This is a genomic window from Streptomyces sp. NPDC091209, assembly GCF_044757755.1.
Classification (GTDB): domain Bacteria; phylum Actinomycetota; class Actinomycetes; order Streptomycetales; family Streptomycetaceae; genus Streptomyces.
Genome location: NZ_JBIVVR010000014.1, coordinates 185,740 through 240,831, shown reverse-complemented (window position 1 = coordinate 240,831; position 55,092 = coordinate 185,740). Strand labels below are relative to the sequence as shown.

Here is a 55,092-nt window from a genome sequence, read left to right as displayed (position 1 = left end):
ATGGCATGTCATACCCGCAGGGTGAGCAGTCGCGCCAGGTCAGGCGGCAGGTCATCGAACGTGTTTCCGATTCTAGATCCAGAGGCCACCGGGGTCGCCGACTCGCGTGTTCGAATCCTAGTTCGATAACGTGGGTAGGGGAGGTGGGTGCTGTGGAGACAGGGACCGAAGCACGGCAGGGGGCGAGCGTGATGCATCTGCGCTTCCCGGACCGACTGCCGGAGGACCTGTACCGGCAGGTCCTCGAGCAGGTGGCGGAGTTTTCCCCGGTCGTCCAGGCGCTGCCCCCGACCGCCGCCCTGGCGGAGCTTCGGGGCGCGCTGCGCTACCACGGTGTGGACGCCGCCCGGCTGGGAGAGGTGCTGCGGGTGCGGACCATCTCGAGGCTGGGCGTCGACGTCCGCGTCGGGATCGGCCCCTCCATCACCGTCGCGGCCACCGCCTCCAGCCGGATCACCGGCCCGGGCGGGGTTCTCGCCATCGCCCCCGACCGGGTCGCGGACTTTCTCGGACCCCTTCCGGTGGAGGCCCTGCATGGCATCGGACCCCGTCAGGCCCAGGCCCTGCACGACTATGGCGTCCACCGCGTCGGCCTGCTCGCCGCGATCCCGCCCGCCACCGTCCAGCGCCTTCTGGGCGGCCGGGCCGCACGCCAGGCCGCCGACTGGGCCCGCGGCGTCGACCCCCGCCCCGTCGTCCCGCGCACCCTGCCCGCCACCGCGAGCGTGAGTCGCACCTTCCCCCGGCACACCCTGGACGGCGCCGCCGTCCGCGCCGCCCCCCTCGACATGGTCGTCACCCTCGCCCACCAGCTGCGCCGCCGCGACCAGGCGGCCCAAGGTCTGACCCTGACCCTGCGCTTCGCCGGCGGCACCAGCTGGGAGAAGACCCGCCGACTGGCGGAGGCCTCCGCACACGACGACGACCTGCGTGCGATGGCCTACCGGCTGATCGACGCGGCAGGACTACAACGCGGCAGGATCACCGCCATCACGCTGAAAGGCGAAGACCTGATCGCCGCCGACCAGGTCGCTGAGCAGATCAGCCTCGACCAGGCACGCGAAGCCCGCCTGGTGGCCGAAGAGGTCGGCGACCGCATCCGCGCCAAATTCGGGCCCGACGCAATCCGCCCCGCCAACACGCTCCTGCGCGTCTTCTGACTCCTCGGACCCATCGCGGAGGCGAGGCTCGTGCCGCTCCCCTGCCCGGATTCCGGGGCCTGATGCCTCGCCTGTTGTCACCCTGGCTGTGGCCTGTCTCGTGCAGCGCTTGCCGAGCGATATGTGTATTTACGCTCTAGTTTGTCCCTGTCGCCGATTTCTCATACAAGGAGCAGGACATGGCCGACAAGGGCGGTATGGACAAGGCCAAGGGCAAGGCCAAGGAAGCGGTTGGCAACGTCACCGGCAACGACCGGATGAAGGCCGAGGGAAAGATGGACCAGGCGGAGGGCGAGGCGAAGGAAGCCGTGCACGACGCCAGGGACTCCATGCCCGGCAAGCGCAGCAAGCACTGAAGCGCGAACCGGTAGAGGGGCCCGCCTCCGAGAGGACGGGCCCTCCACCGGAGCCCTGGCGATGAGATGGGGCTGCGCAGCAGGAGCGGGTCGGGGTGGGCGGGTTGCCGACGTCCGTATGCCTCGCATCGCCCTGGTCGCGCAATATACGGGCGTATTGTCGCAATGTGGGGCACGTCGTCATGCACCGTGGGCGATCCCCCTCCCGCGATGCCCGCCCGTGGGGATGGGGATGTGTGGTGTCCAGCCGCAGCGAGAAGCCCGGCGTCGGGATGCTGGATGACGCCCTGGCGGACACAGTGCGCCGCACCGGCGCTTCCGCGGGCGGGGTCTACCTGCTCGACGAGACCGCGCAGGTGCTGGCTCTTGTGGTGATATGCGGCGTACCGGTAGAGGTCGCGTGGCCGTGGCGACGAGTGCCGCTGGGCGCACCCGTGCCGGTGAGCGATGCGGTCCGCGAGGACCGGCTGGTCTGGGTGGGATCCCAGGACGACATGGCCCGCGCCTATCCCCGCGCCGCCGCGAGCCTGCCCTACCGTTTCGCGCTTGCCGCGACTCCGCTGCAGGGCAGGGGCCGGTGCTGGGGCGCGCTGATGCTGTTGTGGCCCGCCAGCCACCCTGCCAGCGCCACCGCGCGCGAATGGGGCCACATCGGCTCCGCGGCCCGGCGCATCGCTCGCCTCCTGGACGAGGCCGCTGTACCGCCTGCCGTGCCGGAGCATCCTCGGCTCATTCCGGCCGGCGCGGTCGCCCGCCCGCACGGCGGCCAGTTGCCGCAGGCCGCCGTGGACTACATCGAGCGCCTGCCCGAAGAAGCACTGTCCCTGGACCTCCAGGGCCGGATCACCTTCCTGACCGCCTCAACGGAATCGCTGCTCGGCGTCGATGCCGGCCGACTGCTGGGCACCCGCCCCTGGCAGTCCCTGCCCTGGCTGGACGACACCCATATCGAGGACCACTACCGCACCGCCGTCATCAGCCGTGACCCGGTCACCTTCACCGCTCTGCGGCCTCCCGACACCTGGCTGGAATTCCAGCTCTACCCGGACGCCAGCGGCATCAGCGTCCGCATCACCGCCACCCCGGCACCCGAGCACGGCCCGCCCGGTCCCTCCCGAGCATCGCGGTCCACCGGTGCCGCATCTACACCCCCGCAGGTCGGGCGCCTGTATCAGCTGGTGCACCTGGCAGCCGCATTGACCGAGACGGTCGCCGTTCGCGACGTCGTCGAGCTCATTGCCGACCAAGTGCTGCCCGCCTTCGGCGCGGACAGCCTGGTGGTGTCGGCGAACGACGCCGGCCGCTTGAAGATCACCGGGCACCACGGCTACGACCAGCAGACGATCGACCGACTCGACGGCCTGCCGCTGGACACCGACCTCACCCCCGCGGGACAAGTACTCGCCGACGGCATCCCCTCCTTCTTCGCCAGCCCCCGCGAGATGGCCCGCCGCTACCCCAGAGCGCCGCAGATCAGCGGCAAACAGGCATGGGCCTTCCTGCCGCTGGTCGCCTCCGGCCAGCCCGTGGGCTGCTGCATCCTCTCCTACGACCGGCCCCACGACTTCGGCGCGGACGAGCGCGCCGTGCTGACCTCGCTGGCCGGGCTGATCGCCCAGGCCCTGGACCGCGCCAGGCTCTACGACGCCACCCGCGACCTCGCCCGCGGCCTTCAACAAGCTCTCCTGCCCCGCAACCTGCCCTCCCTGCCGGGCCTGGAGAGCGCCGCGCGTTACCTGCCCGCCAGCCGCGGCATGGACATCGGAGGTGACTTCTACGACGTCATCCGCATCGACGCCACAACCGCCGCAGCCGTCATCGGCGACGTCCAGGGCCACAACGTGTCGGCCGCCGCCCTCATGGGGCAGGTCCGCACCGCGATCCACGCCGCTGCCGGCGCTCCCCCCGACCAGGTCCTGGCCCGGACCGGCCGGGTCCTTGCCGACCTGGAAACAGACCTGCTCGTCTCCTGCCTGTACGTGCACATCGACCTCGCCCGCCAGGAAGCTGTCCTGGCCAGTGCAGGCCACCCACCGCCGCTCCTGCACCATCCCGCCATGCCGCCCGGCGTCATGGAACTCGACCCAGGCCCCCTGCTCGGCATCGACCCAGACCTCTCCTATCCCCTCACCGTCCATCCGATCCCTCCGGGAACCACCCTCGCCCTCTACACCGACGGTCTCATCGAAGTTCCCGGCATCGATGCCGATCAGACCGCCAACAGCCTTGCCCGCCAGCTTGCCCATCACAGTGGGCAAAGTCTCGACCGCCTCATTGATGTCCTCCTTCACCACGCCCGGCCCACTGCCCACTACACCGATGACATCGCAGTGCTTCTGCTGCGCACCGGTCCACCGCCCCCGTGAGCTCTCCACGGGCGCCGGAACCAGGCCGGCCCCGTTGCTACCACCGGGTGAGCGATAAGACCCCCAGGGTGCGGGGGACCCTACGCACCTTGCCCGGTCAGCCTCCACGCGGCTCCCACCTCGCTGAGCGGCGAGGGATTTGGCTCTCGTGTGGGGTACACGGCGCCCATGAACGCCGAAACGCTCACCGTGCTGGCCGCTTCGTATGGCGGCGCCCTGTGGCTGATGGCGGCGGGCATCGCTGTCGTCATCATCCTGGTCGTCGCATTCTTCATCGGTACCCGACACTCTGCCCGGCGCCGTGTGACAACGACTGCGCCGCAGGCCGCACAAGCACGCCGTGACCTGACGGATCCCGCACACCGCGGCGACGGATGGAGCACACCCGACGACGACCCTGAACAAGGGCATCCCCACCGCTGATGGCGCAGCATCCACGCCGTGCCGCGCAGCCCGGACGCCCGCCGCAGCACGCGCGGCAGCCCGTCCCGGCTCACGAAGAGGTCACGACGGCTGGTGATCGTACCGACCTCAACTCGGACGGCTCGCACTGCTCCCTGCGCCGTGCCTCGACGGCGCCCGGAGGGTGGCCGCGCTGTTCGACTCCGGTTATCTCCTCACCGGCACAGCGAAAATCTGTGTTGGCTGGAGTAGACATTGGCTGATCGGCTAGCTATGGTTTCTCTCGTAGCCAGGACGACAGCAGGGCTCGGCAGACACGAACTGCCGGGCGGTATTACGCAGTTGCAGTTGGTAGGACGGTGCGGTGGTGGAGTTCCGAAGCCAGGGTTGTCGTAGGACGGCGACGGGGCTGACGACCGGACCGGGTGGCCCGCAGTGATCAGGGGCCACCGCGTGCAGGACCGAAGGTGAGTTGCAGTAGCCGTTAGTGCAGTTCGCGGTATCCCGCAGTGCAGGTGTGTGGGTGGTACCTCGGTGAAGGCGTCGGCTGCGGGCGCGCGCATCGGGAGGTTCGGCAGTGGGGTTCTAAGCCAGAGCAGGTGCAGGACGGGCGACGGGGCTGGCTGCCGAAGAGTGGCGCTGGGAGAGGCCACTTGGTAGTTCGTATCACCAGTAGTACGCAGTAGAGCAGTACCAGCAGTGGAAGTTGATTGATCCCAGAGGGAATGAACGGAGGAGCGAGGCGCCATCAGGATCGCCCGGGTGGAATGACGAGCCCGGGTACCGCAGGACATCGATAGTGAGGTGGTCTCCGGTCGAGCAACCGCGATCCCCGCACCCGCTTGCACCCCTCGTGAGCTCGTGCGGATACAGAAGGCCGGTGCAGTATCAGGGCCGGCTGATGGTGTAGCAGTTCCTTCGGGGCCCTGGCACACATGGTGCCAGGGCCCCTCCACGCGTTCTATGAGAGAGGTGCAATGACAGCAGACGACTCGTACGGCCGGCTCGATGATGACGACTATCCCGCTTACACGATGGGCCGGGCCGCCGAACTCCTGGGCACCACCCAGGGTTTCCTTCGTGCGATCGGCGAAGCCCGCCTGATTACCCCGCTGCGTTCCCCGGGCGGCCACCGTCGCTACTCCCGCTACCAGCTGCGCATCGCCGCCCGCGCGCGTGAGCTCGTCGACCGGGGCACGCCGATCGAGGCCGCGTGCCGCATCGTCATCCTCGAGGACCAGCTCGAAGAGGCCCAGCGGCTGAACGCCGCCTACCGCCGCGAGGCCGGAACGCCGGACCCCCTGGCCGCGGCGTAAGACGGCTTGGACCGGCAACTCGGGTTCCCTGGCGTGATCGTGTCCCAGCTGGGGACCGGGCGGATGAGCGGGCACTTGACCGCGCCCGAAGAACAGTCATGACAGAAGACGGAACTTTGTTGACCACGCGTCCAAAGCCTCGTCGGGCTGGATCGGCCGAGGCCGTCCGACCCCCACACCGGGGGTCAGCCTGATCCCCGGTCCGTCCCCGACGGCATAGAGCGGCGCCGCCCCGGCGGGCCACGCCGACGACGGCACGTCTGACCCTGCCCGCTTCGAGGCCCTCACCCAGCTCTCGATTCGCCCGCTCGTCTCGTGCCCCACTGTCGTACTCGGACGGTGGGGCTTCGTCGCATGCATAACCATTTCTGCAGTTCAAAGAGACTCAGGAGGTTCTCCCACGCCGGGCGGGGGCTGTTCGGTGCGCGGGGGGAACAGGACGTTCTCCAAGGCGTCCAGCCCGAACAAGATGAGGACAAGCAGGATCGGCAGGAGCAGAGCAATCGCGGCCATGGCGCCTCCCGGTAGAGCAAAGATCACGGGAATGCGATAACGCAGCGTCCTGGCCAGACTGGCCCGAACGGGGGGACGGCGCCAGTTCGACCCAAGAGCGCGTAGGCCATCCGGGTGAGATGCGAGGGGCGACGTTTCGGACGGTTCCCGATGCTTTCGTGACCGGCGTGTGGATAGACCTCTGCCCGGCCTGCGACGCCCACCGCCCGCCCCGCCCCGCCGCGCCTGCGTTCATCCACTGGTACCGCGACCCGGACCGCGACCTGAAGGCGCTGCCCCAGCTCTTCGAGGACTGGGAAACCGAGACCATGCACACCCGTGGTTGGTCGCGTACCACGCCGGACCGCCATGGTGGCCGGGAAGACCGACACCGTCCGGGCCGCGTACATGGAAGGGCCGCTCCATCGCCGGCTCCCGACCGCTGACTGATCCCCGGCTCACCCACGGCCTGCCTGCGTCGACCAAAACCCGCACCCCCGGACGGAGGGCTGTCGGCCTTCTCCCCGTGACTGTTGGGACGGGTTGCCGTTGATCGTGAGTGGTGCCCAAGCTGGGATGAGGGTCGGTGGAAGGGGCTGCTGCCGTGAGTGGTGGAGAAAGTGGACTTCCCCGGCTGCTGACCGCCGCGGAGACGGCGGCGCCGGTGAACGCCGTGGACGTGGTCGCGGAGGACCTGCGGCGGCGGTTCGAGGCGACGGGGGTCTCTTTCCTCATCGTGGACCTGACGGGGAGGGCGGTGGCGCGGCTGTCCACCGCCGGAGCGGTGGAGGCAGGTCGGGAAGCGGAACGCATCCCGATGTTCGGCAGCGTCTACGAGCAGGTGATCCGTACTCAGCGCCTGTATCAGGAGGCGGCAGGGGAGGGGCAGCGGGTGATCGTGCCGGTCACCAACCGGGGCGACGCCATCGGACTGCTGGAACTGGTCCTGCCGACCGCGCCAGGCGACGATGTCCTCGCTGCCGTGGGGGACGTGCCCCACCCCTTCCGTGTCCAGGACATCGACCTGCGCCCCGGCGACCATCTTCTCCTGCTGACGGACGGCATGCTCGAGCATCACGGCAGCGAGGTCGACCTCCTCGCCCTGCTCGAGGCCACCCGGGACCTGCATCCACGGGGGGATCACGCTGCTGCTGACGTCCGCGGTCCGGGACGCCGCCAGAGGCCGGCTCGAAGACGATGCCACCGTGGTCTGCCTGGACTGGCACGGACCACAGAAGACCCAACGCCACGTCAACTCGGGTGCAGACGTCCGGCAGGCCTCTGGCGGCCGCACGACCACGTAGACGGGATCAGGCGCCCCTCCCGAAGGCCGTGTTCTCGTATAACTGCCGCTACCCGTCAGGTAGCAGAACGTGACTGACTGCCGAGATCCGTAGAGGAGGCATGCAGGTTGACGCGGTTCGCGTACTCACGGCGGGCCTTGCGCTGCGCCGGGACCGCCGCGGTGCCGTCGAGCCGCTGGCGGATGTCGAGGAGTCGGCGGTGGATCGAGAGCACGGCGGTGACGCGCAGGATGTAGCCCTGGCCGCGTCGTACAGTGATGCCCTGGTCGAGCGCGGCCCGCTCGGCGGGCTCCAGGTTGCTGGCGGGGAGGAAGTCGGCGACCTTGCCCGGCATGTCGAGGACGACCGGCAGTTCCGGGGCCTGTGCGCCCGGGGCGACGGCCGTGTGCTCGGGCAGGAGATCGGCGACGGCGGTGCGGCGGGCCACCGGCTCTGTCGGCGGCCGGGCGTCGAGCTGTTGGCTGGGCTGGCGCTTTCAGCCGGTGGGAGTGCCGACCTGGTCGCGTTCGAGTGCGGAGCGCAGATGGCGGAGGGCCCGGGCGGCGGCTGCCGTCGCGGTCTGGTCGAGGGCGCCTTCGACCAGCTCGCTCAGGCCCCCGGCGAAAGTGGTCTCGGCGGCATCGAGGAGCTGTGAGCCGTCGTCGGTCAGCGCCAGGAGTGAGGACCTGCGGTCCGACGGGTTGGTCTGGCGGACGATCCATCCCTGCTTCTCCAGGCGGTCGGCGCCCTTGCTGGTCGCGCCGGCGCCGATGGCGAATTCCGCGGCGAGGTCGGCCACCCGCGACCCCGGGTGCTCGCGCAGGAACCGCAGGAACTCGAACTGCGACGTCACGATCCCGTGCCGCTCGCGCAGGCGGTCGTTCAGCGCGTTGTACAGGCGCGTCTCGCAGCGGACAAGATCCGCGAAGAATCCCTGGAGGTCGGCGACCCCATCTGATTTATATGCCACGGCATATAGTGTAGAGGAAGCCATTCCACAGGAGGAAGCACATGAGCAAGGAACAGCTCGCCAAGGTCGAAGCGATGCTCCGCCAGCCCCGGCCCGAGGGCCAGCGCTCCGTCGCGGAGCTGCGCGCCGGGTTCAGGGCACTCATGGACACGATGATCGTGCCCGACGACGTCCGCGCCACTCAGACCACGCTCGGCGGCCGACCCGCCCTGCACGTCACACCGGACAACGGCGCGCGCCCGGGCACGATCCTGTACTTCCACGGTGGCGGCTTCGTCTTCGGCTCCCCCGAGACCGCGCTGTCGCTGACCGCGCAGCTCGTCTCGAAGACTGGGTTCGACTCGTACTCGGTGGACTACCGGCTGGCCCCTGAGCACCCGTTCCCGGCTGGTCTGGAAGACAACCTGAGCGCTTACCGCGCCCTCCTCGACAGCGGCCTGGACCCGTCCGTCATCGCGTTCGCCGGGGACTCCGCCGGCGGCGGCTACTCGGTCACCACCGCCCTGGCCGCCCGCGACGCGGGGCTTCCGCTGCCCGCCGTGATCGTGGCCTTCTCCCCGGGCTTGGACGCCACCCGGACCGGGGAGAGCATGACGACCAAGGACGGCGTCGATCCGATCTTCACCCGCGAGGCCGTGATGTACACCGGGGCCATGTACCTCGCCGGCCAAGACCCCGAGCAGCCCCTGCTCAGTCCGGCCCTCTTCGCCGACCTGACCGGGTTCCCCCCGCTCCTCATCCAGGTGGGCACTAACGAGATCCTCCTCGACGATTCCACCCGCCTCGCCGCCCGCGCACGCGACGCCGGAGTTGACGTCATCCTTGACATCACCGCTGACGCCCCCCACGTCTTCCAGGCCTTCGCCGGCGGCACCCTCGACGAAGCCGACCAGGCACTCGACCGCGCCGCCCTCTTCCTCACCCAGCACATCTCCACGCCCTGACGCCCCAACCGCACCAGTGCGACGGGGCATCACCCCGAGACCGCGGCCGTGTCATCGGCGGGCGTGCGCGGCCCCGGCATGGTCCGGGCGGTCAGGTCCAGGTCGAGGCGCCGATTCATGTCGAGCTCGCACCGTCCGTAGGGATTCACGTGCGTCCAGAACAGCGGGGAGAGCGCGCGCCGGTCCGCGTCGGTGAGGGTGTCGGCCCACTTCGGGTCGGCAAGGACTTGCCGCATCAGCAGCGTGTTGACGTGGACCAGGGCGGACTGGAGCAGGTGCAGCGCGAGCATGCTGACCTCCTGGGATTCCTTGTCCGCACCGGGCAGGTCTGGCAGACAGCTCTGACAAAGGCCCCTGAGAAATTCAGACTAGTGGTCCGGGTACGGCCGGTGCCTCATCGGAGGAACCGGATCTGCGGATAGCGGGGTGAGGGGCGCCGGAGCAGGTGGTTGTCGAGGTGGCGCAGATGAAGATCGAAGAATGCTCGTACGTAGTCGCGTTGGGCGTGGATGGCGTGGCGCGGGTCGAGGGTGCCGATTGCTTGCGTCACCTGGCTGGGCGTCAGCCCGAGGATGGGCGCGGCCTGGGGTAGCAGTGTTTCCAGGTCGGTGAACGAGGTGTGTGTGGAGCCGATGAGGGCCAGTTCGCGTTTCCAGCCGTACTGGCTGGCCCAGAACTGATCCCAGCTGGGATCCTCCGGGCCTGGGCCGGGGTCGCTGCCGAAGAGCAGGAATGGCCGGTTGGTGCCGGCGGTAGCGGGTGCCAGGAGGCTGCCGTCTAGGTTGACGCCGGCCCGCAGGCGCCGGTCGGCGCGGATGGCTGCGGCGGCTGTGGCGCCACCGAGGGAGTGGCCGAGCATGCCGACGCGGGGCAGGTCGAACGCGCCGGTGAGGGTGGGTGGCAAGGGTCGCCGTTCGGCGTCGGTGTTGTGTCCGGCGTTGAGCGCGGTGACCTGGTCCAGCACGAACCGGGTGTCCGCGGTGCGGATGGCGAGGGCCTTGGCGATCAGGGCGTCGTCGATGTCGCCAGTGATGGCGAAGGTTTCCACCCGGCCGCCGGGGAACTCGACTTGATCAGCGTCGTAGGTGTGGTCGATGGCCACGACCAGATAGCCGTGGCTGGCCAGTTCCTCGATCAGAACAGTGCCGAGGCTGCGGTCGCTGAGCAGGCCCGGTGAGTACAGCACGACCGGCCTCCCGCGCCGGCCGCGGTCCACCGGTGCGGCCCGATGGGCGTGCGTGGTCGGCAGCAGCAGTGTCCCGGGCGGGATGCCCTGTTCCCGCTCGAAGAAGGTGGCGGAGCCGGGTGGCATCCACGGCGCGACCGGGTGGTCATGGGCGGCGTGTGCCGGGTACCAGAGCTGAATCATGAGTTCCCGAGCCGGGCGGGAATCCTGCCAGGGGTCGACGCGCGTCCGGTCGACGAGGTGCACGGCGACCGTGCCCAGGGGATGCGGACCGGTTGGTGCGGGCAGAGCAAGCCGCGCCGGCGTCGGCGTGGGGTTGGCGGCGAGCGGCGAGGCCGCGGCCGGTCGGGACTGGGCGGATGCCGCGGCGGCCATCGGGACGGAAGTGATGGCTGACGCCACGGCGGTGCCGAGCAGCGCTCGGCGGGTCAGGAGCCGTCTCTCGTTCAGCATAGCCAGAATGTAAGGTTTGCCTTCCATGAGGTCAAGAGTGCTTGACTTGATGGAAGGGAAACCTTACATTCCTCTCATGGTAAAGCAGGTGGAGCAGGACCAAGTGACGCGCGCGGCCCGCCGCGCTGTGCTCATCGACGGCGTACCGGTGTCTGTTATGGGGGTGATAGCGCTGGCGCTGGGCAGCAGCCCCAATCCGAGCACCGCTCAGAAGGCCTGGTGGATCGCCACCACCGCCGTGTTCACCCTCGCAATCGCCTGGGTGCTGCTGCGGGCATTCCGGCGCGCGGACGAATACCTGCGCAGGATTCAGTTGGAGAGCATGGCCATCGCCTTCGCCGCGGTCCTCGTGGGGCTGCAAGCGGCTACCCTGCTCGATGCCGCAGGCGTCATCCAGCTCCATCAACTCGCGCAGGTGATCATCCTTGGCGGCGTGGCCATCTCGATGACGATCGCCGACTTGCGTACCCGTCTGAACCGGTGACGGCACCCTGTGAAGAACCGACTCCGTGAACTGCGTGCAGCTCGCCGGTGGAGCCAGGCCGACCTGGCCGACCGGTGCCAGGTCTCCCGGCAGGCCATCAACGCCATCGAAACCGAGCGGCACGATCCCAGCCTGCCTCTGGCGTTCACCATCGCCGACGTCTTCGGCCTGGCCATCGAGGAAATCTTCCGTCCCGACCGGACGGAAACGACGGGTAGCCCGGCCTGACCGCGAGTCTTTTCGCTGGAAGGGGTTCGCCGCGCATGTCACCGAGACGTGTGCCTCCGACAGCGTCAACGTGATCACGGACGTGGCCACCACCTCGGCGGCCACCAACGACGGACAGGCACTGCCCGGCATCCACACCCGCCTGGCGCGTCGCGGACTGCTGCCCGCCGAGCACCTGGTCGACGGCGGCTACACCTCCCTGGTCCGCCTGGAACGAGCCGCCCGCGAACACCAGATCACCGTCAGCGGCCCCTGCCGGGCAACCCCACCCGCCAGCACCGCAAGAACGACGGCTTCGACCGGGACGACTTCCACATCGACTTCGACCGCCGACAGGTCACCTGCCCCCAAGGCCAGGTCAGCGCGGGCTGGCACGGCCTCTACCCGACCTCCTCACCCGCCGCCGCCCCGCTGATCGTGGCCCGGTTCACCAAGAGCCAGTGCCGCCCCTGCCCGGCCCGCACCCGCTGCACCACCACCACCGCCGACAGCGCCCGGACCGTGGGATTTCCCCCACGAGAACTCCGCGACCTGCAACTCCGCGTCCGCGCCGACCAGCAGACACCCGACTGGAAGGCCCGCTATGCGGTCCGCTCCGGAGTCGAGGGCACCATCAACGAGTTCGCTCACGGACACGGCATGCGCCACTGCCGCTACCGAGGACAGCCGAAAACCCACCTGCAACATGTACTCACGGCCATCGCCGTGAACAGCGAACGCCTCAGCGGTCTGCCACCGATTGAGGAAACCCCCTCACCACGGCCACCGACCGCCTTCCAGATTTTCCTGGACCAGAACGACATCCCCCGGTCGAAGTCCTGCCGAACGCTGGGCAGTTGACCTCGACTACTCCAAGATCCCCGACAGAGTCAAGCTGAGTATCTGTTCCTGACCCCGGTGGCTTGATCGCTTGAATCGGGGGCAGGTGGGGCCTGTGTCATCTGCGCCGCCTCTGACCTGCTCACCCGGGTCCGCCATCCCTTGAAGCAGGCGGGGTTCCATCTCGTTGCTGAGGACGTGGAGGACAACAGGCCGGGAATTTCGGTGACGGAGGTGCCGACCGGGGTGCTGGTGCGGTGGACGGCCTCAGACGGGTTCGCCTCGCTGGCGAAGGATCAGCCGGGCGCCTCAGGCGACAGCATGCAGGCGATCGTGCAGGCCGCGGTTTCGGGCTTGTTGGTTCAGCTTGGACACACTGTCACAGAACCATCAGACGGTGGTGACCTGCTTGTTTTGGCTGACGAGTAGGAGATTCGCAGAGTGCCCTTGCCGGCCTCCGGAACGCACGGGCTCGGTAGCTGGGGTTACAGGCGGGCCGAGGGTCAAGGAGATGGCCAGCTCCTTCTCGATCAAGCGGCCGTTCTTCTCGGTGGGCTCCCGTCGCCACGGCGACTGCCGATCCCGTCGCCTCAGCCTCATGCGGTTCCGCTCGGGGAACGGTCACCGTGACCGTCTCCCGAACGCCTGTGCAGAGTTCCATTTCGCCGTAGAGGGGTCTGACCTGTGGAAACGGGGTTCAGAATCAGATACTGAACCCCGAGGACATACCGCAGCGGCCGGGCCACCGTCACGAGACGGTGGCCCGGCCGCTGCGTGCTTAAAGAGCGTTTTGTCCTGGTGAGGTTGTTTGGTTCGGGGTTCAGGTGTCGCGCCAGTTGGGGGTGGATTCGCGGGTGAGTCTGCGGCTTATGAGGTCCTACCTTCTTGACCGGGCTGAGCGAGCCATTCGTAGGGTTGGCTCACCCAGGGGTGGCGGGTGAGGCTGTTATGAGGTTGCCGCTGGTGGCTAGATCGACTTGGCCGCCCGTCACCCCGCGACGACGCGGCCGCTGATTGGGAGTTGCGAGCAGATCGCTGTGTAGGACAATGCCGGCGACGTCGTTGCAGGACAGCTGTCACGACGATGCTCGGGAGCATGATGAACCGGATATGGGCCGGGGTCGACGCCGGGAAGTCGCATCACCACTGCGTGGTCCTTGATGCCGACGGCGTCAAGCTTCTGTCTCGTAGAGTCGGCAATGATGAGGCCGAGATCCTCCAACTCCTCACCGATGTTGTGGCTTTGGCGGATGAGGTGACCTGGGCGGTCGATCTGGCTGACGGCGGCGCGGAGCCGAGTGCGGGTGTGATCGACTCGCAGTCCGTCAAAGCGGACGCCGTCGTCGGCTCCGACAGCCGCGGGTTCGACGGCGGGAAGCTGGTCAACGGCCGCAAGCGGCACGTCGTGGTCGACACGCTCGGCCTGCCGCTGGGAGTGATGGCCACCGCCGCGGACACCGGCGACCGCGCCGCCGCCCAGGTCCTGCTGCGACAAGTCGCCGACGCGCACCACCGGCTCGCCCTGGTCTGGGCCGACGGCGGCTACACCGGCAGCCTCGTCGAATACTGCCTGACCGGGCTCGCGCTGGTCCTGTCGATCGTCAAGCGCAGCGACGACGTGCGTGGCTTCGTGGTGCTGCCCAAGCGGTGGATCGTGGAGCGGTTCTTCGCCCACCTGATGCGCACCCGCCGCCTTGCGCGCGACTACGAGCGCCGCACCACCAGCGCCGAAGCGATGGTCTACTGGTCGATGATCCTGCTCATGACCCGCCGCTTGGCCGCGACGCGACGACGTCTGCAAGGGTGAACCGGCCCGGCTGCCGCTCGGCGAGCCAGCCGCGTGCCACCAGGCGTTTCGCCTTCGACCGCGACACCTCCACCTTGGCCTGCACCGCGTCCAGGCCGAACAAGACAGCCAATTCCTGGCAGGTCAGCGGCCCTTGACGGAGCCGATGCCGGTCCGCGAGCGCCTGCACGATGCGCTGATAGTCCACCGACAGCACCGACCAGGCCAGCCCCTCACGCGCGATGCTCGATGCCTGCTCTGGGTGACTCAGCGAGCCGTTCGGCCGCAGAACTCTGCCTGGTCGCTGTCGGCAGGCTCCCGGCCGACGCCGTCTGAAGGCGTGCTCGCCTCGACTGCGGATTCTGCTGTGCGCCGAGGTTGCCCTGACGGTGACTGTGCCGATGCCGACCGGGCTTGCCTGCGTGCAGGGGTGGGCTCCTCCTGGCAGGAGGAGCCCACTTCGGGGGATGTGTGAGGGGTTATTCCGTGCGCAGGCCTTCCGGGCGCATCATCCGCAGCAGCGGCGGCAGGCTGAGCAGCGTGACCACGCCGACCACGGACGCGCCCACGCCGGTCATGGTCAGGACGCTCGCCCAGTCCATGGCCACCGGTGTACGGGTCATCTTCAGCAGCGCCGAGCCAAGGGTGATGCCCACCGATGTGGCCAGTACGAGGCCGAGTCCGACCGGGAGGGCCGTCTGCCACAGTACCGACAGGGTCAGCGTGCGGCGCCGGGTGCCGAAGGCGACCAGCGCGGAGAGCAGCTTCCTGCGCTCGCGCAGCTGCTCCAGCTGGGAGACCAGCAGACTCGCGCCGATCAGTGCCAGCACGAAGGCGGAGCCGACGAACAGGCCGGTGCGGATGGAGGTGTACTTGGCGTCCTCCTGGGTCGCCGACCAACTGTAGGTTTGTGCCAGGGGGTCGATGCGGGCGACGATGTTGCGTATGTACTCCCGTGAGTCCGGCACCGACGGGTCCAGACGCAGGTAGACACCGTCCGAGAACACCGCGGGCGCGGCCTTTTGGGGCAGGGCGGCGGGGGTGACCAGCAGACTGGTGTAGTCCTGCAGTGAGTCCTTGCGCGCGTTCACCTCCCGAATGTTTGCCGGAACGGTCCAGGGCACCTCGAGGCGGCGTTCGGCGCCGTCGTACGACGGGTCGATGTAGAGCTGCCGACCGGGCTTCACCAGGGCGATTTCGGATGCGTTGCTGGGGTCCGAGTAACCGCTCCGCGTTCGCGTGATGAACACGTCACCGTCCTTGCAGGAGGGCAATGTGGCGAGTTCACGCAGGGCGGCGCAGTTACCCACGGTCAGGCCGTTGCTGTTCTCCGGGTTGCGACGTGCGTCCCCGTACTGGGAGCGGGCCAGGGCCACCGCGGCCCGGACCCCCTTGGTGCCGGTGAATTCGCGCTCGATGCCGGGCAGCGGCTTGGGGCCGCTGAAGTCGACCTGCATCTGGACCCGGCTGGGGTCCTGGCCGGTGTTCTTGGTGTACTGGCTCTGCGTTCCCGTGAAGAGCATCTGCAGCGCGATGGCCCCGGCCACCGCCACGGCGATGCCGTTGACCATGCGGGCGGCAGTGCCGCTGCTCAACTGCAGTCGTCGCACGGCCAACTGCCAGGACAGCGGGCCCTTGCCGAGCCGGACGACGACCGCCTCCACGGCCCAGGGCAGCAGGGCGGTGATGCCGATCAGCAACATCAGGACGCCGCCGATGACGAGGTACTGGTTGAAGTTTCCGTTCTTGTGGCCTTGGCCGATCATCGGGTAGAGCATCGCGAGGCCGGCCAGAGTCGGTAGCAGCCGCCACCACAGCCGACGGCGACTCTGCTTGGCAGCACGCACGACACCGAGGGGTTCGACGACCACGCCGCGCATCGCGAGCAGCGTGACCAGCACCGCGGCGACCGGCACCGCCACCGCGACCAGCGCGGCAAGCGCGGGAGTGGGGTCGAGGTAGCTGGGCCAGACGCTCACGCCCAGCAACTCGCCGGTGCCCAGCTTCTGGCGGCCGAGCATGAAGAAGCCGGTGCCCACGGCCAGACCGAGCAGAGCTCCTGCCAGCGCCTCGCCCGCCGCGATCCGCCGGGTCATCCCCCGGTCGGAGCCGACCAGGCGCAGCGCGGCGAGGCGGCGGTCGCGGCGTTCGCCGCCGAAGCGGACGGCGGCGGCGATGAACACGGCGACCGGCGTCAGCAGCACCACGAACACGACCAAGACCATGAGCAGCAGCACCGGGTCGCTCTTCTCGGGCGTCGCGTCCGGTTTGCCGAACTTGGCCAGCCGTGTCGCCAGGGAGGAGTCCGTGAGCTTCAACCCCGAGGCGCCCGCGTAGTAAGCCAGTTCGTGCGAGCCGATCAGCCCGCTCTCGCCGATCGTGCCGGTGATCTTGTACGGCAGGCGTTCCCGCAGCAGTTTCGCGTTGTCCGAGTCCAGCAGGTCCTTGAGCGCGGGGGAGACCACCATCTCGCCCTTACCCGGGAAGCGGTCGACCCCGGGGGGCAGCGGCGCCCGCCTGCCCTCGGGTTCGACGAACCGGCCCCGGACGTCGTCGTCGTGCCAGGTGGTGTCGGCATCGGCGATCAGAAGAGTGTTGTCGGCCTTGGGCGGGACCGTCTGGGAGTACGTGTTGGCGTAGCGGGCGTCCTCCACCTTGCTGCGGGAGGTGAGCACGTTGGGCATCGCGGTGCACAACAGGAGCAGAGCCACGCCGAGGCCGACGCCGACCGCTGTCAGCGTCATTCGGACCCAGCCCTCGCGGCCGCCGGTGACGGCGAACCGGGCTCCCATGGCCAGGTCTCTGGACCACTGGCGCGGACTCATATGGCGCGCTCCATGTCCCGGGACTTGCCGTCGCGTACGACGATCTCGCGGTCGGAGTAGGCGGCCACCCGTGTCTCGTGGGTGACGAGGACGACGGCGGCGTTGGTGGAACGGGCCGCGCCGGTGAGCAGTTCCATCACGCGCTCACCGTTGTAGGAGTCGAGCGCGCCGGTCGGTTCGTCGGCGAACAACACCCGGGGGCCGGTGACCAGCGCGCGGGCCACGGCGACGCGCTGGCCCTGGCCGCCGGAGACCTCGCCGGGCCGCTTGCCCTTCAGGTCGTCGACCTCCAGGCGTTCCATCCATCCGAGCGCCGCCCGCTCGGCTTCCTTGCGGGAGGTGGCGTTCAGCCTGAGCGGCAGGGCGACGTTCTCCACGCAGGTCAGTTCCGGCACGAGCTGCCCGAACTGGAACACGAAGCCGAACTCCGAGCGGCGTAAAGCGCTGCGCTGGGCGTCGCTCATCGTCGTCACCTCGCGCCCGTTGTAGGTGATCGACCCGGAGTCGGGCGGCAGGATGGCCGCGAGGCAGTGCAGCAGCGTCGACTTGCCGGAGCCGGAGGGGCCCATGACGGCGACGACCTCGCCGGGGTGGATGGAGAACTCGGCGCCGTCGAGGGCATGGGTGTGCCCATAGGTCTTGCGCAGGTCCTGCGCGGTGAGCAGGGAACGAGGGGGAGAAGTCGTCATCGAGCTACAGCCTCACGGAGTTTGTCGAGTCGGGCGGCGGTCAGCTCCAGCCAGCGCAGGTCCGCTTCCAGGTGGAAGAGGGCGTGGTCGCAGATCAGCTGGTCCGCCAGATCGCCCTTGCGCTTGCGGTCGGTCAGGATGCGCATGCTGCGCAGGTGTTCGGAGCGTTGGGTGTCCAGGATGTCGGCGGCGTCCCGGTGGGTGAGCAGCGCGAGGACGACTTTGGTGTAGAGGGCCGACTGGAGGTATTCCTCCGGCTTCTGCGGGGTCGCGAGCCACCGCTCTACGTCGGTGATGCCGGCGTCGGTGATCGCGTAGCGCTTGCGCTCCGGGCCGCCGCCGGCCTCGATCCCGTCGACCTCGACGAGGCCGTTCTTCAGCAGTCGGGACATCGTCGAGTAGACCTGGCCGTAGTGCAGCGGTCGGTCGTGACCGAACGTCTCGTCGAAGGCCCGCTTCAGGTCGTAACCGTGTCGCGGGCCGGACTCCAGGAGCCCCAAAAGGGTGTGACCGATGGACATGACCCGCACTATACACGCCGTGTATACGCGCCGTGTATACATAGAGTGTGTAGCTCATGGCGAGGGTGTACGACAGCGCAGGTGAGGGAGCCGGGAATTCCGATCGTCACGGTCCGGAAACGGGCAGTCAGCTGCCTCGACTGCTCATGACCCGCTTCGAACAGCTGTAGGCCGGCCGGCGAGGCGCCCGGCCGGTCGGGCAGAGAGCGGCGGTCCGAACCCTTGCACCGTCACGGCCATCTCCTCGGAGACCATGTCAAGCCAGCCGACCAGGCCGTCCGCGACTCGGCGAGGTCGTCCGGGCTGTCGAAGGTGGGGTTGGGGCCCGGCCACGCCAACCAGGTGCGCTCGTGCGGGGGAGGCGTGGGATGTGGGTTCGTAGACGGTACTGTCACGGAGCAGCGCGAACAGCACGCTGCTGGTCTACGTCTTCCGCGTGGTGACGGCAAGGGCGGCAGGGTAGAGCACGCTGTGTCCATAGCGGGCGCGGGCGCGGTCGGCGACGGCTTCGATCGCGAGGGGCTTGTCGTCGGTGCTGTCGAGGGTGAGCTGCCGGGTGGCCCGGTCGTCGGGGCTCAGGGCATCGGCGCGCAGGGCGATGCTGCGGACCCGGGCGCGTTGCAGGGCAAGGGAGTCGTACAGCGCGTATGCCGTGCGGGCCAGGAGCACGGTGTGCTGCGTCGGTTCGGGCAGGGTGCGGCTGCGGCGCGTGGAGCTCGCGTCGGCGAAGCGGACCGTGCAGGTCACGCCCGTGGCGATCTGGCCGGAGGTGCGCAACCGGGTGCCGAGGTCGTCGGCGAGGGCGAGCGGGGCCCGCCGGTGCTGAGCGGGGTCGAGTTCGTCGCGGTCGAAGCGGTGCTCGCAGGTTGACTCCGAGACCAGGGACCGTTTCGCTGCGGTCGCCGCAGCCCGCGGACAGAGCGTGCGCGCCTACCTGGCTGAGCTGGCCAAAGTCGAAGAGAACCAGATCGCGCTGAGCAGGGCGACGGCCGAGTTCCGCGGCATCATCGCCCGCCCCGGCCTGGCCGAGGCCTTCGACGACGCCTTCCCCGACGACGCACCCGCCCGGCACACCAGCGCGGGGCGGGCGGCCTGACTCTTGGAACTGCACATCGACATCCGATGGCTCCTCGACCGACAGGAGGAACTGCTCGGCAAGGAGCTCGGGGTCCGGGACTACTCCGGCCTGGTGGCCGCCGTCGCCCGGCACCGGGTGAACACACCCCAGCTGGACTCGGGCGAGCCCGACGCCTACTGGCGGGCCGCCGCCCTGCTGGAGCAACTGGTCCTGCTGCGCCCGCTGCCGGCCCGGAACGCCTATTTCGCGTACGGCGTGGCGGTGGCATACATCCGGGCCTCGGGGCAGGAAGTCGACGACTCCTTCGAGCCGTGGCGGGACCTGATCAGCGACATTCGCGCGCTACGGCTCACCGTCTACGACATCGCCGACCGGCTGCGCTCCTGGCAAAGCACCGCGTGAACCGGGGGGATGGGGTTCGCTGAAAACGGTTCTGGTCACGATGGGTTTCGCCCCTGTGCTGTCAGTGCCGCCTTCTAGTGCTTCCATGTCTGACAACGAACGGCCGCCGAACCGCAGGTTCGTGGAGGGCGTGTATCCCGCCGGCACTCACCTCGACTACTCCCGCGCCTCCTCCAACGGGATGCGCGGCACCGTACGCGACGACCGGGACAACTCGCTCATCGGACAGGCTGAGCTGTTCGACGTCTCCGACCGGTACGCCGGCGGCCTCCAGGACGGCTACGACCACCGTTCCCACGACGACAAGTTCCTCCGTCACCTCGCGGACATCATTGTCCGCGAGGTGGCCCACCGCTTGGGGGACCTCGCCTATGGCGCGGCGGCCCGCGGCTTCGCCGCCGCCCGCCCTCACGTCAAAGCCTGGGTGCGCCAACGCGTGGACAAGCTGCGTAGCCGCTCACCGAGAGGCGCTGCAGCAACCCTCCCCGAGCCCGCGCACGAAACCGGTCCCGAACACGCACCGCCGCGACCGGCCGCCGCGACCGCGGGCCACCACCTGGTCGACCCCGTGCTGCGCGCCGACCAGGGCGATGCTTGCGCGAACGCAGCCCTGGAGCGGATCAGCGCTCGGGCGGTCGAGGTCCACGGGATGGCCGCGCACTACGCCGCTGACCTGCCCGCGACCGACGCCGCCGACGCGGCCATGTGCCAGGCCGTGGCTGCGGCTGCGCCCGGACTGGCCGCCGCCGCTATCCAACTCATCGCCTCTGACGAGGCGCTGGGCCTGACCCTTGAGCAGCACTACCTCTGGGAGCGTGCCGCCGAACTCGACCTCGCCGTGGTCGAAGACCTCACTGGCGCCCACATCATGCCGGTTTGATAGCAGGTGGTGGGCTGGTGCGGCGGCCTTCGCCCGTGACCGTCTAGCCATGGCGGACGTCGGCGCTCCCCTGGATAGAGCGCGTGCTGCCCTCTTGACGTTGGTCCGTCTGCGGGCGGATCGTGGCCGTTCGCGTCACGTTCAACCCCGAGAGGGGGTTTTGTATGGCGTTCACCTGGCGCTACGTCGTACGCAGCGACGGAGACTTCTGCCGCGTCGGCAATCTTGATGGCAGCCTCGACAACACCAGCGACGAAGAACTCGCCCGGCTCTGGCGGGATGCAGACGAACGGCAAACCCGGCCCTGCTCCCGCTGCGGCAGCACTCTGCTGCTGCAGCGGAACGGCCCGCTCATGACGGGCGTGTGGATGGAACTCTGCGCGGCCTGCGACGCCCATCGTCCGGCTGCCCGCGCTTTCATCCACTGGTACCGCGACCCGGACCGCGATCCGAAGGCGCTGCCCAGAATCTTCGAAGACTGGGAGACCGAGACCATGCACGCCCACGGCCGGACACGCTCTCCCCAGGCCGAAGCGTCCCCCGGTCCGCCGCCTCACCTGAGCCTCGTACCACCCGACCACGACTGACGAGCAGACGGCGAACTGACCGGGGCTATCGCATGCCTTCCATACGGCAGACACGCTCCCGGCCTGATCTCTGGTCCTGGGGCTTGACTTGTGACCTCGATCGGGGAGTCCCTTCGACGTGTGGGAGGCGGCCCACCGAGCCCGTATCGAGAAGGCCATCGGAGAGCGGCTGGACATGCCGCGCCAGGATGACTGATCGATAGACGCCGTGTTCAACTTCCGTTTGCCTGTCCGTTTCCGGTGAGACGGGCGTTGCCAGCACGCTGCTTCGGCACGGTCGAACTCACCGAGGAGACAAATGAAGAGAAGGTCGTTTGCAGCCGTGGGCCTGGCCCTGGCGTTCAGCGCGATATCGGCCACCGCCGTGACGGCGAACGCGACCGACTCCGGGTCCGGGGCCCGTGCGCCGTTCACGCTCGCCGTGTACGGCGACGCCCCGTACGGCACCTCCCCGACCGACACCTCCGAGTTCGACGGGACGCCGGCGTTCATCGCCAACGTCAACGCCGATCCGGACGTCAGCACCGTGATCCATGTCGGCGACATCCACTCCGGCAAGCAGTACTGCACCGCCGCTTACGACCAGTCCATCGCCGCGCTGTGGAAGACCTTCGCGGATCCGATGGTCTACACCCCCGGCGACAACGAGTGGGCCGACTGCCACAAGGCCAAGGAGGGCGGCGGCACGTACAACCCGCTCACGGGGCAGATCGACTACGTACTCGATCCGGCCACCGGCCAGTCGGTGGACTACGCCTCCGGCAACCCGGCCGCGAACCTGGATCTGGTCCGCAAGACGTTCTTCCACGAGCCGGGCCACACCCTCGGCAGTGGGGCACTGCGCGTCCTGTCGCAGGCGCAGCTGCCGAACTGGGCGCACCCCGAGGACGCTAAGTACGTGGAGAACGTGCTCTGGGTCAAGAACGGCACCCTGTTCGTGACGGTCAACGTGCCCGGCGGCTCCAACAACGACGCCGACCCCTGGTACGGCGCGCCGACGGCCTCCCAGGAGCAGCTCGACGAGGCCGCCCAGCGCACCGCGGCCGACCTGCGCTGGCTGGACACCGCCTTCGCGCTCGCCAAGGTCGGCGGCATGTCCAACGTCGTCGTCACCACCCAGGCCGACATGTGGGACCTGGACGGCAAGACGGCCGACCACGTGGCGAACTACGAGCCGGTCGTCTCCAGTCTCGCCAGGCACACCGCCGCCTTCGGCAAGCCGGTGCTCCTGCTCGTCGGCGACTCGCACGTCTACCGCTCGGACAACCCGCTCACCCAGGGCGCGCCTTGCACGGGCGACGAGGACGTCTGCGCGTACGACGCCTGGAACAGCCACCCCGGCTACGCCGTCCGGAACTTCCACCGCATCGTCGTACACGGAAGCACCACACCCCTGGAATGGCTGAAGCTGACCGTCACCCCAGGAGCCCACAACCCGACGACGTCCACCTCGTTCGGTCCGTTCACCTGGACCCGCATCACCGAGAGCTGAACAGCAAGACCAGCGGCGGCCCGAGGACTACCTCGGGCCGTCGCTGCCACCGTCTGCGTCCACCGGGCGGACCTCGTGCGGGATGTCGGGGTGGTCACGGTGGAGGTAGGCGAGGCCGAGCAGGGTGCGCCAGTACCCCTGAATGTCCGCGGCACTCGCGGGCTTTTCAGTCCGGCTCGCCGTACACGGAGGCTGCGGGGTCCAAGACGTCCACCAGCAAGTTCTCTGCCGCGCAGCGGGTGATGCTCACGCGGTCATGGCGAGGAAGACGCCCGCTCACGCCCTGGCCACCCTCCAGGCCACCGACCTGGACGCCGCGTGTATCGGGGACTACCTCGTAGAACCGGCCTGACTGCCACACTGGATCTATGACCAGCCTCCCCCTGCGCCAGGCCGCCCGCGTCGTCCTCCTCGACCGTGAACAGCGGGTTCTCCTGCTGCGCTACGACGAGAACGGCGGGTTCTGGGCCACCACCGGCGGCAGCCTGGAACCGGGGGAGGACTACCGCACCGCTGCCCGGCGCGAGGTGCTGGAAGAACTCGGCATCGCCGATGTGGCGCTGGGCCCGGTACTGGCCGATCGCGACCAGCAGCACCACGTCGGCGGACACCTCGTCCGCCAGGTCGAGCGGTACTACCTCGCGCGGGTCGACGCCGACGCCGTCGACCCGGCGGCCGCCACCCAGGCCGACCAGATCCGCGAACGACGCTGGTGGACCACCGCCGAACTGCACAGCACCACTGAGACCGTCTACCCACTCGGTCTCGCCGACCTGCTCACCGGCCTCGCCCACGGTGCTCCCGTGCGCCCCGTCGTTCTGACCGGTTGAGCGGTCCGGATTCGAAGAGCGAGCAGGCACCCGAGAAGCGGGCAAGGTCAGGACCGCGCGGTCCGGAACGCGAGATACCGGCTGAAGGCTTCGTGGCTGTCGGGGGTGAAGCGCCACTCCAGCAGGGCCGACCGCAGCTCCGGCTCGGTCAGCCAGCCGTGCCAGGCGACCTCATCAGGATCGGCGGCCACGACGTCCGGCATCACGGCTTCGTGCACGCCGAGCCAGTGAGGGCTCAAACCGCTGCGGTTGAGGAACGTGAACAGCAGGCGTGGCAGCACATGGATGCCCAGCTCTTCGGCCAGCTCCCGCGCGGCGGCCTGGTCGTAGGATTCGCCGACATTCACGGCGCCACCGACCATGACCTCGTGGAGCCAGGGGGAGGGCGACAGCTGCTCAGGCCGCCGGTGAACGAGAATCCTGCCACGCTCATCACGGCATACCGTCACGGCGACCCGGTGCAGCCAACCCTTCCGGATGGCCTGCCGGCGGCTGACCACCACCCCCAGCACACGATCTTGATCGTCGACACGTTCCACCAGTTCGTCCACGGCGCACGCCCTGGCAGAGCCGACTGACAACGTTCTCTGCCGCTGTGGCGATTTCAGCGTTCGTCTCGAAGATCCGCACGGCAAGGTCGTTCTCCACGAGCTCGGGAAGGACCTCGCGCAGGGCGTTCTGCACGGCGCTGCCCCGCATCGTCCTGGCGGCCTCCTCAGCGCGGAGGCGGGCGAACGCGGCGACCGCTCGCAGCCGAGCCAGAACGTTCCCGTGGTGCAGGACTGACCGGCCCCGTCCGTCTGTCTTCGAAGCCGCGCACTGCGCTTTGGCTCACGCGGAGTTGTAGAACCTGATGACCGTCACATGGTCCGGGAGGTCCTTGATACGGACGTCGATGCCCTCGCGGTACTCGTCACGCCACTCCTGATGCGGGATCTGGACCTCCGGCCCATTCGGGTCAGGTGCCGCGGGTCTGCTGCAGGTTTGGGTGACAGGTTGACCTGCCCCACCATTTGGGCTCCAGTCTCGGTGACTAACCGGCAGCCGGGATGGTGTCGTTCTCGGAGAGTAGTTCGTACTCGATGGGGGTGCACTAGCCCAGTGCTGAGTGTCGTCGGTGGCGGTTGTGGAAGATCTCGATGTACTCGAAGATCGCGTTGGCCAGTTCGACCCGGGTCTTCCACCGCCGACGGTTGAGCAGCTCGATCTGCATCGAGGACCAGAACGATTCCATCATCGCGTTGTCCAGGCCGTCCCCGACGGTGCCGAACGACGGCAGAAGGCCGGCGGAGCGGATCCGCTCCCCGAAGACCCAGAAGGTGATCTGGGTTCCGTGATCGGCGTGAACGATCCCGCCCGGCTCAGGGCGGCGGTTGCGGATGGCCATGTCCAACGCGTTGACCACGAGGGTGGAGTCCTGCCTGGAATCGATGGACCAGCCCACGATCCTGCGACTGAACGCGTCCAGGACCGCCGCGCAGTAGGCCCATCCTTCCCTGGTCCGGTGCTGCGTGATGTCGGTGACCCACAGCTCGTCGGGACGCAGCCGATGGAACGTGCGATGGACCAGGTCCTCGGCGGTGACGACACCCCGCAGGCGCTTGACCCGCACCGGTCCGGGCAGGCCGTGGATCCCGGCCTGCGCCATCAGCACCGACACGGTCCTGGAGCAGACCTGGATGCCCATGCCCAGGGTGAGCTCGGCATGGACACGGTGGTAGCCGTAGGTGCCATGGGAGGCGACGTGGACCTCCCGGATCAGCCCGGTCAGCCAGTCCCGCCGTAGCTGCCGCGGTGTGGTCGCTGTGCGCTTGCGCTTGTACTCGTTCTGCCGGGTGACGCCAAGGATCCGGCAGCATCGGTCGACCGGTGCCCCGGCATCGACGAGACGGTCGATCACCGGGTAGAGCCTTTGGGGCCGGCTTGTCCTCACCGAGGAACTTCGCCGCCTGCCGGACGATCCGCAGCTCGGTTTCCAGCTCACGGATCCGTCGGCGAGCGGCCCGCAGCTCAGCGGACTCGCTCGACGGCGTTCCCGGTCACCCCCTTCTTGATCACGTCGGGGCAGCCGTGACGTGCCGCAGATGATCCCGGTCCTGGAGCGCGTTCGAGTACCGCGTGCGGGTGCTGGGCGAGGACCACCTACTGACGGGAACGGTCCGAGGGAATCTCGGTGTTGCTGTTGCCGAACGCGATGGCGGCGAGCCTGGACGCCTCTGACCCCGGTGTCACCAGCATGGATGCGACGCAGGCCGTCAGCGGTTGCACGACCTCAGCGACGCCGCTGTCGAGATACTCGCAGACGGTGCTGTTTCGCCATCCCATGGTCGGGATCGGGAGTACTTGGGCGTTGAGGGTAGCTGCATCCGCCGGGGCCAGCTCGTCGAACGCCCTCCGGTAGCCAGCGAAACGCGCACGTCCGTCCGGGTCGTGGACCGGATCGTCCGCTGACACCAGCTCTGTTGAACACCGAACTCCAGGAGCTCGGCTATCGCAGCAGCTACCAGGCAATCAGCGACCACCTGCGACCGAGGCGGCGCCGCATGCCTGTTGTTGCCCCGGCAGCCGGCGGGCGTCCGCAAGGTCACGGGCTGGTCGATGCGCCAGCCCGACCACCGGAGCGACGAAGAACGCCAACCGTTACGGTGCGGCCGGTGAGCGATGCGCGTCGCTCAACGGCGGCGTGCATCGCCCACGAGTCGAACGCGCGCGGAGGACCGGCCTGAAAGCGTTGCGGTCGGAGCCAAGCCCGGGCCGGCCGGTGCGGGCCTTCAGCCGCCGACAGGGCCGGTGTAGCTGCCCGGGTGCGTGGCGCCGTCCTGAAGCAGGACACTGCCGCCGGGCCAGGTCAGGGTGGTCGAGGTGGTCTCGTTCGGCGGCGTGATGACGACCGAGGTGGCCTTGAACTCGGTGCCGCTGCCCTGGGTCCACGGCAGGAAGGTAATGGTGAACGTCGTGCTGCCGCCGACGGGCAGGGTGAGCTTCTTGGGCGTCACGCTGCTGCGGGTCAGCGACCAGCTGCCGCTGGAGGACTTCAGGTCGACGCCGGGGAAGCCCTGGATGGTGCACGCGGCGGACGTCTTGTTCTTGACCACCACGGCCAGCTGCTGCTGGTCGTCCGAGCTGCTGACCTTGCCGTCGCCGGAGCCGAACGAGAGGCCCAGCCCGGCGGTGTGGCAGCGCTCGGCGCCGGTGTTGCTGGTGTCCGTACCGCCGGCGCCCGTACTGCTGCCCGTGTCCTTCGTGGCACCCGCGTTTTCGGCCGGGGTGCCGTTGGGTGCGGTGGTCGCGGGCGAGGCGACGGGTGCGGACGACTGACTGTCCGAGGCGCTGCTGCTGCCGTTGTCGCTCCCGCAGGCCGTGAGTGTCAGGGCCAGCGCGGACGTGGCAGCGAATGCGGCGGCGGCGTGGAACGGTCGCATGGTGATTCTTCCCTGTTGCTCGGACGGGCGCCGGTGGGCTCCGTGTTGATCATTATTGTGCGGGGAGAGTCTCGACAGCCCTGTAATAGAAATGTCCTGGCCTCGCAGCAGCTCTCCAAGGGGAAGGCTTTCAGGACACTCGCCAGCAGATCCGCATCAGTCGGCATCCGGTCGTGTCCACGGGGCAGTTCGGCCCGCCCGGCGCGCATGCTGCAACGTCGGTGGTGGACGTCGGCGTGACCAGCACGGACAGGAGAAGCCCGAGTGTGTCGGTGAGCAGATGCCGCTTGCGCCCGTTGATCTTCTTGCCTGCGTCGAACTCGCATGAGCCATGGGCGACGGTGGCGTCCGGCTTCACCGCCCGCGAGTCCACCACAGCCGCACTCGGCTCCGGACTGCGGCCTTCGTCGGCGCGGACCGCCTCCCGCAGCCGTTCGTGCGACTCGGTCACCTGCCCCGTGTCCCGCCAGTGGGCGAAGAAGGCGTAGACACGCGGCCAGGACGGGAAGTCGGACGGCATCGCCCGCCCTATGCGGAATTGAGCAGGGCTGAGGGCTGTCACGTAATCGGGGCGCCTGTCTCGACGTAGGGTCTGGGAGACGGTGCGCTCACCGTTGGCTCGGCCACCAGGGAGTGCGTCGTTGGACCGGAACCCCGCCTGTTGCTTCTGCAACCTGATCATCGATCTTGATCAGGACCTGGGGGCGACCGAGCTCAGACTTGGTGCGGTTGACCGGGCGCGGGGCGGTGATGTGCGGCAACGGGCCTACTCACACTCAAGCTGTCTGCGCGAACGCGTCCACGCGAGGATCGACCTCTGGTGGGAGTTGTGAGGCCATAGGGCGGTACGCGGACTGCCGTTCACGGGTGAAATGATCTTGCAGTGTCTGGTGTGATCGCGGCGTCGGAGCCCTCTACCGGTCTTTCCCTCGGCCGCACATCAAGCCCTAACCTGCGCATATGGCGATTCCACTCACCGCAGTACCCGTCGCCGGGATCGACCGATCTGAGTGTCAATTCGAAGTCGGACGTGTCCGGCCGAACACAGGAGGTTTCCATGGCTAAGGGCTACTGGGTCAGTGTCTACCCCGCCATTTCCGACCCTGAGAGGCTGACTGCCTACGACAAGCTGGCCCGTCCGGCTGTCCAGGCTGGGGGCGGGCGCCTCCTGTCCCGTGGCGGTCAAGTCGTCGCCCACGAGGCCGGAATCACGCAACGCGTCGTTCTGATCGAGTTCGACAGCTTTGAACAGGCCGTCGCGGCATACGAGAGCGAGGCATACCAGAAGGCGCTGGTGGCCCTCCCCGACGGCGTCGAGCGCGACTTCCGCATCATCGAAGGCGTCGACTGACCGGCGGGCCCAGCCCTCAAGAGCCAACGGTTGCTGTTCGTCCATCCCGCACGCGGCCTGCGCTTGGGGCCGAAGCCCACCTCGGTGCCCACGCCACTGAGCGCCGAGGCGATCCAAACTCTTGCCGCGGCCGCCGCCACGGACCCCGCCCTCAAGCTGCTGATCGCCCTCATCGGCATTCATGCGCTCTACCCACACCAGGCCCGAGCACTGCCCTTGGCTGCCATCGACTTCACCGGCGGCCGACTCTCGTTCGGCGACATCGACCATCCCCTCGACGCCTTCACTCGCCAGGCCGCCTCCGATTACATCTGCCTCCGGAACGCACGCTGGCCACACACCCGCAACCCCCACCTGTTCCTCAGCTCGCAGACCGCGCACTCTCGCACGCCGGTCACCATCGGCTGGATGCGGCCCCTGCTCAAGGATCTCCCCGTCACCGCACGACGACTTCGCGAGGACCGAATCCTCGAGGAGGCCGCCGTCACCGGCGCCGACCCGCAACACCTGTGCGCGGTATTCAACATCACCCCGACACCGGACTGCGCTACACCAGGCCATTCCACCCCGACCCCATATCCGACCAAGACCAGGAGGACACCCCGTAGACGGCCGGTGACGGCGTCTGCGAGGGGCGCAGCCAGGTCTCCGTTGTATGTAGTGTGCGGCGATGACAAGAAGCGAGCGGCTCGCGGAGCAGTTGGACTGGTACTGGCGCAAGAACCTGCGGCCACGGCTGGAAGGTCTCACCGACGAGGAGTACTTCTGGGAGCCGGTGGGGGGCTGCTGGAGCATCCGCCCACGTGGCACGTCGGCCGCACCGATGTCGGACGGTTCGGGGGAATGGACGCTGGACTACGCGTCCCCCGACCTGGTGCCGGAACCGGCGCCGGTGACCACGATCGCCTGGCGCCTTGGGCACATCATCGTCTCGTGCCTGGCCTATCGGGTCGAGTGGTACTTCGGCGGCCGGGACTTCGACTCCGAGGCGTTCGCCTACGCGGGGACCGCTGACGAGGCCCTGAAACAACTCGATGAGATGTATGGGCGATGGAACGCGGGGGTCCGCGAACTCTCGGACGCTGACCTGGACAATCCGCCCACGGTGGGTCCCGAGCGGTTTCCCATGGAGAACAGGGTCCTGCACGTCAACAGGGAACTGATCCATCACGGCGCCGAAATTTCCCTGCTGCGCGACCTCTATCGCTGGCAGGACGGAGCTATGCCGCGCCGAATGTGACCTTTCGGTAACCGGCGATCGAGCTTCGGAACCTTCGTGGACTCCGTGATGCTCCGCGGCTGCGAGCTTCACTGACCGTCTCGCTCCGGCCCCATGACCGACGCCAAGAATTCGACCTCGAATCCGCCGGAACCGAGCCGCCCACGGCCGAGAAGCCCGGGCGGCAGGGGCCAAGTTCGTGGTACCAGCGCCTCAGAAATCGCGAACTCAGGCGCTTTGGTCGGCGACTACATCGGAGACAGCACCCGAGCCGAAATCACCTACGCCCGGTCGCTGGGCAAGCCCGTGCGGTTCACGAACCCCGAAGTCGACGACGCCTGACCGCCCACCGCCACACCCTCCTCAGGCACCCTCTTGAATTGATCATCTAGGTCTCGAGGCGGCGTGGGAAGCGTGGAAGAACCGCCGCGACGGTGAAGACGCGGATTGAACCCTGAAGTCAGCTTGACCGGCCTGGCTCAGGACATCTCTGAGGTCGGCTACCCGCAGCCGGACCAGGAGTCGACCTGAACGCCATTTTGCGGGAATTGAAACGCGGGCCGGTGTTGTTTCACGATCTCGATGGTCCGGAGGCCAGAGCCAGTCAGGACTACTGTGTGCGGCAGGCCGTCGCAGACCAGCAAGATCGATTCGCTCACCGTGTCCGACCCCTCCATCAGCCCGCGATCACGTCCTGAGGAGGATGCGTCTGCGGAGCAGATCAAGGTTGGCGCGGCCGTAGCCCAAGCGCTTGAGGAGCTTGGCTCTGGTCACCGGTCCCTCGACCTGACCAGAGCTCCAGGGCGTAGACAGGCCGGCGGTGACGGCGTTCAGGTCCCGTTTCTTGCCGTTGACCAGGGAGTGCAAGGCGGGCAGGTCGTCTGTGAGGACGCGGTCCATCCATGCGGGCAGGTCGTTTGCCGCGCAGGTCGTGCATGATGTCCGCGAAGTCGCGGACATGGCGTGCGGTGGCGTCGAGGTGTGGGCAGGCGACCGGGATCTCAGCTCCACACATGCGTGAAGGCGGTCGTAGTGGCGGACATGGTCTTCCTCCGGAGCCGTATGTGCAGGTTCCTCAATCTTCCGGAGGATCTGGATCGCCGCGGGACTTCGCACGGCAGGATCCGCAGCTCACGGTCACGGGCACGGTCCAGTCGACGTGCTCCTGGTCAGGAGTGAGGCCGCAGTCGACGGAGTCCGGCTCGCCGACGATTCCACAGGCAGGACAGGCGAGGTACGGGCGGCGTTCCTCGCGAAGCGTCAACGGTTCGTTCGCCACGCGCCAATCCTCTCGCACATCAAACAAGCCAGGGATCAGAACCAGGCACTGGCGAGTGGTTCCGGGCGCAGACCGGCATCGGCGCTGGACGGCCGCGCGGCGCGGAAACTGCTGGCCCACTTCGGCCGCTGGAGCCCCTACCGCTGAGAGTGAACGCGCGCCGCCCGAAGGCGACTTGTGCCATCGTGGGCTCCACGTCTGGTCCGTCACTCCCCCCGTGGTGACGGACCAGACTCCTTTGTGGCGCCGCTGACCATCGGTGCGGCAGCGGGAACGGCCGAGGACCTGCAGCGGATATGCGAGGAACCGTGCCAGAGAGCTGATGGGGCTTCTACGATGGGTGACCGCATAGCCGGGAACGCAAGGGGGCCGCCGTGGAGCCGGATACCGGGCCTGAGGCCATCAAGCCGCGCCCCGACTACCCTCCGAAGACGCCTCCACCTCCGAAGAAGCCGCCGTCGCCGCCACCGCCTCAGACGTGGCTGGCACCGGCCGGGTTCCCCATGCCTCAGTGCTCCGGCCGTGCGGGCCGACCGGTGATGAAGAACCGTCAGGGCGCCTCCTGGTCCCTGGAGGCGCAGCCCTGGGCGCCGGGAAAGGCCTTCACCGAAGTGACCGGACGGCTCGGCAAATGGGGCTTGAAGGCGCCGGACGCGCTGGAGGGCCTGGTACGCCACCTGGTGACCACGGTCGTGGCGGACGGTGGCCGGCACATCAGCCTCCACCTCGCCGAGCAGAACAATCAGGCACTCGTTCTGGCCTTCAGCCACCAGCCCGGTCCGTCGCAGCAGTGGGACGACGATGTCCTGACCCGCCTGCGTGAACTCGGCGCAGCCAGCTGCGGAACGGAGATGACCGGCGAGGGCCGTCAGGTGTGGGCCGTACTCGATCTGGCGTCCTGACCCGCCTTCACGCTCACGGCCTTTCCAGTGCGACGGCAGGGTGACCCGCCAACGCCGTGGCAGCGGCCGCCGTCTCGAGGACGGCACGCTGACGCGGGTCCAGAGGGACGTCGATCTGACGCAGCGAGCGAAGCGTGGTGCCTTCGGCGCACAGTAGGCACAGCCCGATCGCCGGCATCGGACCGGCCCCGATCAGGGTGTGCGAGGTCGAGCTCTTGTAGACGGGCCGGTAGCAGCCGGGGCACAACCAGGCAGTCCTCGAGTTCGTCCGCCGGCAGCGCGTTCGGACCGAGCAGCGGCACGATCGGCAGCAGGTTCTCCCCGGCTTCGGCCCACAGCCCCATCGGTCGTTCCGCGCTCCGCTCGAAGACGACGTCGCCGTCCGGGCCTTCGCTGGTACGGACCCGGGCCAGCGTGCCGACGCCTTCCTCGGGCTGGTCGGGCATGAACGCCAGGACGGTCCTGCATCCAGGCCCCTCGGTCACGCCGAAGACGTGGCCGCGCCCGGCAGCCAGGGCCGCGCCCACCGCGTCGAGCCCCTGGCCGCTGTCGTTGTTGCGTATACGGAGCGGCCACGAGGCCGGAACGCCGTCGATCTCGGCGAGGGAGGAGGTGATCAGGATGCCGTTGCCGGACTGGGGGACGTCCAGGTGCTGCATCCGGGTGGAGTGGAACGTGGTGCCGAACCACTCCGTGGTCGGCCGCTCGCTCTCGCCCGTGGGCGGCGCGGCTTCCTCACCGACTCCCCGCCAGCTGATGGTCATGGGGAAGGTGGTCATGGGGAAGGCCGCCGGGGACCCGTTCCTGGCGTCCGGGCCGGCCAGGCCGCGTTCAGCCCGGGGGACGCCGGGGGAGGTGTGGCTGGATGGTCCGGTACTCGTGGCCGGGCTTGGGCGTGACATCACCGGCGCCGACCGGGGTGGTGCTGAGGGTGTTGGGGCTGGGTGTCGCGGGGGTCACGTGCGCGGTGGACCGCTGGTGAACCGTTTCGCGGATGGGCGGGGGCGCCTGGTGACCCTGCTCTGTGCCGCAGCAGTCGAAGGCGCTGCACCACTGACGGGCACGGCGTGAACACCGGTGTGTCTGGGCCCAGTTGTCTTGTTACCGAATGCGGACAGAACCGGGTGAACAATGCTTGTCCCGGCGTCATCTCTTGGGGTGTAGCGAAACAGCCGATGCGGCCGGCCGCCCTGCGAAAGCAAGGGAAGGTGCCGTGTCCTGACAGACTCATGGGGGAGCTTTCATCATGACCACGTACCGTGCCCGTCGTACCGCCCGTAGCGCCGCTCTGGCCACCGTCACTGCCGCGCTGGCGCTGGGCCTGACCGCCTGTGGCGGCGCCGATGGCGGCTCGAAGGCGGCGGGCCTCGACCACAGCGCGGGGACCGCCCAGAGCCGGTCCGCATCCGACGGGGACGCCAAGGGCAGCGCGGCGCAGGCCAACAGCAGTGGTGACACCAAGGTAGGGGCGCCCTCGGCGACCGCCGCGGGCGGGGCGCAGGAGATCGCGAGCACGAGCACAACGGCCGGCGTCCAGCAGTGCCGCGGAGACGAGATGCTGGTCACCGCGGTGCACCGGTTCGCCGGCCAGCAGGGCGACCACCTGCTGCTCACCGCGGTGAACGAGGGCACCAAGCCCTGCTGGGTCACCTCCTACCCGGCCGTGGTACTCAACTGGAACACCAACAACGTCGCGCTGCCGCACTCCGAGAAGGACGCCCCGGGCGGCGACAAGCACATCACGCTCCAGCCCGGAGGCAAGGTATACAGCGCGGTGAACCTCTTCGACTACGGCTCCAAGAACCACACGGCGCAGTCACTCGCCTTCGCGCTGCGCGGCGAGGACGGTCGCCCCGGCCCCTTCTACTCCGTCGTCAGCAAGGGTCAGAACCAGAAGTTCACGTGGAACGAGGCCGACGTGCTGAACTGGAACGCCAAGAAGCCGTACGACTTCTGACGGTCCGCTGGCCGGTGACGCGTCACCGCCTTCCCGCACGTCCACGGCCGGCAACTCGCAAGGCTCCCGGGCGGCCAGCGAACCAGTGACTCGGCGAGATCACCGGAGGCCGCCCTGCGGACCCACACGCTCAACCGGCCCATTGCAACGCTCAGTCACAGGTCCTGTGGTCGGGTAGCCCGATCACAGGACCGGGCTCGCTCGCGTGTCCACCACGCGATGCCGTATTCAACGACATCACAGCCTGCCGGTCACCGCGCCTCGGTGCTGGCGGTCGGGGACGGTACCGGGTGATCACCGTCGCTGTGATCGCCGCGTTCTTCGGGGTGCTCACTGGTCGTCGACCGTCTGTCCTGAGAGGGCGTGGTCGACGGTTGAGGCCCTACCAACGCCCTGCTCCTCCTCGGTTAAAAGCTCTTCCGGTGCCCTGGGTGCGGGAAGGGATCACGCGTGCCCGCCGGGAGGCTATGAGCAGCGCGCCTTCTCGCACCGACTCGGGCATCGAGGGAAGACACGTGTCCCTGCTCAACAAGATCAAGCAACTTATGGGCCGTTGCCCTGCCCAGCCTCCGGCCAGCGACCGCAATGACGTGACACCGGTCGGCGAGCCGTCGACCACCCCGACGGCCGGCAACGGCCGTGACGGGGTCCGGGGCTGAAGGGCGCCATCGCGCGGGGAGCCGCGGAGGGAGTCGCGCGGGAGGCGCTGCGAGCGTTCTTCGACAGGGGCAGCTGCGCGACATGCTGCGCGCGCTGGCCTACGACAGCGGTGACGACCCGGCGGGTGTGATGCGCCGCCTGGACAAGGTGATGCAGGGCCTGACGACCATTGAACTCGTCACGGCGGTTATCGGCCGCATCGAAGCGCCCGCTGTCGGCCCGTGGCAGCTGCACTGGACCAACACCGGACACCTGCCGCCCCTCCTGACCCTGCCGGACGGCCACACCCTCCTGCTGGAAGAGGGGCACGCACCCGTGCTGGGCGTCGACCCCGCCCTGAAGCGGGAATCGGCCGGAAGGCGATCATCGCGGTCGCCGACGGCTTCACGGAGTTCGTGCCGGGCCACACCCACCTGTCGAGCGGTGCGGGACGTGGACGCGCTCGGCTGAGGGCCACGGCCTGCCTTGGTCCGCCAGTGGCCAGGCGGCGAGGTCTTCTCACCTGATGCACGGCGTGGTCTTGCTGACCCATTGGGACAGTGTGATCTGCCTGGTCACGGGTGAACGTCCTGGCCTGCGTCGACGGGGCGACGCGTGGCGGCATTCGTCCGGGGTGGCCGCGCACACCCGCGTGTGTCGGCCTTTGCCGCAGGCCAGGGCGTCGCGCAGCAGGGACAGGTGTGCGGGCACGGTTACCAGGGAGCCGTGCTTGTGCCGACACATGTCGCAGGTTGCCAGGTGAGCTCTGACCGAGCTCGCCTCACCAGGTGCGAGGGTCTTGAGTTCGTGTGCGGCCAGCAGTTCACGGATCGTGCGGCATTCCTCGGCAGCAGTCTTCTCGCCGGAGTTCTTGGTCAGGCAGTGCGCTTCGGTCATGGCGAAACCTCCGTTCATGGCTTCACCTTCGCCCAGGAACCGCCGTCAGCGCGTCGTCTCCGTGCAGCGATTCCTGGCTACCACGGTCGCGGTATATGTCCCGTCGGCCTACTGCTGGGACGGACCACGGAACACCGTACCGACGACTACGCGGACACCTGTGGATGGCTTCGTCCGGACGCCGGGCTGACCAGCCCGCACTGGTAGGCGATGACCACGAGCTGGGCACGGTCACGCACTGCCAGCTTCGTCATGGCCCGGTTGATATGGGTCTTGGAGGTCAGCGGGCTGACGAACAGGCGCTTGGCGATCTCGTCGTTGGTCAGGCCCAGTGCCACGAGGCTGGTGACGTCGCGTTCCCGCGGCGTCAAGCCCTCCAGCCGCTCATGTACGGCCACTGGGCATGGATCCGGCTGGGACAGAAATCGAGTGATCAACGCTCGCGTCGCCGACGGGGACAACAGCGCCTCGCCGTCTGCGACCGTACGGACGGCATCGAGAAGTTCCTCGGGTCGCGCGCCCTTGCCGAGAAAGCCGCTGGCACCCGCACGCAGCGCCTCGGCGACGTGTTCGTCGTCCTCGAAGGTGGTCAGGATGAGCACCTTCACGCCTGCGAGGTCCTCGCTCTCGCTGATGAGCTGTGTCGCTTCGATGCCGTCCATCTCCGGCATGCGGATGTCCATCAGGACCACGTCGGGGCGCTGGGAGCCGGCGAGCTCGACTGCCTCGCGTCCGTTGCTCGCCTCGGCGACGGTCTCCATGTCATCCGTGGCGTCGAACAGCATGCGGAAGGTGCCTCGCAGCAGGGCCTGGTCATCGGCAAGGAGTACGCGAATCGTCATGCCCTTTTCTCCGATCCCGCTACAGGCTGGGGCAGCCGGCGCGCAGTGGCAGTTCGGCGGTCACGGTGAAACCACCCTCAGGGCGCGGTCCCGCGTACAGCCTGCCCCCGATGGTGGCCGCCCGCTCGCGCATCCCGATGAGCCCGTGGCCGGCCCCCGGGTGAGGATGGTGCGGTCCGGCGGACCCGTCGTCCTCTACGGTGATCGTCAGCCGTTCACCCTGGTAGTGAAGGAACAGCCAGGCATGGTCGGCTCCGGCGTGCTTGCGCACATTGGTCAGGGATTCCTGCACGATGCGGTACGCGGCCAGGTCGACCGCCGGCTCCAGTGGTTTGGCCGTGCCGCGCCGGGCGTGACTCACGGCCAGCCCGGCACGTTCGAACGACGCCAGTAGGGCCGGTACTTGCGCGAGGCCCGGCATCGGGTCGCGCGGCGCGATCGGATCGTCGGACTGCCGGAGCAGGCCTACGGTCACCCGTAGTTCGTCCAGCGCGGAGCGGCTGGTGTCCCGGATGTCCTTCAGAGCTGTGAGGATTTGTTCCGGTCGCTGGTCCACCAGATGGACGGCGACGCCTGCCTGAGCGTTGATCAAGGCGATGTGGTGCGCGACGATGTCGTGCAGCTCGCGTGCGATCCGGACGCGTTCGGCCGCCACACGCTGCTGTGCTTCCTGCTCACGGGTGAGCTCCGCGTGCTCGGCCCGTTCCTCCACGGCCGCCACATAGGCCCGGCGTGAGCGCACCCCGTCCCCGACGGCGGCCGGCAGAGCCATCCAGGCCAACATCGCGACCTTGTCCGCGTCCAGCCACGACTTCGGCGTGCACATCGCACCGGCGCTCACCAAGACGGCAGCCGAGACAGCTGCCACGGCCCAGGCGGTACGCCGGTCGGTCCGTGCGGCCACGTTGTAGACGGACACCAGAACCGGGCCGGTCACCAATGGGCTGTCTCGAATCCCGAGCAGCTGGAAGGCCACCCCGCAGCCAAGGGTGACGGCCAGTACGCCGAACGGGTGGCGATGCCGCCACACCAACGCGGAGCAGCCGACGGCTGCCAGCGCCACGGCGGGCCACCGCAACAGGAACTGGTGCTGGTGCGGCTGGACCGAGGCAGCCACGACGGACAGCACGAACAGCACGGCCGAGCCCAACGCGTCCACCGCGCGGGTCCGGGCTCGCGCTCCCCGTCCCCAGCCGTTGATCACCGCCATGTCACCACCCTAGGGTCGACGGCCGGATCGGGCATCGTCTCGCCAAGGCAGGGGGCGCGGGGGCGGGACGCGCTTGCCGGGAAACAAGCCGTCGCTTCCAGTTCCGAGACTCGTTGCCATGGTATGGAGAGCCCGGAGGGGATCGAGGCGGCCCTGGCCACGAAGTTCGCGACGCTGTTCCCGCATCTCGACGAGCGGCGGCTGGCCATAGGAGCAGAAGCACGGTCGCTGGGCCATGGAGGCACCAGCGCATCGCACGGGCCTCGGTCTCGCCCAGAGCTCACGGGCTCGCGGAGACGAACAGGAGGTCACCATGCGGCGGGCTCGCACCACGAGCATCAACGTCCGCTGGGGCCTGCCATTTCATCGTGGCCGGAGGACGCCGGGCGCTGCCAGTCTTTCAATAGGCATCGCCGTGCCGAAGAGGGTTCGGAGTCATCCCGACGCCCACCAGACCACCACGAAACTCACCGTGGAGAACGGTGCCTGTCTTCTTTGAGACCTCACAGGTCAGAAGGAGCTGAGGCATCCGCTCCACGCGTTCCAGACCCGCCTCAACAAGGGGGTGCGGAAGCGCGTACGCACTGCATTAGAGGGAGCTGGTCGGCAACTACAAGAACGCCGGCCACGAGTGGCATCGCGAAGGCGATCCGGTCCGGGATCACACCCACGACTTTCCCGATGCCGATCTGGGCAAGGCGGTCCCGTACGGGATCTACGACCTGACCTCGGACTCGGGCTGGGTCAAGCAGTCTTCGCCGTCGCCTCCGTCCGCCGCTGGTGGCACGCGGTTGGGCGCGACACCTACCCGCGCTCACACCGTCTGCTGATCACCGCGGACGCGGGCGGTTCCAACGGCTACCGCACCCGGGCCTGGAAGTTCGAGCTGGCCGCGCTGACTGTCGAGACCGGTCTGGAGATCACCGTGTGCCACTTTCCTCCGGGCACATCTAAGTGGAACCGAATCGGGCAACCGACTGTTCTCCCACATCACGATGAACTGGCGGCCGGGGCAGGCCGCTGACCAGCCATGAAGTCATCGTGAACAGCATCGCAGCGACCACCACCCGCACGGGACTGACAGTCCGCGCCGAACTCGACACCGCCCTTTACGAGACCGCCATCCGTACCAGTGACGGGCAGCTGAACGCCCTGCCACTGAGCCGCCACGACTGGTAGGGCGATTGGAACTACACCCTCCGCCCCCAGGAACGCCGCCGGGACGGCGTCCTTCCGATCCCGCCCCAGAACGAAGCCGGCCCCGGCCGTGACTCGCTGACCCATCCCGCCCTCACCGGCATCCCGCACGAGCAGTGGGACTCGCTGGTCACCGAGCTGGCAGCGGCCCGCGCGGCTCAGCGGCAAGCAGACCTCCATCAGCGACGCGGCGGCGACCGGCAGAAGACCCGTGCCGCCGGCCTCTGCACCGGCCGGCGCCCCGGCCTCACCTTCGTCGACCGGCTCCTGGCCACCATCCTCTACCAGCGGTTCAAGCTCCCCCGGGAATTCCTTGAGGATCAGCCCGCTCACCCGGTCGAAGAACGGGCGGTGACCTGGCGGAATGGCGTCGATGTACTCCTGCACACGGTCCATGCCACCCATTGCGGATTTCCTGCGAGCACCCGCTGCGGCTCGGCCGGTCGTCCCCGAGCGTCGGGTGGCTGAGCTGGGCAGATGGAGAAGGGGGACGGGAGAATCTAGGGTCGGCACGTGGCCTTCATCATGGTGTGCGAAGACGACGCGGCGGTCCGCGGCATCCTCAGGCGTGCCCTGGAGCACGACGGCCACACCGTTTCCGTCGCCGCCACGGCCGACAGCCTGCTGCGGCAGCTCACACCGGCGGCCCAGCTGGTCGTCCTGGATCTCGGGCTGCCGGACGCCGACGGCCGCGATGTCTGCCTGGCCCTGAGGGCTCGCGGCGTCGACGTGCCGGTGTTGATGCTCACCGCCTTGGACGGCCTGCATCACAAAGTGGGCGGCTTCGAGGCCGGCGCCGACGACTACATGACCAAACCCTTCGACATCCCGGAACTGCTGGTCCGCATCCGGGCGCTGCTGCGCCGGGCCACCATGGCGCCCGCACCCCACGAGGTCGTCCTCGATCCGGCGAAGCACGTGGTGACCTACGATGCGGTGAGCATGAGCCTGACCCCGACCGAGTTCCGACTACTGGGCCGCCTGATCGCCTCGCAGGGCGACGCGGTACGTCGCCACGCCCTCGTCGCCGCCGGCTGGCCGCACGGAGCGCAGGTCAGCGACAACACCCTCGACTCCTATGTGCGCCGGCTGCGGGCCAAGCTCGGTCCGCTGGGTGTGGCCGAGCGTCTGGCGACCGTCCGCGGCGTGGGCTACCGATGGCAGTGACGGGATTCCGTAGAAGCGTCGTCGCGCTCACGGTGCTGATCGCCACCGCCGTGGTCGCCATCCTGGTCGTGGTCTCGCACGTGCTGCTGAGCAGAGTGACGGACGCCGACGCGCACGATCTGGCCCGTACGCGCGCCGAGGCGGTCGCGGCGAACGTCAGCGCCAAGGGCGGCCGTGTCGTGCTCACGGAGAACAGTAGCGAGGCGCTGGACGAGGTGGCCTGGGTGTATGCCGACGGCCGTCTGATCGACGGGAACGTACCGGCGAGCGTGGTCGGGCGTGTCGAGGAGCTGGCGGACTCGGGGCGTTCGCAGACTGCGACCGTAGACGACTCCCTCCTGTACGCGCGGCAGGTCCCGGTCGACGGCCACCACGTCATGGTGATCGTCCGGGTGGACCTCACGCCCTACGAGACGTCCGAGCAGCGAAGCCTGACCTTGTCGTTGATCCTGGGCGGCCTCACGATCCTCCTCGCCGGCGGTGTCGCGCATCTCGTGGTGCACCGCGCGCTTCGGGTCGTGCATGAGATGGCGGCCCTCGCCGACGACTGGGGTCATCACGAACCCGGGCGCCGCTTCAACCTCGGCGTCCCCCGCGACGAGTTCGGGGAACTGGGACAGACCCTGGATCGCCTTCTGGAGCGCGTCGACAACGCGTTGGCGGACGAGCGCCGGCTCACCGACGAGATCGCCCACGAACTGCGGACACCGCTCACGGTCCTGCGGGGCGAGGCGCAGCTGGCGCAGCTGTCCGGCGAGCCGGTGGTGCCGGAGGTCGTGCTGAGCGAGGTCGACCGCCTCGATGCGGCGATCACGACGATTCTCCGGGCCGCACGCGCACGGACGGACGACGGGACCCGATGCGATCTGCGTTCCGCCGCGCGGCAGGCGATCGGCAGTCGCACGGTCGAGGTCGTCTTCCCGGCGAAGGCCGAGGCGGCCGTGGCTTCTGACGTCGCCGTGTCGCTGCTGTCCCCCCTGCTGGACAACGGCCTGCGGCATGCGAAGTCCCGGGTGTGGATCACCGCGCGCAACCAGGGCGACGCCATCGTGGTCGATGTCCTGGACGACGGCCCAGGGTTCAGTCCCGACGAGGTCGACCGGGTCTTCGAAGCGGGTGTGACCGGCGGCGATGGATATGGGCTGGGGTTGCCTGTGGCCCGGCGCATCGCCGCCTCGGCCGGTGTGGAGGTCCGCGCGATCGCGGACGGCCGCGGTCACGTCGAGGTGACGCTCCCGGCCGTGCGTGCGATCACGTAGTCAGGTTGCTTGCAGGTTCCCCGCGTAAACCTCCCTGCATGACAACGACAACGGAAGGGCGCACGCGCAGCGGGCGCCTCATGCTCAACAAGGTCCCTGAGGTCACCCTCTGGTTCTGGGTGATCAAGATCCTGTGCACCACTGTGGGTGAGAGCTTCGCCGACTGGATCAACATGAAGCTGGGCGTCGGCCTGGTGAACACGGCCTGGATCTTCACCGGGGTGTTCGTGGTGGTCCTGGCCGTCCAGCTGCGGCTGAAGCGGTACGTTCCGTTCCCCTACTGGCTGACCGTGGTCGTTGTCAGCGTCACGGGCACCCTGTACACCGACATCCTCACCGACCAGCTCAACGTGCCGCTGTGGATCAGCTCCGCGGTCTTCTCGGTGCTGCTCACGGTGGTCTTCGGCGTGTGGTGGCTGCGCGAGCGCACGCTGTCGATCCACTCGGTCACGACATTTCCGCGCGAGTCGTTCTACTGGCTCGCCGTTCTCGTCACCTTCGCGCTCGGCACCGCGACCGGCGACTGGACCCTCGAGCTCACCGGCTGGAGCCCGGGCGCCTCGGTGCTGCTGCCGCTCGGCCTCATCGCCGCGATCACGCTGCTGTGGAAGTTCGGCGCGAACCCGGTGCTGTCCTTCTGGCTCGCCTACATCCTGACCCGCCCGCTGGGCGCCAACATCGGCGACTGGCTCGCCTCCCCGAAGGTCGCTCAGCCGGGCGAGCCGACCGGCCTCGCGCTGGGCACCTTCACCACCAGCCTGATCTTCCTCGGCCTGATCCTGGCGACCGTGGTCTACCTGACAGTGACGCGCTCGGACGTGACCGAGACCTACGAGGCCGCCCACGCCACCCACGCCACCGGCGACCCGCGAAAGGAGCGCGTCGGCCTGGCCGGCTTCGGACTGCTCACCGTCGCCACCACGGGCCTGCTGATCTGGGCCCACAGCCAGCCGCACACCGGCCCGGCGCCGGAGGCCGACAACACCTCCGCCGTCCAGATGGCCCCCGGCGAGGCGGTGAAGAAATTCCCGCCCGCCAAGGTCACCGCCCTGAAGACCCTCGCCTCCACCTCACTCAGGGACGCCCGCTCCGGGAACGCGAAGGGTGCGCACACGGCCGCACAGTCGCTCCGTGACCTGTGGGATGCCGGCCAGGCCTCGCTGCAGCCGCTCGACCAGACCGGATGGACCTCCATCGACGCTCAGATGGACAAGGTGCTGGGGACCTTCGGCATCGATCACTCGAACCCGCCTATGCCGCCCGCGCAGCAGGAGAAGGAACTGAACGCCCTCCTGACGGACATGGGCTGACAGGCCACCCAGCGCCGCCCGGCTGACCCATCCGCCCGACGGGTTGAGTGTGCCGGACTACACCGAGAACCACGCCGCCCCGGCACACACCCGAGCCATGGACAGCGCAGGTGGCGGGTCGCCTGCGGCAACCCGGGCATATCCGCACACTCCGTTTGGGCGGTCGAAGCCGGCGTTGATGGCTCCGACCGCCCCGCGGTTACCCCAGACTGATCGACGGCGACGGCGACGGCGACGGTGGACCGGCGATCGGGGGCGGGGCCGGCACAGTGCGCGCCGGTGCTCGGTGCGATAGAGGCCTCCCGGGCCGCGTACAAAACCGGCAACAGTGCGACGACACTCGGCGAAATGCTTGCCGTGTTGGAGCGGCACTTGGCCGATGGCTGGTTCGGACGGGAGGGCGGGCCAACGGTCTACCCTCGTGGTGAACGCCACGGTCAGGACCGTTATCAGCAGTGCGGCAGTGGTCAGCGCCACCGACTCGCGTCTACCTGTGAGTTCACTGGCTCACCGATGTCATCGGCGGCTGGCTGTTCGCCGTCGGCTGGCTGGGGCAGTGTCTGTGGGTGATGTCCCGGTGGCTGCCCGCATCGCTCGTCCCGGACACGATCCGCCCGACCGGAGCACCGACTGAGGACCATGCGACAGAAGATCCTGGTCGTTGAGGACGACCACGGCTTGCGGGACGTGTTGGGCCGAGGACTGTACGAGGAGGGCTTCGAGCCCGTCCTCGCCGCCGACGGCGCCACCGCGCTGCGGTTGGCCACCGGTGACATTGCGGCAGCCGTCCTGGATATTGGGCTGCCCGACGCGGACGGCCGGGATGTGTGTCAGGCGATGCGCGCCAACGGCTTTCTCGCCCCGGTCATCTTCCTGACCGCCCGCCAGCACCTCGCCGACCGGCTGTCGGGATTCTCGGCAGGCGGCGATGACTACCTGCCCAAACCTTTCCACCTCGCCGAACTCGCTGCTCGACTGCGCTCGTTCGTCAAACGAGCCGCACCCGGCCCGGCAACCGCGACCGGGGACCTGGTCCTGGACCTGGTCGGACACAGTGCCACCGTGCACGGCACCGCCATCGCCCTCTCTTCCACGGAGTTCCGCCTCCTGGCCACGCTTGTGACCGCGGGCGGGGGCATCGTGCGCCGCCTCGATCTGATCAGGTCAGGCTGGCCCGAGGGCGCCCAGGTCAGCGACAACACACTGGATCAGTACCTGACCCGGCTGCGGCGCAAGCTGCGCGAGGCGGGCAGCGTGCTGACCATCGGCACGGCGCGCGGGATCGGACACCGCCTGTCATGAAACGCGTAGTCCGCCGTCTCACCCCGCACACCCTGCGGGCCGGCTCTCGCTCAGCCCGACCAGCACGCCTCAGCAGGCGACACCGAGTCGCAGCGGCATCGCCCCGCGCTGGGGACGCAAGACCAGCGCGGCGATCCACAGACCGGCCGCCAAGGCCGCAGAGGTGCTGTGCCCCGACGGGAACGCCCAGCCGCTCGCGTGCGTCGCTCAGTTTTCGTGCGGTGGGCGGGGCCGATGGACGAGCTCCATCACTCCGTACCGCGCGGCCTGCCCCGCGCTCAGGACGGCAAGGCTCAACGCGATGGTGACCAGCCGGCTCCGAGCGGTCCGTGCCGCCAGGAAACCGGCCAGCACCGCGAGCATGTACGGGAAGGCGCCGGTTCCGGTGGCGGTGAGCCCGTGGGCCAGCGCCAGTGCCACGGCTGGTCGATGCCCCATAGAGCTGGAGAGGAAGCTGTCGTCCAGCCAGAGCGGTTCGCCCGCGTTCTCGATGACGGTCCCTGCCAAAAGGCCGAATGCGGTCATGGCGCCCAGGCCGGTGCTGCCGACCAGGTCGGCGGTTTCCCGGCGGCTCATGAGGGCATCACCAGGAATGCGCCGACCCGCCTCGCGGCGAGCCACCGGGCGAGAGAGGCCGACCATCGCCGCAGCACGAGCATCGACGCCACCGCGATGAGCCCGCCGACGATGATCCCCGTCCCGGGCGGCGGACGCTGCGAACTGCGCGGCCGCCAATCGCCGACGCGGCAGCCGTTCGGCGACCGCCCCCTACTGCACGAGAGCCGCGCACATCCATGTCCGACAGCCTTGAACAGGTTGGTCTGGAGAGCGGTGTCCCAGCCGAACCAGTAGGTCGTCGCGTACAGCACGCCGTTCTCGATGGCCAGGCCGATGATGCTGCACACGACGAACAGCGTGAACTCGCTTGCCGGCCGTCGCTTGTCCCGGTCGCGGTAGGCGAAGTAGCGAAGCCCAGGTAGTTGACGGAGAACGGCCACGCTGGTGCCGATGACGCTGCACCGCACCACAGGCAGTGGCGTGAGCGAGCGGCACAGGTTGAACACCGCGAAGTTCACCACCACGCCGACACCGCCGACCCCAGTGAACCTCACGATCAGTTGCCCGGCGGCCGATCAGGAGCGGAAGCCGACGTGTACATGATCGTGGTGAGTCGGGTCGCTGAAGAACTGGCCTGCGGTGGCACCGCTCAGCAGTACCGGTCCGCCCACGTTGTAGGAGCCGACCGCCGCCGCATCCCGCATGAACGACTCGATCAGACGGCGGGGGGTGGCCGAGTCGACCACGGAGCGGCCATTGATCTGCCAGACGTCGAACGCCCGGCCGCGCGGGTGGTCGCTGGGGCGGGACGTGCCGAAGACGTCCAGCGGATGGCCCGAGCGGATCACGCTCAGGTTCATCCGGTACGTGTCCGCCAACCGCAGCAGCGCCTCCAGGACGGTGGTGTGGACGTGCCCGCCGCGCACGTCGGCCCGTGCGGCCGGCGGCAGACCGATACGCGAGTCGTCCAGCACCTTGCGTGCGGTGGAGGGCAGGGACGATACCGCCGGACCTGGGCGGGCCGGATGCAGGGCGGTGACCGCCCACCGTGGTCGCGCGCGGCTCAGCCGTACGTCCACGGTGGTTCCGCCCGCAGTGACTGTGCCTGCCTGGCGGGTCCACTGCCGGCAGACCACCAGCACGCTGGCCGCGTCCGCCAGGATGCCGCCGTACTGGGCGTCCACCACCCGCAGCGCGGCCTCGTCGGCGGAGGTCAGCAACCGCCCGGCCTGTCCCACGAGGCCCGGATCCAGCCCGAGGGCGGATACCCGGCGCCGGGCCGCAGCCGCGCCCTGCTCCCCGGTGCGCCAACTGCCGAGAGCCACGACGAGCTGTACGGCGCGCAGCTTGACCTGCGGATCGACATCATCAGGGCTGGGATGCCACGGCGTGGCGCGCGGGAGTCCCGACGGGTTTCCGGGGGTTTCTGCTGCGGTGACACGAGGGCGGTCACTGGAACAGCCTGCGGCGCCGAATGCCAGTCCACCCACCGCCAGCAGTACCGTCCGGCGACCGACCGGTGATGCCGGCTGCCCGAAGTCACGCATCAATCAGTCCCCTCCTTGCCCGGAAGGTGCGCCGGGTCCGCCCCGGCGCGAGAACCAAAGCCCTGTGCGCCTGGCAGAGCGGCCGCGGCTCTGGCGGAGGACCCGGCCATTCAGGGCTGGGGTATGGCGAGTCCGAAGTCCCGGTTGCCCAGACATCGACCATTACCCCACGTCTTGGCGGGTTTCGCAGCAGACTGTCGGGCCTTATGCCGCGACAAGGTGTCGTTTCCCCGGTGGCCGCCGAGGGTCCACCCCCCTGACAGCTACGACCACATCCCCGGGGGCTGCCCGTCCGGGAGTGCATGCGCGTGGACTCACGACTCGGGCGAGGCCCACAGCGTCCAGGATGACGAATGCCTTGGTCGTCGCGCGCTCGACGGCCTGCCGGAGGGCGGGAGCCAGCGCGGCCGGCAGGTCCACGGCCTCGCGGATAGCGGAAGGCCGTGGCCGCGCCGATACCGAAGGAAGCGGCGAGCCGGGTGTAGGTGTCGCCGCAGCGCAGGTGTGCCGGCACGAGCAGGGCCTGGCAGTGCGCGGGCAGCCTCCGTCGGCGGGCGCCGACCTGACGGCGGTGATCGGCCAGCTGTCGGTCCGGGGGAGCGAAGGTCCGTGGCGAACCAGCACGCCGTGCTCCACCTGCGAATACGCCGGTTCTTCTGTGACATAGGGACCTGCGACCACGAGGACAACACCGGCCCGGACACCGACAACGTCCAGCAGGGCGACCAGAAGGCCCCTGACCACGGGACGAACGGAGAGGGGTAGGAGCAGGAGAGGTCCGGAGGGGCGCCGGAGAACGGTGCCTCTGACGACCCCGGCGGCCACGCCGACGCCAACAGCTCTGTCGACCACCAGTTCACCGGAAAGGAGTGTGCAGAGCCGGCGGTGGACGGCGCCCGGCGCTTTCACGGCCTTCGCCCGCTTCGTGTTCTGCGGCGGGGGAGTGGGGCTCGCCTCCAGTTTCGCTGTGGCGGCTCTCGCCTCCTGGATTCCCTGGGGCCTGGCCAACGCCCTGATCACCGTGGCTTCCACGCTCCTGGCCACCGAACTGCATGCCTGCTTCACCTTCGGCGCGGGCGGGCGCGCGACCTGGCGCCAGCACGCGCAGTCGGCCGGGTCCGCGGCGGCCGCGTACGCGGTGACCTGCGTGGCGATGCTCGTCCTGCAGGAGCTGGTGGCGGCCCCCGGCGCGGTGCTCGAGCAGGCCGTCTACCTGTCCGCCTCCGCGCTCGCCGGTGTCGCCCGGTTCGCGGCGCTGCGCCTCGTCGTCTTCGCGCACCACCACGCGCAGAACACGGCCACCGCCCGCACCACCCGTCCCGTACCCACACCCACGGCCGCAGCCCGTACCGCGGCTGCGGCCACAGCCCGCCGCGCCGCGACCGCAGCCCGCACCGCGACCGCAGCCCGCACCGCGGACGCAGCCCGTACCGCGGCTCCGACCGCAGCCCGTACCGCGGACGCAGCCCGTACCGCGACCGCAGCCCGCACCGCGGACGCAGCCCGTACCGCGGCCGTGGCCCGTACCGCGGCTCCGACCGCAGCCCGTACCGCGGCTCCGACCGCAGCCCGTACCGCGACCGCAGCCCGTACCGCGGCTCCGGCCCGTACCGCGACCGCAGCCTGCGCCCCGGTGCCGGCCGGCCGGGCGGCGCTCTGCCGCGCCGGCTGACGCCTTCTGTCCCGCCCGGGCCGCCGGGCGGGACAGAAGGCGCCGAGGGTGATCACGTCAGCCGGCACCGGCACCGGCTCCGGCGGCCCGTCCGTCACCCGGCTGCCCGGCCGCGGGCGGCGGGAGCGGGAAAGCGTCCCCCTGCACCCGGTGCACCCGGTGCGCGCGCTGCGGCCCGCCGTGCGGCCCGCCGTGCGGCCCGTCGGGCGGTGCAAGGCCGGCCGTAGGCTTCCGCCGGATCCGGCCGGATCCGGCCGGATCTGGCCGGGATGCAGGGAACTGTGCGCCGGCTGCTGTGAATTCATGTCGCCGCGTCTGCCTCCCGTACCGGGCGCGGCCGGTACGGGAGGGAGGTGTTCGGATCGTGCAGGGTGGTGGCTTCGGTGTGCGCTGTGTTCTTGCCCCGGGGCGCGGCTGGTCCGCTGGAGGCGAGGGTGATGAGGGTGCCGAGCGCGGTTTCGAGAGCGCGGGGGTCGCGTTGGGCCTGCGCGAGGAGCAGGCGAGCGCGACGCTGAGCCCGCTGGTGGACCTACGACGGCACCCCGCCCCGAGCCGCGTCACCTTGCAGGACCGATGCGGCGCTGCACCGGAGACGGCTCGGCACCGTCGTTGCACCGTGCGTGGCCTGCCTGGGCTCCGTCCTGTGGATTGTCACTGGTCGAAGGGTTCCTGGTAGGGCTCGGCGAGCCGCTGTGCAAGGTCTTCCAGCCATTCCTGGGCCCAGCGCCGCAGTTCGGTGATGCGGTCGCTGTCCATTGCGTATGCCTCGAACTCGGCGTCGCTGATCCATTCCAGGCTTTCCAGGCGGTCGTGGAGTTCGTGCAGGTCGAACTCCTCCGGGCGTCTGGCAGCGAGGTTTTCCAGCTGGGGGACGGTGTAGAGGTGGCGGGCGGCGTGGACATCGATGGCGTCGCGTGCGAGACCGCGGTCGCCGAGAGCACGTACCTTCGTGCCGATGAGATCGTCCAGGTCGAGCACAGGCCCGATATCCATCACGACCGGAGGGCGCCAGAGCACCTCCTTGAGGAGATCCACCTCGCAGGCGGCCTCAGTGGCCGGGTCGGTGGCGAGGAAACGCGCCTTGAGCGGGGCCACGTCGATGACGGTGATACGCCAGCCCCGGCTGCTGAGGGACTCGGCGAGCTGGTCGACGATCTCCCTCATGGACGCCGGGTGCTCTGTGGCGAAGTCGAGGTCCTGGCTGGGCCGGTGGACAATGCCGTGCGCCTGGACCGCATAACCGCCCATCAATGCGAGACCGTAGGGGTGTCCGGCGCTGAGGGCGTCAAAGAGCAGGCGGCGGTGGTGGTCGGGCAGGCCGTGCAGGGTCACGCGGCGGCTGCCGTCTGCAACTGCGCGAAGCGGTCCTCCCACGCGGTGCGCACACCGCGGCCCAGCATCTTGCGCAGGACCGGCCAGCGGGCCACCAGCTGCGCGGCATTGAGATAGCGGACGTAGTCCTCGTGCATACCGTTCAGCAGGACGATCCGGTACATCCCCAGCAGAAGCTTCTCGTCACCAAGATCGAAAACGCGCAGCCCGGACCAGGCCAGATGCAGCGGGAGCGCGACGGTCCCCCGGACGGGGCCGGTGAGTTCCGCAAGGGCACGGGGCAGTTGATGCTCTGCCGGAGCCCAGCGCGATGGCATCGCAGCGCCTGGCAGCCCTTCACCCACGGTCCTCAGCCTCCTGCTCCTCGCAACCGATCTGAACGAAAGTCCACACAAAAGACAGCCTAAGGGCTGTCCCGTAATCCCCGGCGGGCGCACGACGACAGCTACGGCACTCCCCCAAGCTCTTCGAGCAGGGGGGACCCCCACGCCGCGTTGTCGGATCGCCCGAATACGCCCAGTATGAGGACGACCCTCCGCCTTGCGATGCACCGCATCTGACGCCGCGCGCCGATCCACCGGGGATTACGGGACAGCCCTTAGTCTTCCGAAGCGACCGGGACCTTGAAGTCCATCGGCCGCAGGGCCCGGCCGAAGTGACCACGGCCGGCCTTGCGGCCCGTCCCACAGATTCGGGCATCGGCTGCGCGCGCTCCGGGTCTTCACGGTCACCGGCGGCCGGGTCGCGCACAAAACGCAACGTCGTGTTCCCCGATCCACGTGTGTCCGAGGAAGGTGAAGTGCCCCGGCAGGCTTCTCCCCGGCGAGCTGTGCCGGGTGCTATGAAGGCCGGTGCCGCCTGTCGGTGTACATGTGAAGGCGCACCGTCGGGTGGGCTGCTGCGTGCCCAGCAGCGGGGGCGTTCGCGGGCGGAGCCGTCACCCGTCGAAGTCCTGCCAGGGGATGCCGAGCCGGTTGAGCCGCTGCAGTGCGCTGCGGTGTTGGGCACCGATCCAGACGTCGGCATTCCCCGCGTCCCAGCTGGGTCCGACGCTGAGGCCGGGGGCGACGAGAGAGTTCGTCGGCGCGTCGGCGGGCGACATGAATGGTCGGAGAGGCACGCCCTGGAGGCAGCTCTCCAGCGTCGGGAGGAGGTGCCTGGGAAGGCCGTCGCAGCTGGCTTGGTAGATGGCGGCGAGCGTGGCTTCCCACAGTCTCGGAGCGCCGGCCCAGAGCCAACGGCCATGGCCCGCCTCTGCCGCGCCACCCCGCCAGGTCCCCCCGTCCGGACGCCGCCGGTCAAGAGAGCCCTTCGTGGCCTGACCGGCCGGCCCGGATGCAACGCGGAGGGATTGTCTGCGTCCTTGCGGTGGGAGACCGGCGAAGGCGGCGTCCGGCCTCGGGCGGGGTTCAGTGCCGCAACTTCCCCTGGCCGTACGGCACCGGCGCGCTGTACGGCAGCACCGGGCGCAGGCCGGTACCGGGAGAGGACCCCTGGGGCCGGCCGGCGGCCGCAGGGGTCCCCGTACCGGCCGGTGGACGAGGGCGGCTCGGGTGTGATCGGGAGCAGCTGTGTCCCGTGGCTGAAAGGCGTTGTGCCAGCCCGTGGCGACGGTGCGCCTCCGGGCAGGCTGCTTCTGCGAGCCGGGTGCATCCGGGATCATGAACCATGCTCCCTGGCTGGCAACTCACCGAAGACGTCGACGACTTCCTCGCCCGGGCGGGAGACTTCCTGCGCTCACGGCCCGCCCTGCACACCACGCCGTTGACGGACATCGAGAAACTGCGGGCACGCGGGGCGGGCGGGCGCGGTGCCGCCCTCTTCGGGCGGCTGGAGGCAGGGGGCGAGGTCCGCGCCGTCTTCTATCGCAGGCCGCGCGGACACCTGTGGGTCACCCCTCTCTGTGCCGAGCAGAGTGGCATCCTCGCGGCTCACCTGGCCGGCCTCGGCCATCTTCCTTCCGGGGTCCTCGCGGACCACGACACCGCCACCGCCTTCGCGGATGCATGGCAACGGCACACGGGCGCAGCGCCGGTCCCTTTCTGGCGGACGCATCTCTACCGTCTGGGCACGCTCACCCCGGTGCAGCCGTGCCCGCAGGGCCGAGGTCGCGTCACGGGCGATGAGGACCACGAGCATGTCGTGCGCTGGTGCCGTGAGTTCTGCGCCGCTGTCGGGGAGCAGTCTTCCATCGACCTGATCGACGCCGGCTCCTGGGCCGACTCGCGCTTCGGCGACAGGCACTTCACGTTCTGGGAGGGCCCGGACGGCGCTCCTGTCTCCATGGCGGCCGCGACCTCGATGGTCGGCGGCATGGTCCGGGTGGACCCCGTCTACACCCCGGCACACCTCCGGGGCCGCGGCTATGCGGGCGCCGTGACGGTCGAGGTGAGCCGGGCGGCGCTGGCCGCGGGCGCGACCGACGTCGTCCTGTTCACGGACCCGGCCAACCCCACCAGCAACGCCCTCTACCGGCGCATCGGATACGTCCACCTCGCCGACTTCACCGGATACACGTTCTCCTTCGGCACGCCAGAAGCCGGCTAGCGCCTGTTCCTGAAGGGGCTTTGCCGCGCCGTCTCCCCGCGCCGTCTCCCCGCGCCGTCCGGCTGGGCTTTGCCGGAGGACCACGAGCACGTCGTGCGCTGGTGGTGACAACGGCCGCCGGGGCGCTGTCCGCCGCGATCGGGGCCCTGGCCGGGGGTATGGTCACGCACCCGGCCCAGGACCGTCAGCGGCTGCGGGGCAGGCGGCTGGTCGCCTGCGAGGAACTGATCGGCCACTGCGCCAGGTTCACGATGATGACCGTCAGCCGCGCCCGTGCCGACCGGCGGGGGCGGGACTGTGAGCGGAGCGAGCGGAGCGCGGCCCTGACGCGTGCCGGCCTGGTCGCCCCCGCGGCCGTCGCGGCGGAGATCGACGGCTTCGGCAAGGCCGTCAACACGTTCCCGGACCAGGTGGCGCGCGACCAGGCGCGCGACCTGGCACGCGACCCCTCGCGTGATCCGTTGAGCGTGGAGGAGTTCGCCCGGGCCGGTCGGGCGCCCGCCCCAGGCACGGGTGCGGTTGGCCGGCGTCATACGACGCTCGCTGAGCAAGGACCAGAAGGAACTGCCCTTCCGGACAGGCGGATACGCCGCGGGCCGCCCCGGGGACACCTGACACACCAGGCACGCCAGGCGCACCGGCAAGGCACATCGCCCGCCGGCCACCCGGGTGCGGGCCGGCGGGGTGGGGCCGCTGGTGTGTGCGGCCTGGTGGGTGAGGGCCGGGGGCGGGGTGGTCCGGGTGTTCGGCGGTCCCGGTGCAGGGGGCTGCGGCCGGTCGCGGTGCGGTCCGCCGGCGTTGCTGCCGGGCGGGTCGGTTGCCCGGCGGGAGCGGTCCGCGCCGGGGGGTCTGCGGCCTCTCCATCCGCCCGCTGGAGCGTTCACTCCCAATTCATTGCAACGAACTCCATGCGGGGGTGTTGCGTTAAGTGCGGGACCATTGCAACAAATTGTGGGCAACTGCCTGCGGTGATGGCGATTTGACGCAACAACTCTGTTGCCGGATAGGTGAATGCAACGTAGCGTTTCTGTCATCGGAAACGGCGGGCCGGCAGGGCGCGCCATGCCGGAGAAGGAGAGCACGATGCAGACGTTCGACACCCCCGCCCCCGTCTCGGCCGTTGTGGACATCCCCGCCGGGCGTATCCGGTTCGTCGCCGCCGACCTCACCGGCACCACCGTCGAGGTCCTGCCCGCCGACCCCTCCAGGAGCCGCGACGTGAAGGCGGCCGAACAGATCCGGGTCGCCTACGGCGACGGCGTCCTGCGCATCGAGGCCCCCGAGGCCAGGAACCGCGTCCTTGGCCCCTCGGGATCGGTCGAGGTGAGGGTCCAGCTGCCCGCCGGCTCGCGCGTCGAGGCGAAGGCCGCCGCCGCCGAACTGCGCGGCGTGGGACGCCTCGGCGACGTCGCCTTCGACGGCGGCCACGGCTCGGTCGAGCTCGACGAGGCCGACAGCGCCCGCCTCACCGGCCTCGACGCCGACATCACCGTCGGCCGCCTGAACGGCCCCGCCGAGATCAGCACCCAAAAGGGCGACATCCGCATCACCGAGGCCGTGCGCGGCACGCTCACGCTGAGCACCCTGATGGGCGACATCACCGTCGGCGCCGCCCGCGGAGTCGGTGCCGTCCTGGACGCCGGCACCACCCACGGCCGGATCAGCAACACGCTCAAGAACACCGACCCCGCCCCCGGCCTGACCGTCCACGCGACCACCGCCCAGGGCGACATCACCGCCCGCAGCCTCTAGAAGGAGCACTCCCCATGACCGGTTCGGCCATCGCGGCGCACGGGTTGCGCAAGTCCTACGGCGGCAAGACCGTCCTCGACGGCATCGACCTGACCGTCCCCGAAGGAACGGTCTTCTCCCTGCTCGGCCCGAACGGCGCCGGCAAGACCACCGCCGTCAAGATCCTCTCCACCCTCGTCTCCCCGGACCCCGGCTCCGGCCGGATCCACGTCGGCGGCCACGACCTGGCCACCGACGCGCAGGCCGCCAGAGCCGTGATCGGCGTCACCGGCCAGTTCTCCGCCGTCGACGGCCTGATCACCGGCGAGGAGAACATGCTCCTCATGGCCGACCTGCACCACCTCACCAAGCCCGAGGGACGGCGCGTCACCGCCGAACTCCTGGAGCGCTTCGACCTCACCGAGGCCGCCAGGAAGCCCGCCTCCGCCTGCTCCGGCGGCATGAAGCGCCGCCTGGACATCGCCATGACCCTGGTCGGCAGCCCGCGGATCATCTTCCTCGACGAGCCGACCACCGGCCTGGACCCCCGCTCCCGCCACACCATGTGGCAGATCATCCGCGAACTCGTCACCGGCGGCACCACGGTCTTCCTCACCACCCAGTACCTGGAGGAGGCCGACGAACTCGCCGACCGCATCGCCGTCCTCGACAACGGCACGATCGCCGCCGAGGGCACCGCCGAGGAACTCAAGCGGCTCATCCCCGGCGGACACATCCGCCTGCGTTTCACCGACCCGGCCGCCTACCGGTCCGCCGCCGCCTCACTGAACGAGGCATCGGGCGACGACGAGGCCCTGGCCCTGCAGCTGCCCAGCGACGGCAGCCAGCGCGAACTGCGCACCGTCCTCGACCGGCTGGACACCGCCGGCATCGAGGCCGACGAACTCACCGTGCACACCCCCGACCTCGACGACGTCTTCTTCGCCCTGACCGGCAACACCGTACCCAGCCGGCCCAGCCAGCCCGGCGGGCCGAACCAGCCCAAGGAGGCCCTGCGATGAGCTCCTTCTCCCTCGCCGTACGCGACTCGTCCACGATGCTGCGCCGCAACCTCCTGCACGCCCGCCGCTACCCCTCGCTCACCCTGAACCTGCTGCTCACCCCTGTCATGCTCCTGCTGCTTTTCGTCTACATCTTCGGCGACACCATGAGCGGCGGCGCGGGCCGCTCCGCCTACATCGCCTACATCGTCCCCGGCATCCTGCTGATGACCATCGGCTCCACCGTCGTCGGCACCGCCGTCTCGGTCGCCACCGACATGAACGAGGGCATCATCGCCCGCTTCCGCACCCTGGCCATCCACCGCGGATCGGTCCTGTTCGGACACGTCGTCGGCAGCGTGCTGCAGGCGGTCATCAGCGTCGTCCTCGTCGGCGCCGTCGGCGTCGCCATGGGCTTCCGCTCCACGGACGCCACGGTGGTGGAATGGCTGGCGGCCCTCGGACTGCTCGTGCTCTTCGCCCTGGCGTTCACCTGGATCGCGGTCGGCATGGGCATGGGCAGCCCCAACGCCGAGGCGGCCAGCAACAACGCCATGCCGCTGATCCTGTTGCCCCTCATCTCCAGCGCCTTCGTCCCCCTGCACTCCATGCCCGGCTGGTTCCAGCCGATCGCCCGGTACCAGCCCTTCACCCCCGCCATCGAAACCCTGCGCGGCCTCCTCCTGGGCACCGAGATCGGCAACAACGGGTGGATCGCGCCGGCCTGGTGCCTGGGCCTGAGCCTGGTCGGCTACCGCTGGTCGAAGGCCCAGTTCGACCGCGACCCCGCATAACCGCCATGACAACGCGGCCCCGTCCGCACCTGCCCCACCCAGGGCGGCGCACCCCGACACCCCGTCGGAGTACGCCGCCCCGCCGGCTTTCCGCCGCCCGCCGCCCGCCGCCCACTGCCCGCCGCCCACTGCCCGCCGTCTGCCGCCCGCCGGCCAGACGGCTGCACCCGGCGGCGTACGTCGAGACCCGGCGGCAACGCTCGCGGAGCCCGGAGCCGAAGCCCCCGGCACCCCGGCACCCCGGCACGCCGGCCCCCGGCACCCCGGCACGCCGGCCCCCCGGCACCCCGGTATTTCGCTATCCGCGTCCGTGTCCGTGTCCGTGTCCGTGTCCGTGTCCGTGTCCGTGTCCGTGTCCGTGTCCGTGTCCGTGTCCGTGTCCGTGTCCGTGTCCGTGTCCGTGTCCGA

55 protein-coding genes and 8 pseudogenes (1 of these 63 only partly in view) are annotated in these 55,092 nt (G+C 69.3%); 35 read left to right on the top strand and 28 right to left on the bottom strand.

Features of this window, described 5'->3' with window-relative positions; genetic code table 11:
- On the bottom strand, positions 1-2 hold a 2-nt sliver of the coding sequence (locus tag ACIQRL_RS33550; protein WP_401338644.1) for a DUF6233 domain-containing protein. The gene continues 307 nt to the left of window position 1, outside the view; just 2 of its 309 coding nucleotides fall inside the window; the start codon is cut by the window's left edge — 2 of its three bases fall inside, at positions 1-2; its stop codon lies beyond the left edge, outside the window.
- 189 nt (positions 3-191) lie between these two features.
- Between ACIQRL_RS33550 and ACIQRL_RS33545 the strand changes: the two genes are divergently transcribed.
- From ACIQRL_RS33545 to ACIQRL_RS33515, 7 genes and pseudogenes are all read left to right on the top strand, one after another.
- Complete coding sequence (locus ACIQRL_RS33545; protein WP_401338701.1) at positions 192-1,160, top strand: hypothetical protein; 969 nt, start codon at positions 192-194, stop codon at positions 1,158-1,160.
- Between the two features lie 179 nt (positions 1,161-1,339).
- Positions 1,340-1,516: a CsbD family protein gene (locus ACIQRL_RS33540; RefSeq protein WP_401338643.1), complete on the top strand. Its 177-nt coding sequence runs from the start codon at positions 1,340-1,342 to the stop codon at positions 1,514-1,516.
- A 272-nt stretch (positions 1,517-1,788) separates the two neighbouring features.
- Positions 1,789-3,882 carry a SpoIIE family protein phosphatase gene (locus ACIQRL_RS33535; RefSeq protein WP_401338700.1) on the top strand — a complete coding sequence of 698 codons (2,094 nt, stop codon included), beginning with the start codon at positions 1,789-1,791 and terminating at the stop codon, positions 3,880-3,882.
- A gap of 168 nt (positions 3,883-4,050) precedes the next feature.
- Positions 4,051-4,305 (top strand): hypothetical protein, encoded by a 255-nt coding sequence (locus ACIQRL_RS33530; protein ID WP_401338642.1) that lies wholly within the window; start codon positions 4,051-4,053, stop codon positions 4,303-4,305.
- Between the two features lie 956 nt (positions 4,306-5,261).
- Positions 5,262-5,600 (top strand): MerR family transcriptional regulator, encoded by a 339-nt coding sequence (locus tag ACIQRL_RS33525; RefSeq protein WP_401338640.1) that lies wholly within the window; start codon positions 5,262-5,264, stop codon positions 5,598-5,600.
- 632 nt (positions 5,601-6,232) lie between these two features.
- Positions 6,233-6,538 (top strand): DUF6300 family protein, encoded by a 306-nt coding sequence (locus ACIQRL_RS33520; RefSeq protein ID WP_401338638.1) that lies wholly within the window; start codon positions 6,233-6,235, stop codon positions 6,536-6,538.
- Between the two features lie 218 nt (positions 6,539-6,756).
- A pseudogene (locus ACIQRL_RS33515) lies at positions 6,757-7,396 on the top strand (SpoIIE family protein phosphatase).
- 55 nt (positions 7,397-7,451) lie between these two features.
- Here ACIQRL_RS33515 and ACIQRL_RS33510 read toward each other — a convergent pair.
- Positions 7,452-7,823 carry a resolvase gene (locus ACIQRL_RS33510; protein WP_401338636.1) on the bottom strand — a complete coding sequence of 124 codons (372 nt, stop codon included), beginning with the start codon at positions 7,821-7,823 and terminating at the stop codon, positions 7,452-7,454.
- A gap of 48 nt (positions 7,824-7,871) precedes the next feature.
- Positions 7,872-8,345 (bottom strand): MarR family winged helix-turn-helix transcriptional regulator, encoded by a 474-nt coding sequence (locus ACIQRL_RS33505; RefSeq protein ID WP_401338635.1) that lies wholly within the window; start codon positions 8,343-8,345, stop codon positions 7,872-7,874.
- A 41-nt stretch (positions 8,346-8,386) separates the two neighbouring features.
- On the opposite strand from ACIQRL_RS33505, the gene ACIQRL_RS33500 reads away from it, so the two are divergent.
- Entirely contained in the window at positions 8,387-9,289 is a 903-nt protein-coding gene (locus ACIQRL_RS33500) for an alpha/beta hydrolase (protein WP_401338633.1), read from the top strand.
- A 29-nt stretch (positions 9,290-9,318) separates the two neighbouring features.
- Here the strand turns inward: ACIQRL_RS33500 and ACIQRL_RS33495 are convergent, their stop codons facing one another.
- Positions 9,319-9,615: a Tn3 family transposase gene (locus ACIQRL_RS33495; RefSeq protein ID WP_401338698.1), complete on the bottom strand. Its 297-nt coding sequence runs from the start codon at positions 9,613-9,615 to the stop codon at positions 9,319-9,321.
- 68 nt (positions 9,616-9,683) lie between these two features.
- Positions 9,684-10,928 (bottom strand): alpha/beta hydrolase family protein, encoded by a 1,245-nt coding sequence (locus ACIQRL_RS33490; protein WP_401338632.1) that lies wholly within the window; start codon positions 10,926-10,928, stop codon positions 9,684-9,686.
- Positions 10,929-11,004: 76 nt separating this feature from the next.
- On the opposite strand from ACIQRL_RS33490, the gene ACIQRL_RS33485 reads away from it, so the two are divergent.
- The 5 genes from ACIQRL_RS33485 (at position 11,005) to ACIQRL_RS33465 (ending at position 14,266) form a co-directional block, all read left to right on the top strand.
- Positions 11,005-11,412 (top strand): hypothetical protein, encoded by a 408-nt coding sequence (locus ACIQRL_RS33485; RefSeq protein WP_401338630.1) that lies wholly within the window; start codon positions 11,005-11,007, stop codon positions 11,410-11,412.
- A 9-nt stretch (positions 11,413-11,421) separates the two neighbouring features.
- Positions 11,422-11,640 carry a helix-turn-helix transcriptional regulator gene (locus ACIQRL_RS33480; protein WP_401338629.1) on the top strand — a complete coding sequence of 73 codons (219 nt, stop codon included), beginning with the start codon at positions 11,422-11,424 and terminating at the stop codon, positions 11,638-11,640.
- A 48-nt stretch (positions 11,641-11,688) separates the two neighbouring features.
- The gene (locus ACIQRL_RS33475; RefSeq protein WP_401338626.1) at positions 11,689-12,480 is read left to right on the top strand and encodes a transposase; all 792 of its coding nucleotides are present in this window, start codon (positions 11,689-11,691) and stop codon (positions 12,478-12,480) included.
- 177 nt (positions 12,481-12,657) lie between these two features.
- Positions 12,658-12,888, top strand: a complete 231-nt coding sequence (locus ACIQRL_RS33470; RefSeq protein ID WP_401338625.1) for a hypothetical protein — start codon at positions 12,658-12,660, stop codon at positions 12,886-12,888.
- 667 nt (positions 12,889-13,555) lie between these two features.
- Entirely contained in the window at positions 13,556-14,266 is a 711-nt protein-coding gene (locus tag ACIQRL_RS33465) for a transposase (RefSeq protein WP_401338622.1), read from the top strand.
- On the opposite strand, the pseudogene ACIQRL_RS33460 reads toward ACIQRL_RS33465, so the two are convergent.
- The 6 genes and pseudogenes from ACIQRL_RS33460 to ACIQRL_RS33435 all read right to left on the bottom strand — a co-directional run.
- Positions 14,220-14,483, bottom strand: a pseudogene (locus tag ACIQRL_RS33460) (hypothetical protein); the annotation flags it as partial. The gene ACIQRL_RS33465 and the pseudogene ACIQRL_RS33460 overlap by 47 nt on opposite strands.
- Positions 14,484-14,724: 241 nt before the next feature.
- Entirely contained in the window at positions 14,725-17,070 is a 2,346-nt protein-coding gene (locus ACIQRL_RS33455; protein ID WP_401338621.1) for an ABC transporter permease, read from the bottom strand.
- A complete protein-coding gene (locus ACIQRL_RS33450) occupies positions 17,067-17,759 on the bottom strand; it encodes an ABC transporter ATP-binding protein (RefSeq protein WP_401338619.1) in 693 nt (230 codons plus the stop codon). The genes ACIQRL_RS33455 and ACIQRL_RS33450 overlap by 4 nt, the downstream gene beginning before the upstream one ends.
- Entirely contained in the window at positions 17,756-18,280 is a 525-nt protein-coding gene (locus ACIQRL_RS33445; protein WP_099938965.1) for a PadR family transcriptional regulator, read from the bottom strand. Before ACIQRL_RS33445 ends, ACIQRL_RS33450 begins: the two co-directional genes overlap by 4 nt.
- Positions 18,281-18,543: 263 nt before the next feature.
- Positions 18,544-18,675 (bottom strand): annotated as a pseudogene (locus ACIQRL_RS33440) (agmatine deiminase family protein); the annotation flags it as partial.
- 28 nt (positions 18,676-18,703) lie between these two features.
- A complete protein-coding gene (locus ACIQRL_RS33435) occupies positions 18,704-19,162 on the bottom strand; it encodes a hypothetical protein (protein WP_401338697.1) in 459 nt (152 codons plus the stop codon).
- Between the two features lie 40 nt (positions 19,163-19,202).
- Here ACIQRL_RS33435 and ACIQRL_RS33430 point away from each other — a divergent pair, with 40 nt between their 5' ends.
- From ACIQRL_RS33430 to ACIQRL_RS33405, 6 genes are all read left to right on the top strand, one after another.
- The gene (locus ACIQRL_RS33430) at positions 19,203-19,376 is read left to right on the top strand and encodes a hypothetical protein (RefSeq protein ID WP_401338617.1); all 174 of its coding nucleotides are present in this window, start codon (positions 19,203-19,205) and stop codon (positions 19,374-19,376) included.
- A gap of 3 nt (positions 19,377-19,379) precedes the next feature.
- Positions 19,380-19,760, top strand: a complete 381-nt coding sequence (locus ACIQRL_RS33425) for a toxin Doc (RefSeq protein WP_401338615.1) — start codon at positions 19,380-19,382, stop codon at positions 19,758-19,760.
- A gap of 85 nt (positions 19,761-19,845) precedes the next feature.
- Positions 19,846-20,640, top strand: coding sequence for a hypothetical protein (locus ACIQRL_RS33420; protein WP_401338614.1), 795 nt, complete (start codon positions 19,846-19,848; stop codon positions 20,638-20,640).
- Between the two features lie 164 nt (positions 20,641-20,804).
- Positions 20,805-21,227: a DUF6300 family protein gene (locus tag ACIQRL_RS33415; protein WP_401338612.1), complete on the top strand. Its 423-nt coding sequence runs from the start codon at positions 20,805-20,807 to the stop codon at positions 21,225-21,227.
- Positions 21,228-21,525: 298 nt separating this feature from the next.
- Complete coding sequence (locus ACIQRL_RS33410) at positions 21,526-22,719, top strand: hypothetical protein (RefSeq protein WP_401338611.1); 1,194 nt, start codon at positions 21,526-21,528, stop codon at positions 22,717-22,719.
- 368 nt (positions 22,720-23,087) lie between these two features.
- On the top strand, positions 23,088-23,549 hold the full coding sequence (locus tag ACIQRL_RS33405; protein WP_401338609.1) for an NUDIX hydrolase: 462 nt from the start codon (positions 23,088-23,090) through the stop codon (positions 23,547-23,549).
- A gap of 47 nt (positions 23,550-23,596) precedes the next feature.
- Here ACIQRL_RS33405 and ACIQRL_RS33400 read toward each other — a convergent pair whose 3' ends face one another.
- From ACIQRL_RS33400 to ACIQRL_RS33380, 5 genes and pseudogenes are all read right to left on the bottom strand, one after another.
- Positions 23,597-24,100, bottom strand: a complete 504-nt coding sequence (locus tag ACIQRL_RS33400) for an NUDIX hydrolase (protein WP_401338607.1) — start codon at positions 24,098-24,100, stop codon at positions 23,597-23,599.
- A gap of 548 nt (positions 24,101-24,648) precedes the next feature.
- A pseudogene (locus tag ACIQRL_RS33395) lies at positions 24,649-25,588 on the bottom strand (IS3 family transposase); the annotation flags it as partial.
- 103 nt (positions 25,589-25,691) lie between these two features.
- Positions 25,692-25,874 (bottom strand): hypothetical protein, encoded by a 183-nt coding sequence (locus ACIQRL_RS33390; protein WP_401338605.1) that lies wholly within the window; start codon positions 25,872-25,874, stop codon positions 25,692-25,694.
- Between the two features lie 446 nt (positions 25,875-26,320).
- Entirely contained in the window at positions 26,321-26,971 is a 651-nt protein-coding gene (locus ACIQRL_RS33385) for a DUF4232 domain-containing protein (protein ID WP_401338603.1), read from the bottom strand.
- Positions 26,972-27,101: 130 nt separating this feature from the next.
- Positions 27,102-27,491: a transposase gene (locus tag ACIQRL_RS33380; protein WP_401338601.1), complete on the bottom strand. Its 390-nt coding sequence runs from the start codon at positions 27,489-27,491 to the stop codon at positions 27,102-27,104.
- Positions 27,492-28,028: 537 nt separating this feature from the next.
- On the opposite strand from ACIQRL_RS33380, the gene ACIQRL_RS33375 reads away from it, so the two are divergent.
- Together ACIQRL_RS33375 and ACIQRL_RS33370 are read left to right on the top strand one after the other, a co-directional pair.
- A complete protein-coding gene (locus ACIQRL_RS33375) occupies positions 28,029-28,322 on the top strand; it encodes a DUF1330 domain-containing protein (RefSeq protein ID WP_401338600.1) in 294 nt (97 codons plus the stop codon).
- A 670-nt stretch (positions 28,323-28,992) separates the two neighbouring features.
- Positions 28,993-29,562 carry a DinB family protein gene (locus ACIQRL_RS33370; protein ID WP_356786868.1) on the top strand — a complete coding sequence of 190 codons (570 nt, stop codon included), beginning with the start codon at positions 28,993-28,995 and terminating at the stop codon, positions 29,560-29,562.
- A gap of 666 nt (positions 29,563-30,228) precedes the next feature.
- Here ACIQRL_RS33370 and ACIQRL_RS33365 read toward each other — a convergent pair.
- Positions 30,229-30,501, bottom strand: coding sequence for a transposase (locus ACIQRL_RS33365; RefSeq protein WP_401338598.1), 273 nt, complete (start codon positions 30,499-30,501; stop codon positions 30,229-30,231).
- An 858-nt stretch (positions 30,502-31,359) separates the two neighbouring features.
- Between ACIQRL_RS33365 and ACIQRL_RS33360 the strand changes: the two genes are divergently transcribed.
- Entirely contained in the window at positions 31,360-31,722 is a 363-nt protein-coding gene (locus tag ACIQRL_RS33360) for a hypothetical protein (protein WP_401338597.1), read from the top strand.
- On the opposite strand, the gene ACIQRL_RS33355 is transcribed toward ACIQRL_RS33360, so the two are convergent.
- Positions 31,689-32,486 (bottom strand): hypothetical protein, encoded by a 798-nt coding sequence (locus ACIQRL_RS33355; protein ID WP_401338594.1) that lies wholly within the window; start codon positions 32,484-32,486, stop codon positions 31,689-31,691. The genes ACIQRL_RS33360 and ACIQRL_RS33355 overlap by 34 nt on opposite strands.
- Before the next feature lie 482 nt (positions 32,487-32,968).
- On the opposite strand from ACIQRL_RS33355, the gene ACIQRL_RS33350 reads away from it, so the two are divergent.
- A complete protein-coding gene (locus ACIQRL_RS33350) occupies positions 32,969-33,679 on the top strand; it encodes a DUF4232 domain-containing protein (RefSeq protein ID WP_401338593.1) in 711 nt (236 codons plus the stop codon).
- 741 nt (positions 33,680-34,420) lie between these two features.
- Positions 34,421-34,627, top strand: a pseudogene (locus ACIQRL_RS33345) (SpoIIE family protein phosphatase); the annotation flags it as partial.
- Positions 34,628-34,837: 210 nt separating this feature from the next.
- Here ACIQRL_RS33345 and ACIQRL_RS33340 read toward each other — a convergent pair.
- The 3 genes from ACIQRL_RS33340 to ACIQRL_RS33330 all read right to left on the bottom strand — a co-directional run bounded on the left by ACIQRL_RS33340 (position 34,838) and on the right by ACIQRL_RS33330 (position 37,267).
- On the bottom strand, positions 34,838-35,215 hold the full coding sequence (locus tag ACIQRL_RS33340) for a zf-HC2 domain-containing protein (protein ID WP_401338590.1): 378 nt from the start codon (positions 35,213-35,215) through the stop codon (positions 34,838-34,840).
- 146 nt (positions 35,216-35,361) lie between these two features.
- Complete coding sequence (locus ACIQRL_RS33335) at positions 35,362-36,057, bottom strand: response regulator (protein WP_401338588.1); 696 nt, start codon at positions 36,055-36,057, stop codon at positions 35,362-35,364.
- A 19-nt stretch (positions 36,058-36,076) separates the two neighbouring features.
- Positions 36,077-37,267, bottom strand: coding sequence for a sensor histidine kinase (locus ACIQRL_RS33330; protein WP_401338586.1), 1,191 nt, complete (start codon positions 37,265-37,267; stop codon positions 36,077-36,079).
- A gap of 596 nt (positions 37,268-37,863) precedes the next feature.
- Between ACIQRL_RS33330 and ACIQRL_RS33325 the strand changes: the two are divergent.
- From ACIQRL_RS33325 to ACIQRL_RS33305, 5 genes and pseudogenes are all read left to right on the top strand, one after another.
- Positions 37,864-38,770, top strand: a pseudogene (locus ACIQRL_RS33325) (ISAzo13 family transposase); the annotation flags it as partial.
- A 207-nt stretch (positions 38,771-38,977) separates the two neighbouring features.
- Positions 38,978-39,631 (top strand): response regulator transcription factor, encoded by a 654-nt coding sequence (locus ACIQRL_RS33320; RefSeq protein ID WP_401338585.1) that lies wholly within the window; start codon positions 38,978-38,980, stop codon positions 39,629-39,631.
- The gene (locus ACIQRL_RS33315) at positions 39,622-40,890 is read left to right on the top strand and encodes a sensor histidine kinase (RefSeq protein WP_401338583.1); all 1,269 of its coding nucleotides are present in this window, start codon (positions 39,622-39,624) and stop codon (positions 40,888-40,890) included. The genes ACIQRL_RS33320 and ACIQRL_RS33315 overlap by 10 nt, the downstream gene beginning before the upstream one ends.
- Positions 40,891-40,928: 38 nt before the next feature.
- Positions 40,929-42,200, top strand: coding sequence for a hypothetical protein (locus ACIQRL_RS33310; RefSeq protein WP_401338580.1), 1,272 nt, complete (start codon positions 40,929-40,931; stop codon positions 42,198-42,200).
- Positions 42,201-42,839: 639 nt separating this feature from the next.
- Positions 42,840-43,502, top strand: a complete 663-nt coding sequence (locus ACIQRL_RS33305) for a response regulator transcription factor (protein ID WP_401338578.1) — start codon at positions 42,840-42,842, stop codon at positions 43,500-43,502.
- Positions 43,503-43,709: 207 nt separating this feature from the next.
- Here ACIQRL_RS33305 and ACIQRL_RS33300 read toward each other — a convergent pair whose 3' ends face one another.
- From ACIQRL_RS33300 to ACIQRL_RS33285, 4 genes and pseudogenes are all read right to left on the bottom strand, one after another.
- Positions 43,710-44,078: a hypothetical protein gene (locus ACIQRL_RS33300; protein ID WP_401338576.1), complete on the bottom strand. Its 369-nt coding sequence runs from the start codon at positions 44,076-44,078 to the stop codon at positions 43,710-43,712.
- Entirely contained in the window at positions 44,075-44,614 is a 540-nt protein-coding gene (locus ACIQRL_RS33295; RefSeq protein WP_401338573.1) for a GtrA family protein, read from the bottom strand. Before ACIQRL_RS33295 ends, ACIQRL_RS33300 begins: the two co-directional genes overlap by 4 nt.
- Positions 44,615-44,635: 21 nt before the next feature.
- Positions 44,636-45,607 (bottom strand): hypothetical protein, encoded by a 972-nt coding sequence (locus tag ACIQRL_RS33290; protein WP_401338570.1) that lies wholly within the window; start codon positions 45,605-45,607, stop codon positions 44,636-44,638.
- A 339-nt stretch (positions 45,608-45,946) separates the two neighbouring features.
- A pseudogene (locus ACIQRL_RS33285) lies at positions 45,947-46,163 on the bottom strand (transposase family protein); the annotation flags it as partial.
- A 53-nt stretch (positions 46,164-46,216) separates the two neighbouring features.
- Here ACIQRL_RS33285 and ACIQRL_RS33280 point away from each other — a divergent pair.
- The gene (locus ACIQRL_RS33280) at positions 46,217-46,372 is read left to right on the top strand and encodes a hypothetical protein (protein ID WP_401338568.1); all 156 of its coding nucleotides are present in this window, start codon (positions 46,217-46,219) and stop codon (positions 46,370-46,372) included.
- Between the two features lie 106 nt (positions 46,373-46,478).
- Positions 46,479-46,970 (top strand): annotated as a pseudogene (locus ACIQRL_RS33275) (hypothetical protein); the annotation flags it as partial.
- 960 nt (positions 46,971-47,930) lie between these two features.
- On the opposite strand, the gene ACIQRL_RS33270 reads toward ACIQRL_RS33275, so the two are convergent.
- The 3 genes from ACIQRL_RS33270 to ACIQRL_RS33260 form a co-directional block, all read right to left on the bottom strand.
- The gene (locus ACIQRL_RS33270; protein ID WP_401338566.1) at positions 47,931-48,611 is read right to left on the bottom strand and encodes a nucleotidyl transferase AbiEii/AbiGii toxin family protein; all 681 of its coding nucleotides are present in this window, start codon (positions 48,609-48,611) and stop codon (positions 47,931-47,933) included.
- Positions 48,608-48,928 (bottom strand): hypothetical protein, encoded by a 321-nt coding sequence (locus ACIQRL_RS33265; RefSeq protein WP_401338564.1) that lies wholly within the window; start codon positions 48,926-48,928, stop codon positions 48,608-48,610. Before ACIQRL_RS33265 ends, ACIQRL_RS33270 begins: the two co-directional genes overlap by 4 nt.
- A gap of 620 nt (positions 48,929-49,548) precedes the next feature.
- Entirely contained in the window at positions 49,549-49,731 is a 183-nt protein-coding gene (locus ACIQRL_RS33260; protein WP_401338562.1) for a hypothetical protein, read from the bottom strand.
- A 548-nt stretch (positions 49,732-50,279) separates the two neighbouring features.
- Here ACIQRL_RS33260 and ACIQRL_RS33255 point away from each other — a divergent pair.
- The 4 genes from ACIQRL_RS33255 (at position 50,280) to ACIQRL_RS33240 (ending at position 54,684) form a co-directional block, all read left to right on the top strand.
- Positions 50,280-51,158: a GNAT family N-acetyltransferase gene (locus ACIQRL_RS33255; protein ID WP_401338560.1), complete on the top strand. Its 879-nt coding sequence runs from the start codon at positions 50,280-50,282 to the stop codon at positions 51,156-51,158.
- A gap of 1,083 nt (positions 51,159-52,241) precedes the next feature.
- The gene (locus ACIQRL_RS33250) at positions 52,242-52,910 is read left to right on the top strand and encodes a hypothetical protein (protein WP_401338558.1); all 669 of its coding nucleotides are present in this window, start codon (positions 52,242-52,244) and stop codon (positions 52,908-52,910) included.
- A 14-nt stretch (positions 52,911-52,924) separates the two neighbouring features.
- The gene (locus ACIQRL_RS33245) at positions 52,925-53,911 is read left to right on the top strand and encodes an ATP-binding cassette domain-containing protein (protein ID WP_401338555.1); all 987 of its coding nucleotides are present in this window, start codon (positions 52,925-52,927) and stop codon (positions 53,909-53,911) included.
- Complete coding sequence (locus ACIQRL_RS33240) at positions 53,908-54,684, top strand: ABC transporter permease (RefSeq protein WP_401338554.1); 777 nt, start codon at positions 53,908-53,910, stop codon at positions 54,682-54,684. The genes ACIQRL_RS33245 and ACIQRL_RS33240 overlap by 4 nt, the downstream gene beginning before the upstream one ends.
- The last annotated feature ends 408 nt before the right edge of the window (positions 54,685-55,092 follow it).

Excerpts from the sequence above, each read along its gene's own strand:
- ACIQRL_RS33545 (WP_401338701.1), top strand. The coding sequence starts at position 192 with ATGCATCTGCGCTTCCCGGACCGACTGCCGGAGGACCTGTACCGGCAG.
- ACIQRL_RS33540 (WP_401338643.1), top strand. The coding sequence starts at position 1,340 with ATGGCCGACAAGGGCGGTATGGACAAGGCCAAGGGCAAGGCCAAGGAA.
- ACIQRL_RS33535 (WP_401338700.1), top strand. The coding sequence starts at position 1,789 with ATGCTGGATGACGCCCTGGCGGACACAGTGCGCCGCACCGGCGCTTCC.
- ACIQRL_RS33530 (WP_401338642.1), top strand. The coding sequence starts at position 4,051 with ATGAACGCCGAAACGCTCACCGTGCTGGCCGCTTCGTATGGCGGCGCC.
- ACIQRL_RS33525 (WP_401338640.1), top strand. The coding sequence starts at position 5,262 with ATGACAGCAGACGACTCGTACGGCCGGCTCGATGATGACGACTATCCC.
- ACIQRL_RS33520 (WP_401338638.1), top strand. The coding sequence starts at position 6,233 with ATGCGAGGGGCGACGTTTCGGACGGTTCCCGATGCTTTCGTGACCGGC.
- ACIQRL_RS33500 (WP_401338633.1), top strand. The coding sequence starts at position 8,387 with ATGAGCAAGGAACAGCTCGCCAAGGTCGAAGCGATGCTCCGCCAGCCC.
- ACIQRL_RS33490 (WP_401338632.1), bottom strand. The coding sequence starts at position 10,928 with ATGCTGAACGAGAGACGGCTCCTGACCCGCCGAGCGCTGCTCGGCACC.
- ACIQRL_RS33485 (WP_401338630.1), top strand. The coding sequence starts at position 11,005 with ATGGTAAAGCAGGTGGAGCAGGACCAAGTGACGCGCGCGGCCCGCCGC.
- ACIQRL_RS33465 (WP_401338622.1), top strand. The coding sequence starts at position 13,556 with ATGATGAACCGGATATGGGCCGGGGTCGACGCCGGGAAGTCGCATCAC.
- ACIQRL_RS33455 (WP_401338621.1), bottom strand. The coding sequence starts at position 17,070 with ATGAGTCCGCGCCAGTGGTCCAGAGACCTGGCCATGGGAGCCCGGTTC.
- ACIQRL_RS33450 (WP_401338619.1), bottom strand. The coding sequence starts at position 17,759 with ATGACGACTTCTCCCCCTCGTTCCCTGCTCACCGCGCAGGACCTGCGC.
- ACIQRL_RS33445 (WP_099938965.1), bottom strand. The coding sequence starts at position 18,280 with ATGTCCATCGGTCACACCCTTTTGGGGCTCCTGGAGTCCGGCCCGCGA.
- ACIQRL_RS33420 (WP_401338614.1), top strand. The coding sequence starts at position 19,846 with ATGTCTGACAACGAACGGCCGCCGAACCGCAGGTTCGTGGAGGGCGTG.
- ACIQRL_RS33415 (WP_401338612.1), top strand. The coding sequence starts at position 20,805 with ATGGCGTTCACCTGGCGCTACGTCGTACGCAGCGACGGAGACTTCTGC.
- ACIQRL_RS33410 (WP_401338611.1), top strand. The coding sequence starts at position 21,526 with ATGAAGAGAAGGTCGTTTGCAGCCGTGGGCCTGGCCCTGGCGTTCAGC.
- ACIQRL_RS33405 (WP_401338609.1), top strand. The coding sequence starts at position 23,088 with ATGACCAGCCTCCCCCTGCGCCAGGCCGCCCGCGTCGTCCTCCTCGAC.
- ACIQRL_RS33390 (WP_401338605.1), bottom strand. The coding sequence starts at position 25,874 with ATGGGATGGCGAAACAGCACCGTCTGCGAGTATCTCGACAGCGGCGTC.
- ACIQRL_RS33385 (WP_401338603.1), bottom strand. The coding sequence starts at position 26,971 with ATGCGACCGTTCCACGCCGCCGCCGCATTCGCTGCCACGTCCGCGCTG.
- ACIQRL_RS33380 (WP_401338601.1), bottom strand. The coding sequence starts at position 27,491 with ATGCCGTCCGACTTCCCGTCCTGGCCGCGTGTCTACGCCTTCTTCGCC.
- ACIQRL_RS33375 (WP_401338600.1), top strand. The coding sequence starts at position 28,029 with ATGGCTAAGGGCTACTGGGTCAGTGTCTACCCCGCCATTTCCGACCCT.
- ACIQRL_RS33370 (WP_356786868.1), top strand. The coding sequence starts at position 28,993 with ATGACAAGAAGCGAGCGGCTCGCGGAGCAGTTGGACTGGTACTGGCGC.
- ACIQRL_RS33365 (WP_401338598.1), bottom strand. The coding sequence starts at position 30,501 with ATGTCCGCGACTTCGCGGACATCATGCACGACCTGCGCGGCAAACGAC.
- ACIQRL_RS33360 (WP_401338597.1), top strand. The coding sequence starts at position 31,360 with ATGAAGAACCGTCAGGGCGCCTCCTGGTCCCTGGAGGCGCAGCCCTGG.
- ACIQRL_RS33355 (WP_401338594.1), bottom strand. The coding sequence starts at position 32,486 with ATGACCATCAGCTGGCGGGGAGTCGGTGAGGAAGCCGCGCCGCCCACG.
- ACIQRL_RS33350 (WP_401338593.1), top strand. The coding sequence starts at position 32,969 with ATGACCACGTACCGTGCCCGTCGTACCGCCCGTAGCGCCGCTCTGGCC.
- ACIQRL_RS33340 (WP_401338590.1), bottom strand. The coding sequence starts at position 35,215 with ATGACCGAAGCGCACTGCCTGACCAAGAACTCCGGCGAGAAGACTGCT.
- ACIQRL_RS33335 (WP_401338588.1), bottom strand. The coding sequence starts at position 36,057 with ATGACGATTCGCGTACTCCTTGCCGATGACCAGGCCCTGCTGCGAGGC.
- ACIQRL_RS33330 (WP_401338586.1), bottom strand. The coding sequence starts at position 37,267 with ATGGCGGTGATCAACGGCTGGGGACGGGGAGCGCGAGCCCGGACCCGC.
- ACIQRL_RS33315 (WP_401338583.1), top strand. The coding sequence starts at position 39,622 with ATGGCAGTGACGGGATTCCGTAGAAGCGTCGTCGCGCTCACGGTGCTG.
- ACIQRL_RS33310 (WP_401338580.1), top strand. The coding sequence starts at position 40,929 with ATGACAACGACAACGGAAGGGCGCACGCGCAGCGGGCGCCTCATGCTC.
- ACIQRL_RS33305 (WP_401338578.1), top strand. The coding sequence starts at position 42,840 with ATGCGACAGAAGATCCTGGTCGTTGAGGACGACCACGGCTTGCGGGAC.
- ACIQRL_RS33300 (WP_401338576.1), bottom strand. The coding sequence starts at position 44,078 with ATGAGCCGCCGGGAAACCGCCGACCTGGTCGGCAGCACCGGCCTGGGC.
- ACIQRL_RS33290 (WP_401338570.1), bottom strand. The coding sequence starts at position 45,607 with ATGCGTGACTTCGGGCAGCCGGCATCACCGGTCGGTCGCCGGACGGTA.
- ACIQRL_RS33265 (WP_401338564.1), bottom strand. The coding sequence starts at position 48,928 with ATGCCATCGCGCTGGGCTCCGGCAGAGCATCAACTGCCCCGTGCCCTT.
- ACIQRL_RS33255 (WP_401338560.1), top strand. The coding sequence starts at position 50,280 with ATGCTCCCTGGCTGGCAACTCACCGAAGACGTCGACGACTTCCTCGCC.
- ACIQRL_RS33250 (WP_401338558.1), top strand. The coding sequence starts at position 52,242 with ATGCAGACGTTCGACACCCCCGCCCCCGTCTCGGCCGTTGTGGACATC.
- ACIQRL_RS33245 (WP_401338555.1), top strand. The coding sequence starts at position 52,925 with ATGACCGGTTCGGCCATCGCGGCGCACGGGTTGCGCAAGTCCTACGGC.
- ACIQRL_RS33240 (WP_401338554.1), top strand. The coding sequence starts at position 53,908 with ATGAGCTCCTTCTCCCTCGCCGTACGCGACTCGTCCACGATGCTGCGC.